Source organism: Acinetobacter sp. PW68 (assembly GCF_020982655.1).
Taxonomy (GTDB): domain Bacteria; phylum Pseudomonadota; class Gammaproteobacteria; order Pseudomonadales; family Moraxellaceae; genus Acinetobacter; species Acinetobacter towneri_A.
In genome coordinates this window covers 1-53,570 of record NZ_JAHZSX010000004.1, presented here as the reverse complement: position 1 = coordinate 53,570, position 53,570 = coordinate 1, and the positions used below count along the sequence as shown (strand labels likewise).

Genomic DNA, 53,570 nt, shown 5'->3' with positions numbered 1-53,570 from the left:
GAACAGCAGATCAATCTAGATACAGCCACTGAAGAGCAGTTTGAGGAAATGTATCGCACGATTGTTGAAGAAAAACTGCTGAATGATCAGAAAAATCATAAAACGACCGCACAAACCAACAACAATAAAAAATACAATACCTCGGGTTATGCCTTTGATCGGCTGAAAGCCTTTCACCAATACTTAGTCAAGAATCATCGTGCACCGATTGTGCAATATTTATATGAACGTCAAAGTGACGGTTTATTTTTAAAAACCAGACTCATTAGTCCGCAGATGTTTCAATTGATGATACGGATTCTTAGAGAATACCCAGAAGCTTTGGGTCTGACTGAGCAGGATGCAACCTGTCTAGAATGGGTCTATACATTGGCATTTAGACTGGGCTTGCGTATTGATGAAGCTGCCGGGATCTGTATCGATGATTTTGTATCTCCGCAGTTACGAAAACATCCTGACAATCGACAGCTCTATTATGTGTTTGAATCCGCTTTAGATCAGCAGAAAGACGATCGATCTCACCATAAAATGAGAAAAACAATGGGTGATATTGATGATCTCACCCTTAGGATTCGTCTAAATTCTGAGCGTGATCTGAAAAGTGATAATGCCACGCGTCAGTTTGATTTAGCTTATTTTTTAGCACCGGACGAGTTCACAGGATTTTGTCGCTTTTATCAAAACCAGTTACCTGGCTCTAAAGCGACTGCAGCAGTCTGCAATAGAAAAATCAAACAGCTCTTTATGCTGGGTGAACAACCTTTATCCAGTACAAATTTATCAAAAATTACCCAGTTGCTGTTTAATACTGTATTAGGGACAAACGATCATCAATATACCTTTCACGCTTTCAGGCATAGTACCGCTTCACATTTGGCTATCCTTTTAAAAGGCAGCATAGCACTGGTACGTTGTTTTACTGACTATGATTCCGAGTTTGGGCGTAAGCTTAAAAAGCACATTTTACCCAATATGAAGGATGCTTCATCGCGTAGTGCCCAAGCCTGGTCTCGACTTGCGCATCTGATGGGGCATGAAGACATTCGGATCACTGCAAGACATTATCTGCATCATCTGAATATCCTGATTGCTGACATGTTTTATCAAGCAAACCGTGAATATTCACCTCAATTGATCAAGGCATTATTAGGCGATAGTCAGTTGATGCATCGCGATTTCAAGGTTAAATTTCAGTCGAATGAAACAGATATTTTAAAATTGATGAAGAAGATTCATTCACACACAGAAAATAATTCTCAAACTGCTGCATTAAAGAGCAAGAAAAAGCAGAAGCAGCCTCAACAACAGGACGTATTTTTATACCGTGAAACGTTTCTAGACGAATACCGGAAGTGGCGGGAAAAAAAAGAAAAAGCAACGATCGATCCTGAAGTATTGAAATTCATTCAATCGATCAGCCAGCCGTTTTCTCTCTATACAAGTCACGTCAAAAATGATGCTAATCATGAGGATCTTATCGGTTTTACTTGGAAGAAAATGGTGACATGGTCTAATCACTATGAGATTGAGAAACCTTTTAACTTAAATAAAAATGTAACCCAGAATGATCTTAAACATTTTTTTTATTGTTTAGAAAATAAAATTTCACTTGAAAAAGATCGTCCTATTTTGAATTTTAAGGCATCATCTGAAAATGACTTGATTGACTATCAAAGATTCTTAGATTTTATTAATAAAATTTATTCAAAAGATTCAGATAATTTTTTAAAATATTCAGATAATTTTGAATGGGATGAATATAATACGGGTGAATTTAATAATGTAAAAAAGGGCGAGGTGAAAATAAAAAAATATAAAATATGGAATAAAAAAGATAATAATTTTATTCAAAAGATGCTGTTGCAAAGCGTCTTTTACAAGATGAAAGAGTGCCTAGAGGTTCTATCAGAGGTTGACGATATCAACGGAAATTCATCAAAAAAAACACATTGAAATCAGATGGATATTTTTGTTGATTTTACAGCTTAGTTTTTTAGCATATTTTTGCAGAAAAGTGAGTTTTTATCGCTCAAAAACTGGGTAATTAAGGGTGAAAATCCAACCCCGGGTTTTAGGCTTTTTGAGTGTTTTTTTAGCCTAAAAACAGCATTGTTGAGACGCAAGACAATAATCACGCTACGTTAAAATTAATTGAAATATTATTGATATAAATAATACCTTTTGTTGTTAATAAAATAATAAATTAAAAGCGATTTAATATGAAATTGAGTGTTGTTTTAAATTAATTGGAGAATCAGTTTTAAATAATGTAACCCTCTATTTTGGGTTGATTTTTTGGTTTTTTAACCAAATAAAAAGTACGTTTTTTCATATTATGTTGATAATTTTTAATCAATTTTATACATTGCTGAAGATAGAAACTGTATTTAAGTTGAATTAATCTGTTTTGATGAGTTAATGCTCATAAATGAAAATTCCTTATTCTAGCCTTTAGTTAAAACTGCTAATCATAAATATTCTAAAAATAGCCTAAGCTTAATAAGTGGTTCAAAAAAATTTTGGCTTTTGCTTTGTCAAAATCTGATTTGCCAAGCAAAAATTGGGAATCCGCGAATTTGATTTTTTGTTTTAATAATGCTCAATATTTTAATTTATTGAGGTCCTTTCATAGAATTAATGATTAAAAAAAGTCTAATTTGGTTTGACCAAAGAAAAAGATACAAATATGATAATTACATTACAGTAAAATCTGTAATCAGGCGTGGAAACCTGAAAATTACTACAGAAGCATTAAAACTGCTTTAAGCGGTTTTTTTGTGCTTATTATGCTTAGCTTGCCATTATGGTAGGCCAGGCAGGGCAGTCGATGACTGGCCGTCTTCTGTAGTGCGGTATTTCCACCCCTGTTTGGTCTACCTCCATCTCGTGGAAAAAGATGGTTGTAGATAGTAAAATCTAAACTACAGGTACTCAGCATGAAGATTTCATTATCTCAAATCCCCATTTCTCTTACGTTTCTTTTGTTAGCGCTGACCGGATATTGACGGTCATTTAATTCATCGCTTTAACCAAATTGAACGATATGCACTTTCAAATTTCGTATTTGAGCGAATATAGAGAAGTGCTGCCTGGAGAAAACAAAAAATGGGCCAAACTCGATTACTGACGAATATCATTCAGCGTAAAGTCATGTTGCCAGAAGAAATGTCACCATCAATGCAACGAGACAATTTTGAAGTTGCACTGACTGATTTTGAAAAGCATGCCATCATCAAATGTTTATTTAAAGCGGATAACCAGCGTTCTACTGAATGTTGGAGTGTGCGGGAAATTGCAAACTTTATTGGGAATTGCACAGAAGATCAAAATATCAATTTGTGTATCTTGTATTGGAAAGATATACACGGCAACATCTATATTATCGATGGGGCGCATCGTCTTTCGAGTATTTATGCGTGGGTCAAGAGATATTTTGCAGATGAACAAGCCACTCAAGCGCCTAATTTTAGCGATCAACAAAAAGAAGATATTCGTGACCTGCGAAATCATTTAGGGGATCTGGCTGACTTCCAAAAAATTTGTATTGATCCTAAATTTGCAGAACAAAAATCTAAATTAGACGATATTAAAATCAGTTTCCGGCAAGTGCTTGGTACTCCAGAAGATGCACGACGCGTATTCCAATCGATTAACTCAGATACTAAACGCCTGGATAAATATGAGGAATATCATCTAAGAAGTCGGGGAAGTGATGCATATTATGCGATCTATGCTTGTTGTTATATCAATGACAATAAATCCAATTTAGAAGAGCTTCAATATACACGTTTAAATGCGCTCATCGAGTTGGGGGAGAGGATCCATCAGCTGCTTTTCTCTACCATCTTATTAGATACTGAAATGAGTCATGGCAAAAAAATTGGCTTGGTCAATGAGCTCATGAATATCATCGCGGGTGATCGGATTCATAATATCATGAGCCTGAATCAGGGTGAACGCGTTGAAAAGATCATGTCACATCTGTTTACATTACTTTTGCAGAATGAAACACTCCTGTAAAAAATACTGGGGTTCCGAGTTTGGGCTTACATCCGTTCTTATATTTTTATAAGGACCAGCGTTTTCAAATTACTTCCTTTCTAGCATGGTTTTCAATTGTGTTTGAAATTCATGAAAGTCGCATGCAGATTCATCATCGAACGATTAGTTTCAAGGACTTCACCCGGGTACGCCGTAGTATTGAGTTCTTGATCGCCAATTTCCCCGTGGCGACCACCGAAACGGTCGGCAAGTTCGGCAGTGGTATCAAGGGCTATGATCGGCTACAAATTGTCTATAAAGCCTTTATTTGCTTAAGTTTGGAAATGGAGGTTGATTTTGATGATGAGGAATGCCTGAATACATTTATTCTGTCCATGTCTAAAAGGTGACTCAAATACATAAACTTTAATGAGTTTTATGTTGAAAGATTTTTGGGGAATTATGATGATACGGTCGTGAAGCATGTGGTGGGATATGTGGAGTCGATTAGTCCAATCTCGCGCTCAAAGCCCAAATCCTTTTCAGCATTAACCAAAAGTTTACTTAAGCACAATTTTCTGGTGGGTAATCATAACTTTTGCCTCATTTGTGATGGATTAATCTATCTTGATTCTACTGAATCGGATCATAAAATTGCCAAAGCCGTTGGTGGGCAAGGGGTGCTAGAGAATGGTCTGCTGGTTCATCCAATCTGTAATAGAATGAAATCAGATCTCAGCTTAGAAGAGATCAGAGCGGATTTGTTTGGTGAGTTATTGTATTAATCAGCAGGGCTATGTTTTTGTGTTCTCAAGTGTGTTAATTAATGATAAATCACATGATTTAACTTTTGATCTATTTTGCCAATGTGGTTTTTTAATTCAGTAGACCTCTTGCGAAAGTATAGTTTTATCTAATTTTTGAATTGGCTAAAGCCTCATAAAATATAGCTTTTGGCTGCTTAAAATTTGACTAACGCAAGAAGTCTAATGCAGAATCATAGTTAGAAGCTAGCTGTAGTTTCTGAATGATCGTCAAGATCCTTAGTTTTGCCCATAGATTCCCTCTATGGGTATTTTTTTGATCAAAAATCATGTGTAGATGCCCTAGAATAAACCTTTTAGCATTTCATAAGCAATCAAGATTAAGCCTGACACCATCAGCACCACAAAAATGAGTTCCACTCTAGTTAACATAGTAATTCCATTTACTTTTCACCCAATTTATGTGGCAAATAAGTCGTAGTAGCAATGACATAACATGACATAGAAAATAATCAAAAAGACAGAATTTGGATTTTTATATTCAAGGTGAATTATTAAGATAATTGTGAAAACTTCATAGGAACTTCTTTTTCTCAATGAAAATGTTATATCCTTAGAGTCTGCATGATCCATTTGAAGCGAGAATTTTATGAAAAAAGTTATTGGTATGAGAAATAGCCGTACTGAAGCCTTTAAAATCGTAAAAGCTTCATTTGCCGTAGATAATTTGGTTGTAGATAATAAAGGCTTACAAGCAATTAATGACTATGTGACGGGTTCTAAGACATTTGAACAAGCCAGAAATACACTCGTTGAAATGTACCGTGTACGATAAAAATGTTTTTTGATGATGCACTACATTATTATCTGACGGAAGAAGATTTTTATGATGATCCATTCTGTGATGAAAATGGTGTTTTGATCAACAATCTTGGTATTTCTAATACCAAAGACCTGAATGAGGCAGAGAAAGCGCTAAGTGCCTTACAAAATACAAGGTTACAGGAAAATATCTCTGTTTTTCTAGGCAATTTTGATTTACAGCACTTACAAAATATACATCATCAATTATTTATGGATGTCTACCCATGGGCTGGCCAATTAAGACGCGTGAATACCTATAAAGGTGAATGTATCTTTCTCCGTTACAATAGCATAGCTCCTTTATCAGATCTGCTGTTTTCATGCCTCAATAATAACTTTAACCATTTGATTAATAATAAAGAAAATATAGATTTGGTCTGTAGTTTTTTAGCCAGATTTTTTGTTGTTTTAAATTATATTCATCCATTTAGAGAAGGTAATGGTCGCTCACAACGTTTCATGCTAGGCCAGATACTATTTAAGTTAGGTTATACGATCGATTGGACCACTGTGAGTTCAGATGCTATGAATCAAGCAGTGATCGCAGGATGGAAAGAAGGTAACTTTAAGCTCACTGAAAAAATGATTAAACTTAATATTCAAAGATTAGAAGTAAGTTGAACACCTAACCAATATCGTACTCAGCATCAATTTTGGTGTTTCTTCAGGCCTACTGCTGACACTTCAAATGATTCCATGATAAAAATCAAACATCATTGTAAAGCCTCTAAAAGACGATTGCTCCAACAATAAAACACAACACCCCAAAAGCGATCCAGAGCCAGACAGTTGATCTGGATGTCTGCATACCTGGGTTATTCAATGGCGGTGGTTGCTCAGAGGCGTTCTGTGGAGTATTCGGCCTGTTTGTATGAGGATGATGCTTGGAATAAGAAAGTCCTGTTCCGGGAATGCCCACGCTGGTTCGGGTGCCTTTTTTACCAATATTTAAAGAAGCACCGGGTTTGCCAATGCTGGCACTGCTGATGCCTTTATGGGTCAGATTAATTTTAAAACCCGGGAATAATTTAATACTTTTACGAAATCTAAAACCCATATTGCTCTCATTCTAAAACTTAGCTCAATTCACGCGCTATACCAGGATCCATGATCTGCTAGAGATCGTACTTTGACGGCTATCATCAGGATACTAGTATATTTTTTATCTGGTGATTGCAATACTACCTTTAAATACCGTCAAAAATCTTTACTGTATATTTGCTGTAGGGTAATCTTAAAACTACTATTTATTGACTGATTGGTATATGACGACAGATAAGCATGAAGTCCTTCTCAGAATGAGAGCCATTGAACTCCTTGCATACTGGGAAGGTCGTTTGGTTACCAATCGTTTGATGAGCTGGTTTGGACTTAGTCGACAGCAGGCTTCTGCGGATATCAAGCGCTATAATACGCTGTATAACCCCGATGCCTTGATTCATGACCCCTCCGTCAAGGGTTATGTGCCTAAAGCCAGCTTCCAGCCTGTACTGACTACAGCGCATATCAATGAATATCTCAATATGCTCTCGGGCTTGGTCAGTGAATCGCATGCCCTGATTGCGATGCCAGAACCGAATCTTGCAGCAGTTCAATTACCTGATCGCAGTGTACGTCCTGAAGTGATTCGGGAAGTTTTGCGTGCCTGCCGAAACCAAAACACTTTAAAAATGATTTATGCCTCGATGCAGAATCCGCAGTGGCATGAACGCATCATTTCCCCACACACCCTGGTGTATACCGGTTTTCGCTGGCATGTCCGTGCCTATTGCCATCAGAGCAAGCAGTTTAAGGACTTTTTACTCTCCAGAATTGATCGCACACCTGTTGTGGTGGCGATTGAGTCAGTAGACCCTGCTCAGGATCAGCAATGGCATGAAGAAATTGTACTGACGCTGATCCCTAATCCAAAATTGAATGAAGCTCAAAAAGCGCTGGTCGAAAAAGACTTCGGCATGCCTGATGGCAGATTACAGATTCCGGTCAAAAAAGCCCTGGCTCACTATACCTTGCAGCGATATCAGGCTGCGATCACGCTGGCTGAAGCAGATGATGCCTTGAAATATCCCTTGGTACTACAACGTTCAGATATCGAAAAACTGTCGTCTTATCTGTTTGATCAGGCCTCATAGGAGATTGGCCATGTTAGAACAATTTCATTATGACAGTGACCTGATTGGTGGTTCACTGATGGTGCGTGAAAGTCGGTTAATCGCGGATCTGTTATTGCGTGAGGCGACTCCAGAACAATGGCATCAGGCGATTCAGGTGGACAATATTCTGCAAAAAAGAACGCCTGCTTCAGCTCAACGCAATGCCACCGCTATTCGTAAGCGTCTGGAGCGCTTGGAGCCTGATTTCTGGAAAGCACTACGTGATGGGGATGATGAGCTGGCGACCCAGGTGGCTTTTTGTGGCGCATTGGAACGCAACCTGTTGCTGCTTGAGTTTATGGAAACAGTGATGAGAGAGGCCTATATCTCCCAGGCTCAATACCTGGACGGCACTGTTGCAAATAGTCGGTGGTGATAAACTTATCATCCCCTTTTGCTGATGGAGCTGCACATGAACCCATTCAAAGGCCGGCATTTTCAGCGTGACATCATTCTGTGGGCCGTACGCTGGTACTGCAAATACGGCATCAGTTACCGTGAGCTGCAGGAGATGCTGGCTGAACGCGGAGTGAATGTCGATCACTCCACGATTTACCGCTGGGTTCAGCGTTATGCGCCTGAAATGGAAAAACGGCTGCGCTGGTACTGGCGTAACCCTTCCGATCTTTGCCCGTGGCACATGGATGAAACCTACGTGAAGGTCAATGGTAGCTGGGCGTATCTGTACCGGTAGCGTCGACAGCCGGTACTGCACTGTCGATTTTTATCTCTCCTCCCGTCGTAACAGCAAAGCTGCATACCGGTTTCTGGGTAAAATCCTCAACAACGTGAAGAAGTGGCAGATCCCGCGATTCATCAACACGGATAAAGCGCCCGCCTATGGTCGCGCGCTTGCTCTGCTCAAACGCGAAGAAGTGGTGCCCGTCTGACGTTGAACACCGACAGATTAAGTACCGGAACAACGTGATTGAATGCGATCATGGCAAACTGAAACGGATAATCGGCGCCACGCTGGGATTTAAATCCATGAAGACGGCTTACGCCACCATCAAAGGTATTGAGGTGATGCGTGCACTACGCAAAGTAAAGCCTCAGCATTTTATTATGGTGATCCCCTGGGCGAAATGCGCCTGGTAAGCAGAGTTTTTGAAATGTAAGGCCTTTGAATAAGACAAAAGGCTGCCTCATCGCTAACTTTGCAACAGTGCCTTCTACGGCACGTTTGAAGGCGCGCTGAAAGGTCTGGTCATACATGTGATGGCGACGCACGACACCGCTCCGTGGATCGGTCGAATGCGTGTGCTGCGCAAAAACCCAGAACCACGGCCAGGAATGCCCGGCGCGCGGATACTTCCGCTCAAGGGCGTCGGGAAGCGCAACGCCGCTGCGGCCCTCGGCCTGGTCCTTCAGCCACCATGCCCGTGCACGCGACAGCTGCTCGCGCAGGCTGGGTGCCAAGCTCTCGGGTAACATCAAGGCCCGATCCTTGGAGCCCTTGCCCTCCCGCACGATGATCGTGCCGTGATCGAAATCCAGATCCTTGACCCGCAGTTGCAAACCCTCACTGATCCGCATGCCCGTTCCATACAGAAGCTGGGCGAACAAACGATGCTCGCCTTCCAGAAAACCGAGGATGCGAACCACTTCATCCGGGGTCAGCACCACCGGCAAGCGCCGCGACGGCCGAGGTCTTCCGATCTCCTGAAGCCAGGGCAGATCCGTGCACAGCACCTTGCCGTAGAAGAACAGCAAGGCCGCCAATGCCTGACGATGCGTGGAGACCGAAACCTTGCGCTCGTTCGCCAGCCAGGACAGAAATGCCTCGACTTCGCTGCTGCCCAAGGTTGCCGGGTGACGCACACCGTGGAAACGGATGAAGGCACGAACCCAGTGGACATAAGCCTGTTCGGTTGGTAAGCTGTAATGCAAGTAGCGTATGCGCTCACGCAACTGGTCCAGAACCTTGACCGAACGCAGCGGTGGTAACGGCGCAGTGGCGGTTTTCATGGCTTGTTATGACTGTTTTTTTGTACAGTCTATGCCTCGGGCATCCAAGCAGCAAGCGCGTTACGCCGTGGGTCGATGTTTGATGTTATGGAGCAGCAACGATGTTACGCAGCAGGGCAGTCGCCCTAAAACAAAGTTATGCAGCCAAATCCCAACAATTAAGGGTCTTAAAATGGTAAAAGATTGGATTCCCATCTCTCATGATAATTACAAGCAGGTGCAAGGACCGTTCTATCATGGAACCAAAGCCAATTTGGCGATTGGTGACTTGCTAACCACAGGGTTCATCTCTCATTTCGAGGACGGTCGTATTCTTAAGCACATCTACTTTTCAGCCTTGATGGAGCCAGCAGTTTGGGGAGCTGAACTTGCTATGTCACTGTCTGGCCTCGAGGGTCGCGGCTACATATACATAGTTGAGCCAACAGGACCGTTCGAAGACGATCCGAATCTTACGAACAAAAGATTTCCCGGTAATCCAACACAGTCCTATAGAACCTGCGAACCCTTGAGAATTGTTGGCGTTGTTGAAGACTGGGAGGGGCATCCTGTTGAATTAATAAGGGGAATGTTGGATTCGTTGGAGGACTTAAAGCGCCGTGGTTTACACGTCATTGAAGACTAGTCCTTTGCATAACAAAGCCATCAAACCGGACGCCAGAGATTCCGCGCCTGTTGCGCATGGCTTCGCCATTTTATGCGCAATAGGCGCGCCACCCTGTCGCCGTTTATGGCGGCGTTAGGCATCACAAAGTACAGCATCGTGACCAACAGCAACGATTCCGTCACACTGCGCCTCATGACTGAGCATGACCTTGCGATGCTCTATGAGTGGCTAAATCGATCTCATATCGTCGAGTGGTGGGGCGGAGAAGAAGCACGCCCGACACTTGCTGACGTACAGGAACAGTACTTGCCAAGCGTTTTAGCGCAAGAGTCCGTCACTCCATACATTGCAATGCTGAATGGAGAGCCGATTGGGTATGCCCAGTCGTACGTTGCTCTTGGAAGCGGGGACGGATGGTGGGAAGAAGAAACCGATCCAGGAGTACGCGGAATAGACCAGTCACTGGCGAATGCATCACAACTGGGCAAAGGCTTGGGAACCAAGCTGGTTCGAGCTCTGGTTGAGTTGCTGTTCAATGATCCCGAGGTCACCAAGATCCAAACGGACCCGTCGCCGAGCAACTTGCGAGCGATCCGATGCTACGAGAAAGCGGGGTTTGAGAGGCAAGGTACCGTAACCACCCCAGATGGTCCAGCCGTGTACATGGTTCAAACACGCCAGGCATTCGAGCGAACACGCAGTGATGCCTAACCCTTCCATCGAGGGGGACGTCCAAGGGCTGGCGCCCTTGGCCGCCCCTCATGTCAAACGTTAGATGCACTAAGCACATAATTGCTCACAGCCAAACTATCAGGTCAAGTCTGCTTTTATTATTTTTAAGCGTGCATAATAAGCCCTACACAAATTGGGAGATATATCATGAAAGGCTGGCTTTTTCTTGTTATCGCAATAGTTGGCGAAGTAATCGCAACATCCGCATTAAAATCTAGCGAGGGCTTTACTAAGCTTGCCCCTTCCGCCGTTGTCATAATCGGTTATGGCATCGCATTTTATTTTCTTTCTCTGGTTCTGAAATCCATCCCTGTCGGTGTTGCTTATGCAGTCTGGTCGGGACTCGGCGTCGTCATAATTACAGCCATTGCCTGGTTGCTTCATGGGCAAAAGCTTGATGCGTGGGGCTTTGTAGGTATGGGGCTCATAATTGCTGCCTTTTTGCTCGCCCGATCCCCATCGTGGAAGTCGCTGCGGAGGCCGACGCCATGGTGACGGTGTTCGGCATTCTGAATCTCACCGAGGACTCCTTCTTCGATGAGAGCCGGCGGCTAGACCCCGCCGGCGCTGTCACCGCGGCGATCGAAATGCTGCGAGTCGGATCAGACGTCGTGGATGTCGGACCGGCCGCCAGCCATCCGGACGCGAGGCCTGTATCGCCGGCCGATGAGATCAGACGTATTGCGCCGCTCTTAGACGCCCTGTCCGATCAGATGCACCGTGTTTCAATCGACAGCTTCCAACCGGAAACCCAGCGCTATGCGCTCAAGCGCGGCGTGGGCTACCTGAACGATATCCAAGGATTTCCTGACCCTGCGCTCTATCCCGATATTGCTGAGGCGGACTGCAGGCTGGTGGTTATGCACTCAGCGCAGCGGGATGGCATCGCCACCCGCACCGGTCACCTTCGACCCGAAGACGCGCTCGACGAGATTGTGCGGTTCTTCGAGGCGCGGGTTTCCGCCTTGCGACGGAGCGGGGTCGCTGCCGACCGGCTCATCCTCGATCCGGGGATGGGATTTTTCTTGAGCCCCGCACCGGAAACATCGCTGCACGTGCTGTCGAACCTTCAAAAGCTGAAGTCGGCGTTGGGGCTTCCGCTATTGGTCTCGGTGTCGCGGAAATCCTTCTTGGGCGCCACCGTTGGCCTTCCTGTAAAGGATCTGGGTCCAGCGAGCCTTGCGGCGGAACTTCACGCGATCGGCAATGGCGCTGACTACGTCCGCACCCACGCGCCTGGAGATCTGCGAAGCGCAATCACCTTCTCGGAAACCCTCGCGAAATTTCGCAGTCGCGACGCCAGAGACCGAGGGTTAGATCATGCCTAGCATTCACCTTCCGGCCGCCCGCTAGCGGACCCTGGTCAGGTTCCGCGAAGGTGGGCGCAGACATGCTGGGCTCGTCAGGATCAAACTGCACTATGAGGCGGCGGTTCATACCGCGCCAGGGGAGCGAATGGACAGCGAGGAGCCTCCGAACGTTCGGGTCGCCTGCTCGGGTGATATCGACGAGGTTGTGCGGCTGATGCACGACGCTGCGGCGTGGATGTCCGCCAAGGGAACGCCCGCCTGGGACGTCGCGCGGATCGACCGGACATTCGCGGAGACCTTCGTCCTGAGATCCGAGCTCCTAGTCGCGAGTTGCAGCGACGGCATCGTCGGCTGTTGCACCTTGTCGGCCGAGGATCCCGAGTTCTGGCCCGACGCCCTCAAGGGGGAGGCCGCATATCTGCACAAGCTCGCGGTGCGACGGACACATGCGGGCCGGGGTGTCAGCTCCGCGCTGATCGAGGCTTGCCGCCATGCCGCGCGAACGCAGGGGTGCGCCAAGCGGCACTGTTGCAAAGTTAGCGATGAGGCAGCCTTTTGTCTTATTCAAAGGCCTTACATTTCAAAAACTCTGCTTACCAGGCGCATTTCGCCCAGGGGATCACCATAATAAAATGCTGAGGCCTGGCCTTTGCGTAGTGCACGCATCACCTCAATACCTTTGATGGTGGCGTAAGCCGTCTTCATGGATTTAAATCCCAGCGTGGCGTTGATTATCCGTTTCAGTTTGCCATGATCGCATTCAATCACGTTGTTCCGGTACTTAATCTGTCGGTGTTCAACGTCAGACGGGCACCAGTACTTCGCGTTTGAGCAGAGCAAGCGCGCGACCATAGGCGGGCGCTTTATCCGTGTTGATGAATCGCGGGATCTGCCACTTCTTCACGTTGTTGAGGATTTTACCCAGAAACCGGTATGCAGCTTTGCTGTTACGACGGGAGGAGAGATAAAAATCGACAGTGCAGTACGGCTGTCGACGGTACCAGGTACAGATACGCCCAGCGGTCATTGACCTTCACGTAGGTTTCATCCATGTGCCACGGGCAAAGATCGGAAGGGTTACGCCAGTACCAGCGCAGCCGTTTTTCCATTTCAGGCGCATAACGCTGAACCCAGCGGTAAATCGTGGAGTGATCGACATTCACTCCGCGTTCAGCCAGCATCTCCTGCAGCTCACGGTAACTGATGCCGTATTTGCAGTACCAGCGTACGGCCCACAGAATGATGTCACGCTGAAAATGCCGGCCTTTGAATGGGTTCATGTGCAGCTCCATCAGCAAAAGGGGATGATAAGTTTATCACCACCGACTATTTGCAACAGTGCCGTTTCATCAACATAACCTAATATAATTTCACCACGTGCCGCTTGCTCTCGTAATTTTTCAATCTGCTGTGTTGCTTGTTCAAATGCAATCGGATCTCTTTTTTTTCAAGCTATGACGGGTACGCTTGAAGACCATACCTGAATCACGTAAAAACTTACGAATGGTTTCAACAGACACGGACACTTCGTATTCTTCATGTAGTTTGACTCGGATTTGTTCTGCATTGAGTGGACTTGTATTGACCCAATCTAGGATTTTCGCCTGATAGTCTGAGATCAATGTATTGGTAGACCTGAGCGATGACCTTCTTTAATCGATTCAAACTCATACAATTCCCAACGTCGGCGTTGTAGCCTTATGGTTTCTGGGATACGTTCTTGTAGAGTGGCAACTTCCGCAACACTTTTACCTTCAGAAAGCCAGAGAATAGTTTGGGCACGTTGTCTTTCACGCCAATGTTTTGCATGCTTGGTAAGAAAAATGAGTCGTTCTCGCTGTTCTAAACTAAGTGGTACAGAAACAATTCGAGGCATGTGTGAACATCTGTTAACTAAAAAAACTTTTTCGCATGATTAGTTATTTTTGTCAACTTATTCAATAAAAAAACTATAATCATTATGTTAATTTAGAGTATACCCTAAAGTTACAATCTGAAAGTTCATGAAATTATGTATCATTTAAATGGTTTTTAATCATAAGTAACATGTAACTTTAGTGTTAAAGAATTATAATTTACGAAATTGTTCATTTTTATCCAATTGGGGCGTGAAAAAGTGAAATAGTAAAAAAGTAGGGTATGTCCGGGTAAGTTCTGTCGAGCAAAACACTGGACGTCAACTTGAAGGAATTGAGGTCGACCGGATTTTTGTTGACCGTGCTTCAGGTAAAAATACTGACCGACCTAAATTTCAGGAAATGTTGAACTATGTCCGGGAAGGGGACAGGGTGATTGTACATTCAATGGATCGTTTTGCGCGAAGCCTAAAAGATTTGGTCACTGAAGTAGATAAACTGGTCAAACGAGGGATCGCCATCCAGTTTGTAAAAGAAAATATTACTTTTACAGCCGAATCCACCCCGATGGATAATTTGATGCTTCAAATGATGGGTGCTTTTGCACAGTTCGAACGTGAGATCATTTTAGAGCGGCAAAAGGAAGGAATAAAACTCGCCTCTGCTCAGGGGAAGTACAAAGGTCGGGTGCATAAACTAAAGCCTGACCAAGCTGAAGCTTTACGACAAGCATGGAAGGAGGGGAAGTATTCATCGAAAATGGCATTAGGGAAAGCTTTTGGGATTAGTCGTCAGGCGGTATACCGATATTTACAAGTTAGTGAATAGCTTATTGGGATTAGCAACTAAATTTAGTTTAACTTATAAAAATCATGAAACACTGTTCGAATTTTAAGCGTGGAACGTGAAAAATCACAAAAAAAGCCCACCTTGGGGAAGGTGGGCTATCAACTAGAAACTACAGCATTGATTTCTAAGTGGAATTATAACACATTACGTATAAGGTGTATTATGTTAATTTTAGAAAATCTAAAATAATTATTGATAATTTTTTTGAAAATTTAACATACCTTCCGATTGGTATGTTAGGTATGATTACTTATGAACAGTGTGTTACTCGCTTATGTATTACTTGGATTTGCAATAGTTTCCGAAGTGATTGGAAGTAGTTTTTTAGTTAAATCGGAAGGGTTTACAAAACTTTTTCCAAGCGTGATGGTCCTTATTTTTTTTAGCACGGCATTTTATTTATTATCACAAGTTATTAAAACAATCCCTTTAGGTATCGCATACGCTATATGGGCTGGTGTTGGGATTGTTCTAACTGCTGTAGTTGGCTACTTTGTTTTTAAACAGACACTAGATAATCCTGCTTTAATTGGAATTGGTTTTATCGTATCTGGCGTAATAATTATTAATTTATTTTCGCAATCAGCAGGTCATTAAGTGAAAGAAATTCGGCAACAAAAGAAGCAACCAGAGGTTATTCGAAAGCGCATCCTTGAACAGGCAACTATTCTTGTTTCTCAAAAGGGTATTTCTGGTGTTTCTATTCAAAATATTGCTACAGCAGTAGGTATAACAAAAGGGGGGGTATTTCACCATTTCCCGAATAAAAAAATTTGATAGAAGAAATGTTCAATCAAATAATTCTTGATTTAGATCAAACAGTTGAATACTTGATTAAACGCGATCCAACAGAATATGGTAAATTCACACGAGCTTATATTCATAGTTCTTTTATCCATCAAATAGATGGGGTGGTTTCTGCTTGGTCAGCGTTATCAATGACTATGATCACAGAGCCTACCTTTAATAAAATTTGGATGGAATGGCTAAAAAATAGATTATCTCAACATGCAGAAACGGATAGTCATCCTGATTTAGAGTTACTTCGTTTAGCAGCAGATGGGTTGTGGCTACAAAGTATTACCGGAGTCATTGATGATGAGCAATGTTCAAAATTAGAAGACGATCTGCTTAATCGAACCTATTTAACATAAAATCTCTTATGCGCAGTTCGAGTGTAAGCCCCAAGTAGAAATGTCCGGTTTCTCCAAAGTAAAAATGTCCGCTTTTAGAATATGCACTTTTGCAATTTCGTTAGCGGACGGTTTGATATGTTGGTGTCTATGTCGGATAAAGAACTTAAACGATTGTCGGTCTTGCAGGAAATCTGCGATCAACGCATAACTCAATCCCAGGCTGCTCAGCTACTTCATATTTCAGAACGTCAGATCAGACGCTTACTGCAGAAATACAAAGCTCAAGGTCCAGCTGCATTAGCCCATGCCGGTCGTGGCCAAATCAGCAATTCCAAACTTCCTGAAGAACTCAGACTCAAGTGCCTCAATATTGTTTCGGATCAACTGCATGGTTTCGGACCCACTTTAGCGCATGAAAAGCTCACCACTGTTCATGGATTCGATATTTCAGTGGAAACACTGCGTTCCTGGATGATTGCAGCCGATCTGTGGATTCCTCGATCCAAGCGCCTGAAACGCCCGTATCAGCCTCGTTACAACCGGGATTGCTTTGGTGAACTGATCCAAATTGATGGCTCATATCATGACTGGTTTGAAGGACGCGCTGCTAAATGCTGTCTGCTGGTGTTTATCGATGATGCTACAGGAAAATTGCAGCATTTACGCTTCTGTGAATCAGAATCAGCCTTTGATTATATGATTTCAACACGCTTGTATGTTGAGCAGCATGGTAAGCCGTTGGCGTTTTACAGTGATAAACATTCAGTCTTCAGGGTGAATCAAAGCAGCAAGAAAGACACCAAGATTACCCAGTTTGGACGCGTACTCAGTACCCTCAATATCGATATCATCTTCGCCAATTCACCACAAGCCAAAAGTAGTGTAGAACGGGCGAATAGAACGCTTCAGGACCGTCTGATTAAAGAAATGCGCCTGGAAGGCATCTATTCGATTGAGCAAGCGAATGCCTGGCTGCCCTGCTTTATCGAGCAATTTAATCGTAAATTTGCCAATATGGTATTTAATCCCAAGGATCTACACCGGACTGTCACTGAAACAGCCGAAGAATTAGATGATGTTTTTACCTGGCGTGAACCCCGCAGAGTCACGAACAGCCTGACGATTACTTATGATAAATGCGTATATTTACTGGAAAATACCGAAGAAAATAAAAGGTTGATCGGCAAGTATCTTGAGTTTCTGGAATACCCGGATGGCACGGTAGCCATTGAACATCAAGGAAGAAAAATCAATTACAGCATCTTCGATAAATTAAGTCAGCTCAACCAGCGAGAGGTTGTTGAGAATAAACGTTTAGGTGCTGTTCTCAATCATATTCAACAACAGCACGAAGAATTAGAACAGCAAAACAAACGCAATCGTTCTCAATCTATGCCAAAAAGACGTGCACAGAAAACAGCAATTCAACAACGAAATCTGAATCCTGTGCTTGACTTGGAAATGTCTGTATAGGACATTTCTATTTGGTTTTAAGATAGGACATTTCTACTTTGGAATAACAGGGAGAGTGTTAGAACCCATTTAAAGTGTCTATATTCTCACCAATAAAAATGTCCGGTTTCTCCGAGGTAAAATATGACTTTTGAACAAAAATAAGCCATTGTTTATTCTTTTTATTTCCAACAAAATTCCAGAACTCATCTACTTCGAGAGATTCATAATGACTTTGCTGAGGCTGAATTTCATAGGTTGATTCAGTTAAAGTACGTAAAACTTTACCGATACTGATGCGCTCAACTTCAGCAATATCTCGTATACCGCTGCCTCTGACCATCAACTGTAATATTTTACGAGTAATACCTGACTTACATCCTAGATAGCTCAGTGCATGATCACCAATAAACTGACGTTTACAGTCTTTGCACTGATAGTTTTGTTTCCCATCTACTTTGATACCATTTTTCTTTATACTATCACTGAGGCAGGTTGGACATTTGATTGCTAGAGTTATTTGCATTTCTCTATTTTATCAAAATCCAATCGGCTTTTTCTTCAGCATACTTTTTGAAACACTACCAAATTTTAAAGTTGTATATCATGAAATTATTAAAAATATTGAGTTTAGTTTGCTTAAGCATAAGTATTGGGGCTTGTGCTGAGCATAGTATGAGTCGAGCAAAAACAAGTACAATTCCACAAGTGAATAACTCAATCATCGATCAGAATGTTCAAGCGCTTTTTAATGAAATCTCAGCTGATGCTGTGTTTGTCACATATGATGGTCAAAATATTAAAAAATATGGCACGCATTTAGACCGAGCAAAAACAGCTTATATTCCTGCATCTACATTTAAAATTGCCAATGCACTAATTGGTTTAGAAAATCATAAAGCAACATCTACAGAAATATTTAAGTGGGATGGAAAGCCACGTTTTTTTAAAGCATGGGACAAAGATTTTACTTTGGGCGAAGCCATGCAAGCATCTACAGTGCCTGTATATCAAGAATTGGCACGTCGTATTGGTCCAAGCTTAATGCAAAGTGAATTGCAACGTATTGGTTATGGCAATATGCAAATAGGCACGGAAGTTGATCAATTTTGGTTGAAAGGGCCTTTGACAATTACACCTATACAAGAAGTAAAGTTTGTGTATGATTTAGCCCAAGGGCAATTGCCTTTTAAACCTGAAGTTCAGCAACAAGTGAAAGAGATGTTGTATGTAGAGCGCAGAGGGGAGAATCGTCTATATGCTAAAAGTGGCTGGGGAATGGCTGTAGACCCGCAAGTGGGTTGGTATGTGGGTTTTGTTGAAAAGGCAGATGGGCAAGTGGTGGCATTTGCTTTAAATATGCAAATGAAAGCTGGTGATGATATTGCTCTACGTAAACAATTGTCTTTAGATGTGCTAGATAAGTTGGGTGTTTTTCATTATTTATAAGAATTAGAAGTTTGAGGTTAATCTATTTTTGGTAGTGTTTCAAAAAGTATGCTGAAGAAAAAGCCGATTGGATTTTGATAAAATAGAGAAATGCAAATAACTCTAGCAATCAAATGTCCAACCTGCCTCAGAGATGGATCCGTAAATTTGAACAACTCCTATAAGTGATATTCTGCTCCTCAAATGATGTTATAAACATCAATATATGGAGTATTTTATGGCACGTAGACCAAGAAGAAATCATTCAAATGATTTTAAAGCTAAGGTAGCACTTGCTGCGATTAAAGCAGAAAAAACACTTGCTGAATTGAGTGCTGAGTTTGATGTTCATCAAAACCAAATTATTGACTGGAAAAATCAATTGATCTCAGCTTCCTCGCAAGCTTTCGATCAATCAAAAGCTCCAACAGAACCACCCATCGATCTAAAAAAACTACATGCAAAAATCGGTGAGCAGGCATTAGAAATTGATTTTTTAGAAGGTGTGTTGAAGAAACTGGGCCGCTTCAACCACAAAAGTTAATCGACGACTCACTTCAGATTTCAGTATCTAAGCAAGCTAAGCTGCTGAAAGTCTCCCGTGGTTGTTATTACTATCGCCCAAAACCTGTGAGTGCATCAGATCTGAAGCTGATGCGATGTATTGATGAATTACATATGCAATATCCTTTTGCAGGCAGTCGTATGATGCGTGATTTGTTGAATCGTCAAGGACATCATATAGGACGACGTCATACACGTACTTTAATGAAGAAAATGGGTATTCAGGCGTTATATTGCAAACCAAATTTAAGCCAGGCTAATCAAGCTCACCGTAAATATCCATATCTGCTCAAAGGGTTGGCTATTCAGCGCAGTAATCAAGTGTGGTCTACGGATATAACGTATATCCCTATGGCAAAAGGCTTTGTTTATTTATGTGCTGTGATTGATTGGCATAGCCGCAAGGTACTTGCGCATAGGGTATCGATTAGTATGGAGGTGGATTTTTGTATTTCGGCTTTAAATGAAGCGATTGAAAAATATGGTCGACCTGAAATATTTAATACAGACCAAGGCAGCCAGTTTACCAGTGATGCATTTATTGATGTATTGAAATCAAATGGCATTCAAATCAGTATGGATGGTAAAGGTCGATGGGTAGATAATGTGATGGTTGAACGATTATGGCGGAGCGTTAAATATGAAGAGGTGTATCTCAAAGCTTATAGCAGTGTCACAGATGCGAAAAAGCAATTAAGTGCATATTTTGAGTTTTATAATTTGAAACGACCTCATTCGAGTCTAGACAAAATGACACCAAATGAGTTTTACTATGATCAGCTACCCCAACAAAACAAGGTGGCTTAACTAGAGCGGAATATCACTTATAAATACGCTTTTAGTTGTTCAAACAAGTGGGACCACCTCTCTCGCATTTGCGGGGTTTTTAATGCTGAATAAAAGGAAAACTTGATGGAATTGCCCAATATTATTCAACAATTTATTGGAAACAGCGTTTTAGAGCCAAATAAAATTGGTCAGTCGCCATCGGATGTTTATTCTTTTAATCGAAATAATGAAACTTTTTTTCTTAAGCGATCTAGCACTTTATATACAGAGACCACATACAGTGTCTCTCGCGAAGCGAAAATGTTGAGTTGGCTCTCTGAGAAATTAAAGGTGCCTGAACTCATCATGACTTTTCAGGATGAGCAGTTTGAATTAATGATCACTAAAGCGATCAATGCAAAACCAATTTCAGCGCTTTTTTTAACAGACCAAGAATTGCTTGCTATCTATAAGGAGGCACTCAATCTGTTAAATTCAGTTGCTATTATTGATTGTCCATTTATTTCAAACATTGATCATCGGTTAAAAGAGTCAAAATTTTTTATTGATAACCAACTCCTTGACGATATAGATCAAGATGATTTTGACGCTGAATTATGGGGAGACCATAGAACTTACCTAAGTCTATGGAATGAGTTAACTGAGACTCGTGTTGAAGAAAGATTGGTTTTTTCTCATGGCGATATCACGGATAGTAATATTTTTATAGATAAATTCAATGAAATTTACTTTTTAGATCTTGGCCGTGCTGGGTTAGCTGATGAATTTGTAGATATATCCTTTGTTGAACGTTGCCTAAGAGAGGATGCCTCGGAGGAAACTGCTAAAATATTTTTAAAGCATTTAAAAAATGATAGACCTGACAAAAGGAATTATTTTTTAAAACTTGATGAATTGAATTGATTCTAAGCATTATCTAAAAATACTTAATTGTCTTTTAACGTCGCTAAATTTTAAATAAATAAGTGAAGAGTGTTAGTGGAGCCACTGATTTAAAGTTGGCAGAGTAAAACTTGAAGTGCGACATAAACCACCTAATTAATTTAAAGGGTTTATGGAGTATATAAAATTGTCATACCATCATCTTAACTTTGAAGATCGTACTGCATTAATGCTTGAGTCAAGAAAAGAAGGCTTTTCAGCCAGAAAATTTGCTGAACTCATTAAAAGACATCCTAGTACGATCTATCGTGAGCTTAAAAGAAATAGCATCAATGACGTTTATCAAGCTCGATATGCTTCTGATAACACCTTCGCTAGACGTAGACGTGGTCACAGAAAACTCAAAATCGATTCAATCCTCTGGAAATTTATTGTTGAAGCGATCCGTTGTTTATGGTCTCCTCAGCAAATAGCAAAGCGTTTAAAGACATTTCCTGATTTGGATCAAACAATGAATGTAAGCCATACAACGATTTATTCAACGATACGAGCATTACCAAAGGGTGAGTTGAAAAAAGACTTATTATCCTGTCTACGTCATGAAAATAAAAAGCGAAAAGCTAACGGTGAACCTAAAAAAGATTCTATATTACAGGATATTAAAACTATTCATGAGCGCCCAGCCGAAGTTCAAGAAAGAAAAATACCGGGTCATTGGGAAGCTGATTTAATTAAAGGTAAAGACAATAAAAGTTCGATAGCAACACTTATTGAACGAAATACACGGCTCTGTATCTTGGCAACATTACCTGATGCAAAGGCAGAATCAGTGCGCAAGGCTTTAACTGAAGCTCTGAAATATTTACCTGCAGAACTGCGTAAAACGTTGACCTATGACCGTGGACGTGAGATGTCAGAACATAAAATACTCGAAGAAGATTTAGGCATAGATGTATATTTCTGTGACCCACATTCACCCTGGCAAAAAGGCACATGCGAAAATATGAATGGTTTAATTAGGCAATATTTACCTAAAGGGATTGATTTAAATCAGGCAGATCAGCATTATTTAAATCAAGTTGCCATGTCACTGAATACTCGTCCTAGAAAGGCGTTAGATTGGCTTACACCATTAGAGAAATTTGCTCAGCTTGTTGATTATCATATGGCTTTTGAAACTGTCGCACCTCATGTTTGAATTCGCCCCATATTTTTGCTACAGTGAACCAAATTAAGATCATCTATTTACTAGGCCTCGCATTTGCGGGGTTTTTAATGCTGAATAAAAGGAAAACTTGATGGAATTGCCCAATATTATGCACCCGGTCGCGAAGCTGAGCACCGCATTAGCCGCTGCATTGATGCTGAGCGGGTGCATGCCCGGTGAAATCCGCCCGACGATTGGCCAGCAAATGGAAACTGGCGACCAACGGTTTGGCGATCTGGTTTTCCGCCAGCTCGCACCGAATGTCTGGCAGCACACTTCCTATCTCGACATGCCGGGTTTCGGGGCAGTCGCTTCCAACGGTTTGATCGTCAGGGATGGCGGCCGCGTGCTGGTGGTCGATACCGCCTGGACCGATGACCAGACCGCCCAGATCCTCAACTGGATCAAGCAGGAGATCAACCTGCCGGTCGCGCTGGCGGTGGTGACTCACGCGCATCAGGACAAGATGGGCGGTATGGACGCGCTGCATGCGGCGGGGATTGCGACTTATGCCAATGCGTTGTCGAACCAGCTTGCCCCGCAAGAGGGGATGGTTGCGGCGCAACACAGCCTGACTTTCGCCGCCAATGGCTGGGTCGAACCAGCAACCGCGCCCAACTTTGGCCCGCTCAAGGTATTTTACCCCGGCCCCGGCCACACCAGTGACAATATCACCGTTGGGATCGACGGCACCGACATCGCTTTTGGTGGCTGCCTGATCAAGGACAGCAAGGCCAAGTCGCTCGGCAATCTCGGTGATGCCGACACTGAGCACTACGCCGCGTCAGCGCGCGCGTTTGGTGCGGCGTTCCCCAAGGCCAGCATGATCGTGATGAGCCATTCCGCCCCCGATAGCCGCGCCGCAATCACTCATACGGCCCGCATGGCCGACAAGCTGCGCTGAGCCATGGCTGACCACGTCACCCCCAATCTGCCATCGCGCGATTTCGATGTGACAGAGGCGTTTTATGCGAAGCTGGGCTTTGCGACGAGTTGGAAGGATCGCGGCTGGATGATCCTGCAGCGCGGCGGTTTGCAGCTCGAATTCTTCCCCTATCCTGACCTCGACCCAGCTACGAGCTCGTTCGGCTGTTGCCTGCGGTTGGATGATCTCGATGCCATGGTGGCATTGGTGAACGCGGCGGGAGCCGAGGAAAAAAGCACCGGCTGGCCGCGCTTCAAAGCTCCGCAACTGGAGGCGAGCGGCCTGAGGATCGGCTACCTGATCGATCCCGACTGCACGCTGGTGCGGCTGATCCAGAACCCCGACTGACCGCATGCCCGCGAAAATCAAGATTTGCGGGATCAGCACACCCGAGGCGCTCGATGCGACCATCGCGGCGCGGGCGGACTATGCCGGGTTGGTGTTCTATCCAGCGTCGCCCCGTGCGGTTACGTCGAATGTCGCGGGCGCTTTGACATCGCGCGCAGCTGGCCAGATCGCCATGGTCGGTTTGTTCGTCGATGCGGATGATGCTGTCATCGCCGACGCACTGGTGGCAGCCAAGCTGAACGCGCTGCAGCTGCACGGTTCGGAATCGCCCGAACGCGTGGCCCAGTTGCGCGCGCGGTTTGGCAAGCCGGTGTGGAAGGCGCTGCCCGTCGCCAGCGCCAGCGATGTCGCACGCGCCGCAGCCTATGCCGGGGCGGCGGACTTGATCTTGTTCGACGCCAAGACCCCCAAAGGCGCGCTGCCCGGCGGCATGGGGTTGGCGTTCGACTGGTCGCTGCTGGCCGGATATCGCGGTGCCTTGCCGTGGGGGCTGGCAGGCGGGCTAAATCCGACGAATGTTGCCGAGGCGATTGCGCGCACCGGAGCGCCGCTGGTCGATACCTCCAGCGGCGTCGAAAGCGCGCCGGGCGTCAAGGATACCGACAAGATTACCAATTTCGCCTTTGCGGTGCGCTTGGCCTAAATCGCGTCGATCAATAGGCGTCGTTCAGCGCAAAGATCGGCTTGCGGGTGCGCCACTGCCCTCGGGTGAAGTCGGGAAAATCGGCACTGTTGCAAATAGTCGGTGGTGATAAACTTATCATCCCCTTTTGCTGATGGAGCTGCACATGAACCCATTCAAAGGCCGGCATTTTCAGCGTGACATCATTCTGTGGGCCGTACGCTGGTACTGCAAATACGGCATCAGTTACCGTGAGCTGCAGGAGATGCTGGCTGAACGCGGAGTGAATGTCGATCACTCCACGATTTACCGCTGGGTTCAGCGTTATGCGCCTGAAATGGAAAAACGGCTGCGCTGGTACTGGCGTAACCCTTCCGATCTTTGCCCGTGGCACATGGATGAAACCTACGTGAAGGTCAATGGCCGCTGGGCGTATCTGTACCGGGCCGTCGACAGCCGGGGCCGCACTGTCGATTTTTATCTCTCCTCCCGTCGTAACAGCAAAGCTGCATACCGGTTTCTGGGTAAAATCCTCAACAACGTGAAGAAGTGGCAGATCCCGCGATTCATCAACACGGATAAAGCGCCCGCCTATGGTCGCGCGCTTGCTCTGCTCAAACGCGAAGGCCGGTGCCCGTCTGACGTTGAACACCGACAGATTAAGTACCGGAACAACGTGATTGAATGCGATCATGGCAAACTGAAACGGATAATCGGCGCCACGCTGGGATTTAAATCCATGAAGACGGCTTACGCCACCATCAAAGGTATTGAGGTGATGCGTGCACTACGCAAAGGCCAGGCCTCAGCATTTTATTATGGTGATCCCCTGGGCGAAATGCGCCTGGTAAGCAGAGTTTTTGAAATGTAAGGCCTTTGAATAAGACAAAAGGCTGCCTCATCGCTAACTTTGCAACAGTGCCGGATTTATTACTGCAAGCAAGGGCAAAGGGTTGTTATTCTTTTAGCAGGCGGAGATAAGTCTACGCAAAGTAAAGATATAAAACTTGCCCTGCAATTGGCACAAGATTTAGAGGAGGAGCTATAAATGGCTATTAAACTTCGCAAATGGGACAGTGCTGAGCATCTTAAAACAGAGGATGATATGCAGGCTTACTTACAAGCATGTATTGAAGAATCTAATGGCGATGCCGCATTCATTGCAAAGGCTTTAGGTAACATTGCAAAAGCTAAAGGAATGGCTCAATTATCACGAGATACAGGCTTAGGCCGAGAAAGTCTTTATAAAGCACTTTCTGGTGATGTTAACCCTAGTTTTGATACTGTGATTAAAGTTGTAAAAGCACTGAATTTACGCTTAGCAATTTAAAAAAAGTTATTAAAAAATGGAGCTTTAGGCTCCATTTTTTAATTTCGTATAAGGTGTATTATGTTAATTTTAGAAATTCTTAATTTCCATCTATCCAAACTTGCTTGATCCAATCTGCTAAATCTTCCCACTGCTCATCGCTATATCCATCTGCTGTCCAATATCTAATTTTATGATTAGGAGATAGGCAATAATAACTACCATTATCTTCACAAATAGGTAGCCAATCTTCTGGCAGACCTTGCTCCCTAGCATCATTTAATATCTGAGATAGCCCTCGATAGCATTCTTTCTCATCTGTAAGAGACGCTAATTCAATTGTTCCATAAAAGATATTGCTAATCTCTTTCAAAACTTTTTTATAATCTTTTGGAAAAATAAAACCTATTTTTCGTTCATAAGCAGATATGAAAATATCATCAGGTAGTTCTATGTTTAGACGACTATTCCCAGATAGTTCTTTTAATTCTTGAATAATGTTATCAAGCTTATTTTGCATATACATTCTGCTCTATCGCATTAAAGTTCTTACTACAATTTAACATAATGGCTGTTATGCGAAACGAGATCTGTAACTCCAAAATAGAAATGTCCGGTTTCTCCAAAGTAAAAATGTCCGCTTTTAGAATATGCATTTTTGCAATTTCCTTAGCGGACGGTTTGATATGTTGGTGTCTATGTCGGATAAAGAACTTAAACGATTGTCGGTCTTGCAGGAAATCTGTGATCAACGCATAACCCAGTCCCAGGCTGCTCAGTTACTTCATATTTCAGAGCGTCAGATCAGACGCTTACTGCAGAAATACAAAGCTCAAGGCCCAGTTGCATTAGCCCATGCCGGTCGTGGTCAAATCAGCAACTCCAGGCTTCCTGAAGAACTCAGACTCAAGTGCCTCAATATTGTTTCGGATCAACTGCATGGTTTCGGACCCACTTTAGCGCATGAAAAGCTCACTACCATTCATGGATTCGACATTTCGGTGGAAACACTACGTTCTTGGATGATTGCAGCCGATTTATGGATTCCTCGATCCAAGCATCTGAAACGCCCGTATCAGCCTCGTTATAACCGGGACTGTTATGGTGAACTGATTCAAATTGATGGCTCACACCATGACTGGTTTGAAGGTCGAGCCCCTAAATGCTGTCTGCTGGTGTTTATCGATGATGCCACAGGAAAATTGCAGCATTTACGCTTCTGTGAATCAGAATCAGCCTTTGACTATATGATTTCAACACGTTTGTATATTGAGCAGCATGGTAAGCCGTTGGCATTTTACAGCGATAAACATTCAGTCTTCAGGGTGAATCAAAGCAGTAAGAAAGACACCAAGATTACCCAGTTTGGGCGCGTACTCAGCACCCTGAATATCGATATTATCTTCGCTAATTCACCACAGGCCAAAGGCCGTGTAGAACGGGCCAATAGAACGCTTCAGGACCGTCTGATCAAGGAGATGCGCCTGGAAGGCATCTGTTCGATTGAGCAAGCGAATGCCTGGCTACCCTGCTTCATTGAGCAGTTCAATCAGAAGTTCGCCAAGATGGCTTTTAATCCTAAGAATCTACATCGGCCTATCATGGAAACAGCCGAAGAGTTAGATGATATTTTTACTTGGCGTGAACCCCGCAGAGTCACGAATAGTCTGACGATTACTTATGATAAATGCGTATATCTCCTGGAAAAGACCGAAGAAAATCAAAGGTTGATCGGTAAGTATCTTGAGTTCCTGGAATACCCCGATGGTACTGTAGCTATCATGCATCAAGGTAGAAAGATCAATTACAGCATCTTTGATAAATTAAGTCAGCTCAACCAGCGAGAGATCGTCGAGAATAAACGTTTGGGTTCAGTCTTGTTTCATATCCAGCAACAGCATGAAGAATTAGAACAGCAAAACAAACGCAATCGTTCTCAATCTATGCCAAGAAGACGTGCACAGAAAACAGCAATTCAACAACGAAATCTAAATCCTGTGCTTGACTTGGAAATGTCCATATAGGACATTTCTATTTGGTTAGTAGGTAGGACATTTCTACTTGGGAATAACAGAGATCTACCAGCTCTCGTTTTTTGTTATGGAAACTGCTAAAATTCAAATACGCCATTGACGTATAAAGAGTCCATGTTATTTATTGAAACCAGCATCTTTACCAAGCAAATTAAAGACCTTGTATCTGATGAGGAATATCGTCAACTTCAGCAAGATCTTTTGGTACAGCCTGATAGAGGTGACCTAATCAAGAATGGCGGTGGTATTCGCAAAGTACGTTGTGCTCAAGGTAACAAAGGGAAAAGTGGTGGGATACGGGTGATTTATTATTGGGTCACCGAGGATGATCAGATCTTTTTCTTAGTGGCTTATCCAAAATCAGTAAAAGATAATTTAACAGATAAGGAAACCGCCATTCTGCACCAACTCGTGAAGGAGCAATTTCATGGATAACAACTTATTTGATGACTTGGTTGCTTCAATCAAAGAAGCTGGAGCTATCAAACGTAAAGAAGTTAAAGCAAGCCGAGTTACAGAACTCGAATTGCCTGATATTAAAGAAGTACGTGAAAAAACTGGCTTGAGCCAAAATGAATTTGCTGCACGTCTACATATTAGCCCCCGTACCCTGCAAAATTGGGAACAGGGACGACGCTATCCAACTGGACCAGCAGCTACATTGATTCGAATTTTAGATGCTCACCCAAGCCTTATTTGAAAAAATTACTTAAAAAATGGGAGCTTAAGGCTCCCATTTTTATTTCGTATAAGGTGTATTATGTTAATTTTAGAAAATCTTCACTACTATTATTTTAAAATAAGCCTTATATCCAAGCATAAAACAAGGTTGTCTAGACTTCTTTTAACAGTAAAGTTATCATAAAACTGAATTTTATTTTTTAGGTAAGTTTATGCATTCTATCCGCATTCGTTAAGACACAACTATTTGCATAGTGACACTATTTTATAATGGTGGGCTTTTGTTGTGTCTTTAAGAATATATGCGGATATATAAAGTAAAAGTATGCTTAATTTATAAGTATGCTTTTAGTGCATAGTTTCCAGTTATAACTTAATTGACTAGCTATTTGTCCACCCTGTGGATGAATAGCTTTTTTTTTGGGAGGACACTGTGATGCTAGCTTTTGTTTTCACCTAAATCCTGTTTGCTGCATAAAAAATTTCAAGAGCTAAACAGGAGTAAATAAAAATGAGTTTAATTATTAAAGCGAGAAACATACGCTTGGATTATGCTGGGCGTGATGTTTTGGATATTGATGAATTGGAAATTCACTCTTATGACCGTATTGGTCTTGTGGGTGATAACGGAGCAGGAAAGAGTAGTTTACTCAAAGTACTTAATGGCGAAATTGTTTTAGCCGAAGCGACATTACAGCGTTTTGGTGATTTTGCACATATCAGCCAACTGGGCGGAATCGAAATAGAAACGGTCGAAGACCGGGCAATGTTATCTCGCCTTGGTGTTTCCAATGTACAAAACGACACAATGAGTGGCGGAGAGGAAACTCGTGCAAAAATTGCTGCCGCATTTTCCCAACAAGTACATGGCATTCTAGCGGATGAACCAACCAGCCACCTTGATCTCAATGGAATAGATCTACTTATTGGTCAACTTAAAGCATTTGATGGAGCATTACTTGTTATCAGTCATGACCGATATTTTCTTGATATGGTTGTAGACAAGATATGGGAGTTAAAAGACGGTAAAATTACGGAATATTGGGGTGGTTACTCGGATTACTTGCGTCAAAAAGAAGAAGAGCGACAACACCAAGCCGTAGAATATGAGCTGATGATGAAGGAACGGGAGCGATTAGAATCTGCTGTGCAAGAAAAACGCCAGCAAGCTAATCGATTAGACAATAAGAAAAAAGGAGAAAAATCCAAAAACTCTACCGAAAGTGCTGGACGACTTGGGCATGCAAAAATGACTGGCACCAAGCAAAGAAAACTGTATCAGGCAGCTAAGAGTATGGAAAAGCGTTTGGCTGCATTAGAAGATATTCAAGCACCAGAGCATTTGCGTTCTATTCGTTTTCGTCAAAGTTCAGCCCTAGAACTGCACAATAAGTTCCCGATTACGGCAGATGGTCTGAGCTTAAAATTTGGTAGCCGTACTATCTTTGATGACGCTAACTTTATAATACCGCTTGGCGCTAAAGTCGCTATAACTGGATCGAATGGAACAGGGAAAACGTCCTTGTTAAAAATGATATCAGAACGTGCTGATGGATTAACCATATCTCCAAAAGCTGAAATTGGCTACTTTACACAAACAGGATATAAATTTAACACGCATAAATCTGTGCTCTCCTTTATGCAGGAAGAGTGCGAGTACACAGTTGCGGAAATTCGTGCAGTATTGGCTTCAATGGGGATCGGAGCGAATGATATTCAAAAAAACTTATCCGACTTATCGGGAGGTGAAATCATCAAACTGCTTTTATCCAAAATGCTTTTAGGAAAATATAATATTTTGCTTATGGATGAACCAGGAAACTATCTTGACCTAAAAAGTATTGCCGCATTAGAAACAATGATGAAGTCCTATGCAGGAACTATTATCTTCGTATCTCATGACAAGCAATTGGTCGATAATATTGCTGACATTATCTACGAGATCAAAGACCACAAAATCATCAAGACTTTTGAGAGAGATTGTTAATGATAGCCAATCTAATCCGAACATTAATTATTGAACTCTTTAAAGGAAATTAAAAATGACAATTCAAGATATTCAATCACTTGCTGAAGCACACGGCTTGTTGCTTACGGACAAAATGAATTTCAATGAAATGGGCATTGATTTTAAGGTCGTTTTTGCTCTTGATACAAAGGGGCAACAATGGTTGCTGCGTATTCCTCGTCGTGATGGCATGAGGGAACAAATCAAGAAAGAAAAACGCATTTTAGAATTGGTAAAAAAACATCTTTCTGTAGAGGTTCCTGATTGGAGAATTTCATCTACAGAATTAGTGGCTTATCCCATACTTAAAGATAATCCTGTTTTAAATTTGGATGCTGAAACCTATGAAATAATTTGGAATATGGACAAAGATAGCCCGAAATACATAACATCTTTGGCAAAAACCTTATTTGAAATCCATAGTATTCCTGAAAAAGAAGTTCGGGAAAATGATTTGAAAATTATGAAACCTTCAGATTTAAGACCTGAAATAGCAAACAATTTGCAGTTAGTAAAATCTGAAATTGGTATAAGTGAGCAATTGGAAACCCGCTACAGAAAATGGTTGGATAATGATGTTCTATGGGCAGATTTCACCCAATTTATACATGGCGATTTATATGCTGGGCATGTACTAGCTTCAAAGGATGGAGCTGTTTCAGGCGTTATTGATTGGTCAACAGCCCATATAGATGACCCAGCGATTGATTTTGCTGGGCATGTAACTTTGTTTGGAGAAGAAAGCCTCAAAACTCTAATCATCGAGTATGAAAAACTAGGGGGTAAAGTTTGGAATAAACTATATGAACAGACTTTAGAAAGAGCAGCGGCCTCTCCTTTGATGTATGGTTTATTTGCCTTAGAAACTCAAAATGAAAGCCTTATCGTTGGAGCAAAAGCTCAGTTGGGAGTTATATAATTTAAAAATATGATTGCTGAGAACTGCCTTGTTTTGAAACTTGGTTGGCTTTAATTAGTTTTTAGTATTCTTTATAGAAAATGCCTCGATCAAGGGGCATTTCTAACAATCATTTAACATAAAATTTCTTATGTGAAGTAACCTGAATGCAGCGGTGCCCCATTGGGGGCGCGTTGAGATAAGCCTCTTTTAGATAACTTTAGCAACTCGATAGACAGTTGCAACTCCACAATTCACTGCTTTGGCAATTTCTTCCTTAGTCATATTGCCAACTACTAGCAATTCTTTTATTCGTTTATGTTTAGCCTCATTTGCCTTCTTGCCTGTTGGTTTGTAACCCGAACGTGCCAGGCCCTGCTTAATACGTTCTATACGTTTCTCATTGTCTAGGCGGGCCATTGTTGCCAGAAGATCAATCAACATATTGTTGATGAGTTCCAAGATTGAATGAGTAATGCTGTCACTGGTTTGAATCATTTGGTAGGTAGTAGGAAGATCTGCTACGACTAAACGAAGTCCCTTCTCCTGGATCCTGCGCTTCAGCTCTTGAAAATCTCGTTGGGTTAGGCGTGATAAGCGGTCAATACTTTCAACTAACAATGTGTCACCTTGATTTGCTTCTGACAGTAGCTTATTCAATTCAGGTCGGTCTAACTTCGTACCACTATAGTTTTCCACGTACACAATGGTTTCACCCAAATTCAAGTTTTGGTTTAGATCCTGAAGAATCTGCAAAGCCCTTTCTGCATCTTGATCTTTAGTTGAAGCTCGTAGATAAATACGTGTATTCATTTCTATCATTTAATCTTAATTCTATTAGATTAATGATAATACTATCATTTAATTATTGCATTAAGTCTAATGATAGATATTGTATGCGATTTGGCTCGCTATCATTCAGGTATAGTCTTTTGATAAAAAAAGCATGACTAAAAGCCATGCCTTGGGAATTCGTATAACGTGTATTATGTTAATTTTAGATAAACTATAGAATCCATTAGTTTTTAAACCAATAAATTAAATATTTTATGGAACTCCAGAATATTTATTCAGGCGATACTTAAGCAATAAGGGTAGGGTGATTACATAAAGTATTGCAGCTAATGCCCATACCATTCCAGGAGCTGATGCCTGAGTCATAAAATAGAGGCTAGTAACTAATACAGGACCAATTATAGCCCCCAGACTATTAAAACTGCTTAATAGCCCTTGTAATTCACCTTGTCTTTCATCACTAATACCTCTGGACATCATTGCTTGCAAAGCAGGAACGGCTACTCCACCAAGGGCAAACAATGGTAACAACGCAAAAGGCACCCATTCTTCAACAGCAATAGATAAAAGAAGTAAACCAATTGCATCGCAAGCTATTCCACATAACAACGTATTTTTCTCTCCAAACCTCTTTACCATAGGGGCGATAGCAAAAGCCTGTGCAATAGAATGGCATATTCCATAACTAGCAAGGGAAACACCTGCAATAAATATACTCCAGCCATAACGATCCTGCCCATAGATAACCCATAAAGTTGCGGGGACTTGTGAAACCAATGTGATAATTAAAAAGATACCAAGCAATGGAGCCATATTAGGTTGAGTGATCAAATAGGATAATTTCTTTAATATTGATTGCTCCTGAACCTTCTCAGTCATTTTATTGCTGTGTTTTGATTCTTTTAATAAGACTGCTGTCATTATTAAAAGAATCCCATTCATAAAAGCAGCAGCAAAGAACGGTGCATGTAAGTTCCATTCACCCAAAACTCCACCTATTACCGGACCCGCTATAAACCCAATACCAAAGACAGCTCCAAGGAGACCAAACCTTTTTGCACGCTCATGGGCTGGAGTAATATCTGAAACATAAGCTGTTGCAACAGCCATGTTGGCACCTGTAATTCCCGCAAAAATACGACCAATATATAGCCACAATAGAGAAGGAGCAGCAGCCATTAGGAGATAATCAGCCGTTGCACCAGCAATTGAAATAATTAATACAGGTCGACGTCCAAATCGGTCACTCAACGCTCCAAGGATAGGTGCAAAAATGAACTGCATCAGAGCATACACAGCTAATAAAGCACCATAGTGAACACCGCCTGCTTCAGCTCCAGCCAATGACCGTAATAATTCAGGCAAGATCGGCATAATTAAACCAATCCCAACAGCATCCAGAAATATAGTGATTAAAATCACGCTCAATGATTTCTTCACAAATGCCTTCTCTAGCAATGATAGAATTAATATTCTCTCACACACTCCCTATCAGTGATAGATTTATGAGTAAAAAAGATATTGCACCTCAACGTCTGACACGTGAAATAGTCCTGCGTACCGCATTGGATATGTTGAATGAAGAAGGCATAGATTCAATAACCACACGCAAGCTAGCTCAACGATTGGGTATTAAATCTCCAACTCTATATTGGCATTTCAAGAATAAATCCTTGTTAATGGAAGCAATGGCGGAAACCATTATAAATGAACACCATTTAGTTTCTTTACCCATCGATGGGATGACATGGCAAGATTGGTTGCTCGCTAATTCTGTAAGCTTTCGTCGAGCACTACTAGCTTACCGTGATGGTGCTCGTCTACATGCAAGAACTAGCCCCAGTCAAGGACATTTCAACACGATTGAGGCCCAAGTTGCGCTGTTATCTCATGCTGGGTTTTCTCCTGTTGAAGCAGTTGCATTACTTATGACATTAGGAAGGTTTATTGTTGGGTGGGTCCTTGAGGAGCAGCAAGAAGAAATAAGATCAGACCCACCATTCGAAGCCGATCCAACTATATATCCACTCATGCTCCAAGGAGTGAATACCTTACAAAATATGAATGCGGATGACATTTTTGAAAATGGGATTCGTATGGTGATTATCGGTGCTGAAAGACAACTTGATATTAAAATGCAAACTTAACTCTATACTGCTTTAAGCAACTGTTCTATTTAGTAATAAAGCTTTTATCCTTAATTATTTAACATAATGGTGGTTATACGCAATACACTTGTATATTAATTTAAATATCAACCACTTAATAAAACAAGAAAAATCCAAAAATGCCCAAAAAGCCGATTTTGAAACAAGTCGGCTTTTTTAAGTGCGATTCTGTAATATTTTGCCAATAAATTTGACTAAAAATTACGCTTCTCAACTTGAGTGATACAATTTTATGATACATTATTGTATATACAAATTTGAATGTTTTTTATGAAACAGTATTTCGAATGGGATGAGGCAAAGAATCGAAAGAATCAGAAAAAACACGATGTCTCTTTCGAAACGGCAAGCCTTGTTTTTGAAGATCCATTAAGGATCTCAATTCAGGACAGACATACCGATGGTGAAGAACGTTGGCAGACCATTGGGAAAGTAAAAGGCGTACTAATGCTGTTAGTAGCTCACACCATCTTTGATGAAGATGACTGTGAAATCATACGAATCATTAGTGCAAGACAAGTCACCAAGGCGGAGCGAGATAGATATGAGCATGGTTAAATACTCACGCAAAGAACTGAATGAAAAATTCAGCGACAAGCAAGATGCTGAAATTCAACGCTTGCTTGCTAAGGGAACGATTCCTGACGATCAGCTAGATCTCTCAGATATGCCTGAAATTACCGACTGGAGTAATGCTGTACGCCACAATCAATTCTATCGTCCAGTAAAGCAACAAACTTCAATTCGGTTAGATGCTGATGTGCTTGCTTGGTTCAAAGCACAGGGAAAAGGTTATCAAACACGAATGAATGAAATTTTACGGGATGCCATGCTAAAAGAATTAAAAAATCATCCAAGATTACTTCCAGTTTGGGCGCGTACTCAGCACCCTGAATATCGATGATTATCTTCGCTAATTCACCACAGTAAAAGGTACCGTGTAGAACGTATCAATAGAACGCTTCAGGACCGTCTGATCAAGGAGATGCGCCTGGAAGGCATCTGTTCGATTGAGCAAGCGAATGCCTGGCTACCCTGCTTCATTGAGCAGTTCAATCAGAAGTTCGCCAAGATGGCTTTTAATCCTAAGAATCTACATCGTACTATCATGGAAACAGCCGAAGAGTTAGATGATATTTTTACTTGGCGTGAACCCCGCAGAGTCACGAATAGTCTGACGATTACTTATGATAAATGCGTATATCTCCTGGAAAAGACCGAAGAAAATCAAAGGTTGATCGGTAAGTATCTTGAGTTCCTGGAATACCCCGATGGTACTGTAGCTATCATGCATCAAGGTAGAAAGATCAATTACAGCATCTTTGATAAATTAAGTCAGCTCAACCAGCGAGAGATCGTCGAGAATAAACGTTTGGGTTCAGTCTTGTTTCATATCCAGCAACAGCATGAAGAATTAGAACAGCAAAACAAACGCAATCGTTCTCAATCTATGCCAAGAAGACGTGCACAGAAAACAGCAATTCAACAACGAAATCTAAATCCTGTGCTTGACTTGGAAATGTCCATATAGGACATTTCTATTTGGTTAGTAGGTAGGACATTTCTACTTGGGAATAACAGCTTTTGTAACTCCAAAATATAAATATCAAAAACTTAACAAACTAAGATGAATGCAAAAATGCAAAAAAGCCGATTTTGAAACAAGTTGGCTTTTTATGAGCAGTTTTTATAGTTTTTGCCAATAATTTCGTTTAAAAAGTAGTCGATTTTGCGATTTTCCCTGATAACTCAATACCTGAACTTCGCAAATTATTCGCAATTTCTGCGGATAAACCTTGGGGTAAGTTTTGAGCAATGTTGTAAGCTCAGGCTGACATGAATTAGGAGCATTGCGTCTATGTCACCGCAGGGATTTTTCATATGATGGGGACATAGAGAACAGGATGTTCCAACACATAAAACAATAATGATAAGTGCAACACCAGGACGTGAGGTACGACAGGAGTTATACCTAAACACCCAATACGAAAAAGCCCGACAGGATGTCGGGCTTTTTTTATATTTAGTATTTAAAGAAAGCCTTTTTCCTTTAAATAGGATACTGCTGCAAGAATATATGATGAATTGAATGTTACATCTGTATAAGTTGATGGGGAATGACTCCCAGTTTCCCTAAAAATTTTATAAAAATTATCAACTTCATCGAAACTTATCGGTCGAATATTATCTTTATTGTTATGAACAAATAATTTTCCATCTTCACTAAATATGCAAAATTTTGACTTTCTTGACTCAGTCTCTAAATTAACAGGTGTAGAAAATTTCTAACTAAAATTTCATATAAATTAATGTTCATATCATTTATCTCATTGTTTTGATGGTTATATTTTTTCTAACGTATCCAGACTCAATAAAATTGCTTCTCTAGCTAAAAATGATTTAGTTCGCTGAGTTTTTTCTGCTACTTCATCTAATCGCTTTTCTAATTCTACTGGTAATCTGAGCATTAGCATTTCAATAACCTTTATCTAATTGTATATCAATTAGAGTACATCATTAGGATTGACTTTGCAATTCCTGTTTTTTAGATAGTTATTCAATAAAAAACTCCTATTTAGAGTCTTTCATATAAGAGATTTTATGTTAAATCATAATCCTCATGTATTATTGTAATAAAATCTTGTAGTTAATAATTATCTAATAAATCAATTAGATGTGCTTTTATGTTAGTCCATTCACTTTTAATAATACTGTACATTACGGTATCTCGAGTTGTACCATCTTTACGTAAAGCATGCCCTCTAATTATCCCATCCTTTTTTGCACCCAATCTTTCAATTGCTCGCTGACTTTTAATATTAAAAATATCAGTGCGAAGTCCAACCGTCTCAGTGTTTAACTGTTCAAAAGCAAATTGTAGTAATAGCAACTTACATGTCGTATTAACATGCGTACGCTGCACTGATTTTGCATACCAGGTATAACCTATTTCTAAGCGTTTCACGTTCAAAAGAACATCATGATAACTAGTTGTACCTAGAATTTTCCCAGAGCTTTTCTTCGATGACAACAAATGGATAACGTGTACCTTCCTGTTTTTTTGTATTAGAGCTGTTTCAATATAGTGATGAACCTCAGAATAATGCGGTGTTGATGTAACTCTTAATTTCCACAGTTGACCATCTTTACATGCTTCCATAAGCCCACTTTCATGTTCAAAAGATAAGGGAATTAAACGGATATTATTTTTATTCAAAAAAACATGATCAAATAATTTTAATTCTTTCAGCATACTTTCCCTTTACTATCTTTGAGCTGGATACAAGTGATTCTATTAATTTAATAATTTCTAAAATTAACATAATACACCTTATATGTAATGCAAATTTTTATTTCATATAAATCATAGTCTTATCGTATAGTAAAAAGCCCAACTGTGCTCAGTTGGGCTTTTTTGTTGATTTTTCATGTTCCACGCCTAATATTTAAACAATGTTTCACAAGTTTGATTAGCTCAGTTGAATAGTTAGGATACATCCCCTTTCTCTTCTTAGCATCCATTATTGTGGCTAGGATCGAAGAGATCAAAACAGATAAAAAAACAGCCCTTAAAGAGCTGTTTTTTTGGTGGTTGAAAGCCATTCTCTAAGAGTATCGGATAAACTTTCTTGAAAAAATTTTCTTGTAAAAGCATATCAGCAAGTGCAGCTCCAAAGGCCTCAAAAGTATCACTAGGAAGCTTTTGAGCGTATTCGGTTTGTATCCTTTGAACCTTACCTGGTTTGTCGGAGAGTCAATATTCTGAGAGACTATTCCGATGAAAAAACTAAACTATACCCCCGAAATCAGAGAAAGAGCGGTTCAACTTGTGATTGAATCTGAAAAAGATTATCCATCGAATTGGGCAGCAGTTTCTGCAATTGCTCCAAAGTTAACATGTTGAGCAGTCCAAAATGACCGCTATATTAACCAAGGGGTCATTTTTACACTGCCGCTAACATCAAACCTTATGATCTTCGTTATTCGATGCTGTAACATCTTATGACTGCGTACCGCCAAATCTAAAGCACGCTTGACAAACATCAGAGCGGGCTTTTTAATTTTTGTTTATTAAAACATATACTTTTTGACTTATACCATGTTCTAGATATATATTAAATATAAATGTTAATAATTATTTAATTTAAAATGAAGAAGTTAATGAAATATGTTACGGTGATTCTGGGGTTAGGTCTAATTGGTCTTAATACAACAGCAAACGCCCAAAATCCAAAATTTAGAGCACCGGGCGAAATCTGTTATGTCTTTAATTCTCAAGGCATGCTTGGGGACTGGAAAGACGAATTATTAGTTTCTAAAAAGAAACTAACTTACAAACAAGCTGCTGCATATATGCAGAAAAATCACAATATGTCTGAAATCTACGATGTAGAGGAACTACCCACAGATGAATGTGAAGCAGCTATCCCAAGCTACAGCTTTGAGCCAGGCTTCCTGTTCTATTATAAAGAGCCTAAACCTCAAAAAGTCAAAATTAAAAAAATAGCAAAAAACCTCTCGTTGCTATAGGGACTGGTATGATCACTAGGGCTGTCATACGACAGTTTTAGGGATAAGCTCTTGCAATTGATTTGATAAAGCCCAACACACAAGCGTTGGGCTTTTATGATTTATCAACAGGATTATTAAAGTGTCCAACTTGGATGAGAGTGGATGTTCAAGTAGTTGTTGATTTTGCACTTCAGTTAAGTAGTTGTGAATTTCAACTATTTTACAATTAATATTCAACTATTTTGAAACCAAAACGAAATCAATTTATAGGCAGGACATTTACTTCACACAAAGCAGTTGATCCCATTTAAAGTAGTTCTGTGTTAGCCGATTTCGTGACATATTCCCATGTTCTGTTCGGCATTAAACTTGCGCCCAAGGCAATCTTGGTTTTGCCATACTTAAGATGAATCGCTTCAAGGAATCCATCAAAGCATCACTGACTTCGATGTGCTTCATGTCGGTAAACATGTCATATACATGGCTTGCCTTTGGTTCGAGACACGTCAGAATCACGCCACATTTCTTGAATGCTATATCCTTTGCATACAGGCCATCAATCATCGATGTGGCGAGTTTAGAAAGCACCAACAGGTTGTCGGTAGGTTCTGGTAAAGCCAAGGATAAAGACTTGTTGTAGAAGGGCTTTGAGCTATCAAATGGGTTTGATTGTACGAAACCAATCAAACAACCACACAACAGATTATCATCTCTCAGTCTGCTAATCGCATCCATGACATATAGCGACATAGCCTCCTTGAGATCATCAATATGGTAGATGCGTTGACCAAAAGAGCGACTCGCAATAATTTGCTTCTTGGCTGGTGGCGTATGTTCCAGTTCAATGCAAGCAATTCCATGGAGTTCCAATAAGGTTCTGTGCATCACTACAGAAAATTGGTCCCTGATCATCACAGGGGAAGTCAAGACAAAATCCATAACTGAATGAATCCCCAGGCTGTTGAGCTTCTTGGAATGCTTTCACCATGCCCCAGATTTCACCAACATCTATGGCTTGATGCAGAGTTTCAGCAGAGCATGGATCCATTGAAACCAAGTTGCAAACACCATTGAAGTAAGCGTTCTTCTTGGCAATATGGTTCGCTAGTTTCGCTTCAGTCTTTGAGCGGCCAATGCCAATACATACAGGTAAACCAAGCCAAGAAAACACACGCTGACGAATTTGATGGGCATATTCAGTCAAGTCGTAATTCTCTGAATGAGCTGTCAGATCCAGAAAGCACTCATCAATTGAGTAAATCTCCTGCTCTTTGGGAGATACAAAATCGGACAGGATTTTCATGAATCTGCGAGACATCTCTGCATACAATGCATAGTTGCTCGATAGCACCTGCACCTGATGCTGCTCTACGATGTCCTTGATCTGAAAGAGAGGAACACCCATCTTGATGCCCAAGTCTTTGGCTTCTTGGGAACGTGCTACAGCACAGCCATCATTGTTGGATAGCACAATGACAGGCTTATTGTTCAAGCTTGGGTTAAAGATGCGTTCACAACTGACATAGCAGTTATTGATGTCTACTAAAGCGTAGATCTTGTTTTTACATTCCATGTTAAGAAACCAAGAAGAATGATGAACGCTACTAACGCTTTCTGAATGGCTTGATGACAAAAGTCACTACACCCCAAATTAGCATTTCCTGCCCATCTTGCAGATGAATGTCGGAATACTCAGGGTTCTCTGCTTTAAGCCAACGATTATCATCACCTTCGATCATGAGGCGTTTTACAGTGAACTCATTGTCGATCAGTGCAATCACGATGTCTTCATGCTTGGCTTCAATGCTACGGTCTACAATCAGTTCGTCATCAATCTCAATACCTGCATCCCTCATGGAAAGTGAAGCGACTCTCACAACGAATGTTGCTGCTTCATTTTTGATGAGGTGTTCATTCATGTCTAATGTTTTGTCGACATAATCCTGGGCAGGAGAAGGGAAGCCAGCAGCAACCTTTTCTGAAGCCAAAGGAATACTCATTACAGAGCTTGGATTCACTAGGGTTATAGATGCTACATCATTGAACTTGGCTTTATTTGATCCTGTTAGGTAATTCTTTATTTCAAGAATTCTAGACTCAGGCACACGAATGACCTTAGTAGGTTCATCATATAGAGGCTTTCTACCTGCACCATCTCGACTACCTCCACGTTGTCCAACCATACAATTCACTCCCCAACAATTGAATATGTAACATAATCAAATGATAGGGGATGAGCTTAATCGAAGACAATGAAATTACGATGAATGGTTGATGTGAATCATCAAATGATGTTCCTTTGAGCAGACCTTTACTTATGTCAACGTAGAGGTCAAACCAAGAGGAAGAATAGTTAGTGCCGCCTTCGGCGGTGTTTTGGGATAACCGATTAATGCAAATCCAAACCAAAGGAAACCACTATGAAAATCATGAACCGTACCGGTTTTGTCGGAGACTTTTTTATTTAAGTTAAGCCACCTGACCTAACGGGTTAATCTTATCATAGTACATTGCTTCAAACTCAAAAGGCGACACATAACCTAGTGCACTGTGTACACGCTTTTTATTGAACCAATCTACCCAGTTTAGTGTCGCAAGTTGTACATCTGCTAAACCTTGCCAATCTGCTTTTAAATATTCAATCACCTCTGTTTTGTATAAGCCATTCACCGTTTCAGCCAAAGCATTATCGTATGAATCACCAGTTGTATCGACTGATGCTCGTAAATTTGCTGCTTCTAAACGATTGGTATAGCGAATCGAAAGATATTGCACACCCCTGTCGGAATGATGAATCACATTCTTTGGCATGCCTCGATCGTGCAATGCTTGCTCAAGTGCATCGAGCACCATATCTGTATTCATCCGTGTAGATACTTTCCATCCAACAATTGCTCGTGAGAACACATCAATAATAAAGGCGGTATAGACCCAGCCTGAATGAGTTTGAATATACGTAAAGTCACTGACCCATAATTGGTCAGGTCGATCAGCACTAAAATTACGTTTCACTAAATCATCTGCTCGTTTTTGATCATCTCGGTTGCGGGTAGTTTGTTTGTTCTTACCACGCCAAACACCTTGTATATCTAGCTTCTGCATCAATCGAGCAACTGTACAACGTGCAATAACATAACCCTCACGTTTCAATTGTTGCCAAACTTTACGTACACCATATCGACCTGAACTTTCCTTCCAAATTCGTTTAATTTGTTCAGCATGATGCTTATAATGTAGATCTCGTTTCGCTCGATGTTCTGGATTGTCAGCGAGATCTAAAGTTCGGTAATAAGTTGAAGCTGCGATCGGTAAAATCCTACAAATCGCATCAACACCATATAAGTCTTTATTGTTATGGATGAAATCCACCATTATTTGTGTGGGCGGTCGAGCTCCGCCTGGGCGAAAAAAGCGGCTGCTTTACGTAGAATTTCATTGGCACGCTTTAATTCTTTAATTTCACGTTCCATTTGCTTCATTTTTTCTTGATCAGATATCTGTTGTACTTTAATAGGATTTTGCTGATCTAAATGCTTTTGATGCCAGGCACGAAGTGTTTCAGGAGTACAACCAATCTTAGGCGCAATTGCTGTGATTGCAGCCCAAGTAGAAGGATAATCTTTTTCAGATTCAATTAGTAATTGAACCGCTCTTTCTCTAATTTCGGGGGTATAGGTTGGTTTTTTCATCGGAATAGTCTCTCAGAATATTGAGTCTCCGACAAACCCGGTACGGTTCACTTCCTTATTCCAGCATTTGATTAGGTAGAAGATTGGTTGACCGCCATTCAGTATAGCTTGATCTAGGAAGGCTTGACGCTTACAGCCCTTGATCTTCATTTGTTGTCTTCTTAGTACGTGGCTTTCTTGTTTTTGGTAATACAGGTACACGTGCATCTGCTGTTGCTTTCTTATTGGCTTGTACCAGATTAATGTTGTTGACTTCTAGGCTTGCTTCTAAAGCATTGTCGATACCGCTTTTAAAAGTTTTAATTTCAAAGTCTTCAGGAGCTTTGAAGTACTGTTCAAATACAGTTACAGGAACAGTAGGTCCATTTAGAATAAGCTGTAGCTTTGTTTGATCTGATAGCTCAGGACTGAAGTCTTGATATGTTGCTAATACGAATTTCTTTTATTGGTGATGATGAATACTGAATACATGGTTGTATCTCTTTTTATTTGAAGTTGTTTTTATTCTTATTGTTTTTCTGTTTGCTTATAATTTTTAGTTATAGAAAACAGATACATATATAACATATTTTTATTATACTGTCAATCCTTATAACTTTTAGGAATAAGAATACCTATTCTGCATAGGCTATTCGTATTTGTAGTCTTTAAAATCAGTTCCCTCTACAAGTGTCATACACGTAAGGAAAGCTACATCACTTGCTAACTGTTCATCTCTTACGTTCCAGAACTCATCTACAACTGCATTAATTAGTTGCTTATAATAGTTTTTATAAAAGGAATGCTTGTTTAACTGTGTTTCTAAAGTATTGAAATAACCTACCTTAAATTCTTCTTTTCCTATGTCTTCATATTTTTGTATTTCGACAGAACTTTTGGCTATATCCTCCGCTACAGCACAAAGACTAAATTTGTAATTATGATCCACTTCAATAGCTTGAGCCATAGTACCAGTACAAGCCAACAGTAAAGTTAAAACTATCTTTTTCATATTAAACAGTTATATGTAAAGTTGTAGCTTCATTCTATTTGATTAGTATTGAAAAATAAACAGCATACAAAACAGATTAGTAGGCAGTCAGTTCAATGTTTGATATGGATACGTGCCTGTTAAGGTACGGATACAGATTAAAGATTGATTATCTGACTGTTAAAGGTTGTTATTCATTGACTGTTAAGGAAATGAATAAGAAGCTGTTATAGGTTGAACAACTATTTTTCTATAAGAAGATATGAGAACGACTGAAAGGAGTTCGATATATCGCTCTATTCTTTTTCTTTATTTGAAAAATTAATTAAATATTTATTAATTAGTTATCTGTATTTTTTTATAATTTCTTCTTTAAGATTCAAGTTAAAAAAAGCCTAAAAGATTGACTTTTTTGATAGTCCCAAGACAAGGTTTTGTCTAGCCTTATTTTATAAGACTTTTTAAGCTTCCTTCAAAATCAGTTGAAAACATTGAGTTATAAAAGAATGGACCTCAGCTCGAAACTTTACGAAGTATAGCGAGTAACAACGAAGCTATGCTGAAGTAAATGTTTGAGCAACCAACCGACTGTATGCAATAGCTACAGTAATGGAAGGAACAGAGGGCGGTCAGTAAATAGGCTTTAGGTGCTATGTCTGTGTGCGCTTATGTGTACCTAGAATCCGTACATTTTTGTTTTAAGGTTTTTGCTTTTTTCATTTTTAAAAACAAGTAGTTATAAAATGTCTAAGACAAGGTTTTGTCTACAGCCTTTAAATTTTCCTTTATAAATTCACTGTAATTTGAGTATCGAATTGCAGCGAAAGCCGTATAAAACCTAAGATCAATTAAGACCGAAATCTGTCTTACTTATCCACAGTTTTAAATTTAAAAACAAAACAAGTGTTTAGCTAGACAAATAAAGCAATTCAAGACAAAAATAGATCCACAAGACAAGTTATTGACATTATCTGTCTTGATGTAATATAATCTGTCTCAAGAGGGGAGAACAGTCTTCCATTACAACAATATGCAATGAGGATAATAAAACGTGCAAATAGGAAAAATAAGCACAGTGTTTAAAGTTTATGATGCAATGATGGGTAGCGGTAAGACTACTCAAATTATAGAAAACATTAGAACAGCAGAAAAAGACCAGAACTTTCTTTACATCACTCCATTACTTGATGAATGCCATCGTATTTCAGGTACAACATACGATCCTGAAGATGTATTAAAACGTCCTTTAATTACCACAGAAGACGATACAAGCGTTCATTACGCATATTTAGATGATGCTCCTTTGAAGGAAAGACGTTTCAAGCATCCAAGCTATAAGGGTGGAAATAAAGCTGAAAGCTTGCAATACCTGTTAAAGAACAAAGAAAACGTAGTCAGTACACATCAGCTTTTTATGAACCTAACACCAAATATGTTGGATGATGCGAAAGACTATGTACTGATTATTGACGAAACAATTCAAGTCTATGATGTATATACAGAGCATTCATCTACAGAGTTAGAAGCTCTTTTCCGTTTAGGTTGGATTCATGTTGATGATGATGCTGTCACTCTTCGTTTCAACCGTGAAAAGTATGGTGATAACGGTGGTGACCCGACGGGTACGAAATATGAAAACCTAGCAACAATGTGTGATCTCGGTCAGCTCTTGTATGTGGACCAGAAGCTGATTGTTTGGGAATTGAGTATCGACACACTGAGATCTTTTAAAGAAGTCTGGATTGCTACTTATATGTTTGAAGGCTCTCAAATGTCAGCGTATTTGAAATCGTATGGCGTTGAGTATGAACTGATCCGTTTTGGTAACAAGCCTTCTCAAATTAAGCATTTAGTCACTATTTCAGATAACAAGTTTATTAATGAGATTGGTACTAAAACTACAGCATTGAGTTCAAGCCAATTCAAATCAAATAAGAAAGCTTTATGTGAGCAGTTGTCAAAAAATCTTGATAACTATTTCCGTAACCATGTTAAAGCGAAAAAGTCAGATAGACTTTGGACTTCATTTGGAAGAAGCACATTCAGCAATTGCTGGATCACGCTATAAAGAAGAATGGTTAGCCTTCAATACAAAGGCAACTAACGAATACAAAGACAAAACCAACTTAGCTTACTTGATGAACCTATATCCAAATCCAATGGTTGTTAAAGCTTCAGCTATGAAGGGATTCCCTGTTAAGGAAGATGTATTCGCTCTATCTGAGATGGTCCAATGGATATGGCGTTCTGCTATTCGTGAAGGTAACCCAATCAATATTTATGTACCAAGCTCAAGAATGCGTAGTTTATTACAGCGTTGGTTAAATGATGAATTTGAAAATTCTGCTGCTGAAGATATTGAAGTTACAGAAGAAGCCGAACAGTTAGAATTAGTTTAAATTGGCTTTGTTGCACAAAGATTTGAAATGCAAAGCGCCCCTAATTGAGCCAAATTTAAGGCGTAACTTGGGTAAGTGGTCGACCTAATTCCGTAAATCTGTTAAGGACTGCTACACGTGCATGGATCTCATTCACTTGGCTATCAAAACTCCTTGCACTGAGTTTATCTCCTAATAATTTGATGCAATGCATCTTAGTTTCAACCAACTTCGCCGATGATAGCCTGACCATTTTTTCCATAGTGTCCTGCCTAAACGTTTAACTGTTCGAAGTAATTCATTTCGCTCTAGCGAGCTACTCTTTGTATCTTTCCATGGTTTCGCATTTTTTCTAGGTGGAATCACCGCATGTGCTTGCCGATCTGCAATGACCTCACGGCATTGCTTGGTGTCATAAGCTCCATCGGTATAAACAGAGTCAATCTGCTCATCTTGTGGAATCTGATTAAGTAAATCACCAAGCACCTGTGAATCACTGACATTATTGGTTGTAAGCTGAACTGCTCGTATTTGTAGGGTTTTGGCATCTATACCAATATGTAGTTTACGCCATTGGCGACGATATTCAGCTCCATGTTTCTTGCGTTTTCATTCGCCCTCACCTAGAAACTTCATGCCTGTAGAGTCTACGAGTAGATGCAGCCCATCGCTACTTTTTTGGTAGCTGATTGCAATATCAATATGCTTTTGTCTTCTACAAAGCGTACTGTAATCTGGTGCGGTCCAATTTAATCCGCAAAGTTTAATCAGACTTTGCACAAAGCCAGTGACCATACGTAAAGATAGACGGAATAAGGATTTAATCATTAAGCAGCATTGGATAGCTGCGTCGGAGTAGGTTTGATTTCGCCCTTGTTTGCCTTTTGATGGAGCATACCATTGCGTAGCAGGATCAAACCAAATGACAATATTTCCGCGACTCATGAGTGCTCGGTTATATGCGGGCCAATTGGTTGTGCGGTAGATTTTGTGTGTAGGCTTCTTCATTTGAAAATTATATCGCTGAAAAACCCTTTACAGATAGGTTTGTGCAACAAAGCCTTACGACGATCACACTCAGCTATGCATTCACCTTGCTGATTTTATTGCTACATACAACTTCGACCGCAGACTCAAAACACTCAGGGGCCTGACTCCCTACGAATTCATCTGCAAACAGTGGATAGATGAACCTGAACTTTTTAAGATTGATCCGATCCATCAAATGCCGGGACTACACAAAAGAAAAAAAGGCTTTTTAGTTTTTTAAATTTCCACTGTGGAAAATTAAAAATATTTTTTTAATTTTTAAAATTATGCTAATATAAATTTAATTTTTATATATTTAATCCATGACAATATACGTAATTGCCAATCAGAAAGGTGGCGTTGGAAAGACCACACTCTCAACCAATTTAGCTGTTGCTCTGAGCAAAAAAGGTCAGACTATTCTTGTAGATGGAGATGATCAACAATCCTCTATAAAATGGAGTAAACGTAGAACACAAGACTCGATTACAACCATTTCGCTCAAAGATAATTTAAAAGAAGAACTACAACAGTTAAAAAATAATAATAAATATATTGTATTGGATGTTGCAGGACGTGATTCAGCTGAGTTTCGTTCAGCATTATTAATAGCAGATGTTCTTATTATTCCAACGCAACCTAGTCAAACAGATATCGAAGTGCTGCCATTTGTGCTTAGATTGGTAAATGCTGCTAAGCAAGTAAATAAGAAATTAGAAACTTTTGTAGTCTTAAATAAAGCACCAACCAATACCAAATCTACAGAAATTGATGCTGCTTTAGAGTTGCTACAACAAGTCAAGTCTGTGAAAACACTAAATACCATTGTGCGTGATCGCAAACAATTTCGCGATGCAATGATCGAAGGAAAATCAGTATTAGAAATGGGTAGTAGTAAAGCAAAAGATGAATTAAATGAATTTTTGGTGGAGATCCTGTAATGGCGAAAAAACCACTCATTGTCGATTTTGATGATGCCTTTGAAATGGAACAAGCATTTATTAATGCAGCAGGAACAGGCAAAGTTGCATTGGTATCATCGACTGAAAATAATATTGTTGATCTACCTATAGAGCTTATTGACTTCTCAGAGCATCAACCTCGCATTATTACAGACAAAGTTTTACAAGATGTTGAAAAGCTTGCCAAAAGTATTGAAACGAATGGGCAAATTTATCCGATTGTTGTGATCAAAAAAGAAGAAACATATGAGCTTGTTGGTGGAGAAAAAAGGTTTCGAGCTGTTCGTGATGTATTAAAACATAAGACTATTCGTGCAATTATTCGAGATGATAAATCTACAGAAAAGACAGCTTTAATTTCATTGATTGACAATTTACATCGGTCAAATCTTAGTGATTTTGAATTAGTCAATGCTATACAAAAACACTGCGATGAGTTTGGTTATACTATACAAAATATAGAATTTATTACTCAAAAAATCAATTAGATCAATCTAATACTTTAGATTAATGAGCTTTTATAAACTGCCAAACTATATAAAAGAAGATCTAAAAATCCACCCCAAAGCGATTTCAGGTGCAACCGCACAACAATTGTTAACTGAATTAAATAAACTGGTTTTAAAGTTTAACCATCAACTAGTTGAAGATACCACGTTAACCATATGGAAAAAGTACCTAAATGAATTTACAGAAACAAATCGTCCATCAAAAAATTCATTTATCAAATAGAAAAAGCACTAACGGTACAAGAGACAGCTAAAAACAAGATCAAAGCATCGAAAATGCCTCTCTAGTAAACAAAATGATCTTAAAAATAAAAATGGTCTTAAATTTTGGTTCGATTAAGATCGAGAAAAGTCTCAATGGGAAAACAGTCCTAAATATTCGCACCAGTTTAAATGCTGAATTTAATCAAGAAAAGATTGAAAAGTTAGAAGAATTTCTTGCCGGTTTAGATGACCACCCATAAAAATTATAAATTTCCACTGTGGAAATTTATAATTGAGTATCCAATATTTTTTAAATATTGGGTACTGCTATTTATCATACATATTGAATTAAAAAGTGTTAAAGGGAAAAAATGCTTACCAGAACGGTAACTGATCTTCTGATGGATCTAAAATTTCATCCATATCAGAATCAACAATATTTTTATCTTCATGATCTGCCTTTTTAGGCTTAACAGATTCTGTTGAGCCTAAGTTGTAAATTTAAAAATTAGCCATTTCAACAGTATTGAGTTTATACAGCCAGTATCAGCTGAGATGGTTACGATAGAAAAAAATTGGAAATGCAAAAAAATCACTTGAAGTCCTGACCAAGTTAAGTGCAGTTTTGATATTAGATTTACCAGATTTTATTCGACATTTTATCTTGAATCTTAAAAACAAGCTGGATGCTTATATCAAAAGAATTCTTAACAAGGGTGAAAAATCCCATAAAGGTGTTGATGAATTTGAAATTCTAAAATGGTTAATCCATAAAATTTTCTTTAGATTTGGAACAGGTTCCAAAGCACAAACATAAAGAGGTACATGCTGTTCTATTTACATGTTTTTTTACTCAATTGTCCGATACCTTAGGTTTGCCATTATCACGGTATATGAAGGTGGGAAAAAATCCGCAGCGTTGTGTTCAATTGAGTGCAAACACTTATAAAAATACTTTTGCATATGAATAAAGACTTGAAGCTCAAGTTCGAACGAAACCTGAATATCAATTTTTACCCTGAAAAATTATGGTAGCTTTATGAGCCAAACTGATGAATTGTCAGCTGACAAGCAAATTAAACTATTGGAAGAATGGGTCAATCAACCCTGAGTGTAAAAAAACAAATTTTGACTCAGCTCTTGGCGCAAGATCAGCAGGCACAGGAACTGTATGCTGCTGCTCACAAAATACATGTGGTGATTAAAAATAATCGGATAGTGACACAACAGAAATTATTAGCAGGGTTAACGCAATGGGCTAAAAGTGCATCTATAGGAGAACTAAGCGACCAACAAAAAGCAGTATTCATCTATTCCTATCTTTGTACTGCAGCCTTGTGTGAAATACTGAAGGAAATCATCTTGTTAGAGCCTCAGATTACAAGGGATGAAAAGGATGAAAAGGATGAAAAGGATGAAAAGGATGAAAAACAGGTTATTCTAAATAATTGTAAAAACAACAATAAAATCAACACAGTATCTTATAATTTAAAACTTCTTTTGCAAAAGCAGTTATCGAATACTGAGAAAAATAAACTGTTGTATAAAAAAGTTACACGCAAACTCCAAGCTATGGATGAATTTGATGCCAACGAGTTAAAAATTCTTTTAGAGCGTAAAACAATAAAAAATGATTTTGAACAGCTTAATCTTGGCCGTTATATTCAACAATTTATTATTGTTTTCAACGAGATTGCCAATAGTAGATTAAATTCAACAGTAATTAATGTTCAGGCTTTAATTAACGATATTAAAAAGGGCATGACCTATAAATCTGATTCAGGCACATCATCGTTGGATGTAGAGAATGAGGATACTGGACAGGATACAGAGGCCAATCTTGTCGATCCTGAACAGGATGAGATCGCCAAGCGGGTGAAGGGGAGTTTCTCTGATGACAAACAGAAACAGCTCGAAAAGCAAGCTAAGAGAATTCAGCGACGTGACTTAGCCTGTAAAACTAATCCGCTTTATCTGAAACCCAGTTTATTAACTGAGGTATATCAGCGATTGCAGAAGTGTTATCAAGAAAATAAGAGAAATGATGCATATCAATCGGCTTTAGCTGTGTGTGGTCTGATGTGTCTCTTGACCGGTCTGAGTCCAACGGTCTTTCAAAAGATCAAGTATTTGATTGATATTGGTAGAATTAAAAAAAAATCAGTCAAAAAAGTCATCCATTATTATTGGGTGATCGATCCTAAGTTGAATGCCAATCATTCCGGTGCCATGCAAGATAAAGCACAGCGTTATAATCGGGCCTTAACCCTGGAATGGCGCATGCCAGCACCCTGGATCACCAGTTTAGAGGCTTTAGAGGAACCTGAATTTTGTGTGATTGAGTACAATAATTTTTTGCGGGAAATTTTTAAAGAGCATGCAATTGGCGAAATCACCTGTGGTATGTTAGAGCGGCAAATCTATTTTTATATGGATATGGAGACGGATGATAACCTGGTCGCACACTTGCTGGCCAACAGAGATAGCCGTCATATCGTGCAATGGAACTATGAAGGGCGTCAGATCGATCAAATCGACCAGCATTTTCAAGGCTATATTAATGTTCTATTAGACCGTAGAAAAGGTGAACCATGGATTGAGGATGAACACCCTGGTCATATTTTTCATCGTGAGGAACGTATCGGCAGTCAGCGATGCTGGACTGTAGAGGCCGCGAGTAAATTTTTTAATCAGCTTTATCATTTTGTCAAAAACACATTAGCCAATACTCAAGCGAATCTGATCGAGAAGCTGAATGCTTACAGCATTTGGATGTGGCATCTTTCCTTAATCTGCCTGACGGTGCGTCCAATAGTCGGCATGCCGGGGTTACTGAAACATTATGATCCTAAGGCACAACTGCTTTACGTGCATGATAAAAAAACTGATTCACGAAAAGTAGGACGTCCTGTTCCTGTTACAGGCTACTGGCAGGATCATTTCAATGCATATCGAAAATATCTGACGAAAACCATCGAATCACTCGGGATAAAAAGTTTGCAAGCGCAATTGGAAAACGATGGTTTTATGCTCTATGTCATCTCACATCCTCGGATCAAGTCCCAAAAAGGTCAGGTGAATCTTGCTGAAGTCGTGGAGCATTTGGAGTTACAGCCCATGTCTGCTGATTTTGTCACGAATTACCTTAAAGAGACTGTACAGATTTATAAAAACTGGCCAAGGCATTTCACTAAAAATCATCTCGCCCTGAGTGGTGACATTCACAATACGCTATATACCCATGATAAGCAGAGCATGGGATTCAGTCACATTTCTGGATTAAGCCCTTATCTCTACAAACACGACATTCAGCAACAAGTTAAAAGCTTGCTCAACAAACTAGAAATCGCAAAGCTTGAAGTGCTTTAAAGGACCATCTTGTGCTTGATACATCACTTGTTACGCAATTAGAAAATGCCATTAAAAGAGAAATCGGTGACATTTTTAAGGAAATTTCTCAGCTGATCACTGCTACATACACAGATGTAAATTCTGACCTTGCTCAAATTGATTTTAAGTGGCTTGATCAGCAAATTCTGGACAAGTTTACTCTCTATAGAGCAGTTTTAGAGCAGCTCTGCCAAATATCCAAATTTAAGGGCAATGCTGCAGATTACCTTCAATTCTGTTTTAAACAAGTGAAACGGATTTGTAACGAGAAAAACCAGCAGTGGCAAAAGGATTACCCTTCCTATGCCGAGAGCTATGAGATTAAGTTGCCCGATTGGATAGTCTACACACCTAAACGTCTAGACAACGTTTTTTCAGGACGAAAGTTACAGCAGGGTACTATGCTCGTCGAGGTAAAAGAAAAACTGTATGTGAATTGGGCGGATTATCTCAAACAACAAACTCAAGGTATCTTCTTATACTCTACGGCTAAAGAGCAACAAAAATTAGTGAATACCTTGTTTGAATGTCTGTGTATTTCATTAATTTTTGATCAGGGATGCATGCAACCTGAACGACTGATAGCCATTCATGATGCGATTTTTCATATGAACCTGGATAGTGGCTTGCTTCCGATCTATTCAGGTGACGAAAAGGTTCAAAAAGCTTATGTCTTTTCATACACGTTGCCCTCGACAAAGTATGGCAACATCTATCGTCAGGATGGCGAAGAAGAGACGGAGTTATGGCAAACTCAGCATATCTATTTCAATGCCTTTGTGATGCTATGTTATCGACGGATTCAGGAGCTAATCAATAGATCGCAAGGGCATCAATTACAAAGCACTTCGCCATTGCTGTGCTGGGAAAAAGAACAGAGTGAAATTGAAACGGGGAATCAGCCTGAAGCCTTACTGCTAGAAAAACTTAAAATCCATTTAAACATTGTACTGAATATGGCGGAGGAGGGGGACTCTAGAAAAGCACGTGAGGATCAGCAGCCATTTACACAGCTTAATCACGTGAAGCTATTTTTAAAAGGCTTGGAAAAGACCGGTTTTGCCATTTTTAAGCATATGGATTATGTCTTGTGGCAAGAGATTCCTAATCTGGATGTTTTAAGTACCAGTGTACTGAACAATCAGATCATCACTTCGCCTTTAATCTATGAGCAGTATACACAGCTCTATGATCAACCCGATTGCTGGAAAACTATTCAAGCTAGAATCAAAAATCTTGAAAAAAAGCCTCAAGTCTTAGACTTGGAGATGCCTACAGTTACAGTCAAAACATTTCATGATCGACGAACCGGTCAACGTCATGAGCTGAAATCCTGGCTTTTATCTTTTCATCAGGATATCAAACCCAAACAGCTTGCGGATCAACTCCAAGAAAGCATCCAAAAATCTGAGGACTATAAATCTGCGTATGAGGCTGGAAATGGCGAGTACCTAGATTATGTAGTGGCTATTGCACATTTACGCGTGTGTCAGTGGTTAGAAAACGAATTTGCTTATCATGGGAAAGCAGCGATTAAAGTCTCAACAATCAAGCGTTACTATAGTAGTTTTGTGCTTGACCTACTTTGTTATGTTCTA

Annotated in this window: 43 protein-coding genes, 17 pseudogenes and 1 other annotated feature; of the genes and pseudogenes, 45 read left to right on the top strand and 15 right to left on the bottom strand. The window is 40.4% G+C overall.

Annotation, left to right across the window (positions count from 1 at the left end):
* The 4 genes and pseudogenes from K1T76_RS14745 to K1T76_RS14730 form a co-directional block, all read left to right on the top strand.
* A pseudogene (locus K1T76_RS14745) lies at window positions 1–1,953 on the top strand (hypothetical protein); the annotation flags it as partial.
* A 1,152-nt stretch (window positions 1,954–3,105) separates the two neighbouring features.
* Window positions 3,106–4,766 (top strand): annotated as a pseudogene (locus tag K1T76_RS14740) (HNH endonuclease signature motif containing protein).
* A gap of 628 nt (window positions 4,767–5,394) precedes the next feature.
* The gene (locus K1T76_RS14735; protein WP_000755725.1) at window positions 5,395–5,580 is read left to right on the top strand and encodes a hypothetical protein; all 186 of its coding nucleotides are present in this window, start codon (window positions 5,395–5,397) and stop codon (window positions 5,578–5,580) included.
* A gap of 2 nt (window positions 5,581–5,582) precedes the next feature.
* Window positions 5,583–6,230, top strand: a complete 648-nt coding sequence (locus tag K1T76_RS14730; RefSeq protein WP_000464611.1) for a Fic/DOC family protein — start codon at window positions 5,583–5,585, stop codon at window positions 6,228–6,230.
* A 106-nt stretch (window positions 6,231–6,336) separates the two neighbouring features.
* Here the strand turns inward: K1T76_RS14730 and K1T76_RS14725 are convergent, their stop codons facing one another.
* Complete coding sequence (locus K1T76_RS14725) at window positions 6,337–6,666, bottom strand: DUF4236 domain-containing protein (protein ID WP_031974808.1); 330 nt, start codon at window positions 6,664–6,666, stop codon at window positions 6,337–6,339.
* A 208-nt stretch (window positions 6,667–6,874) separates the two neighbouring features.
* On the opposite strand from K1T76_RS14725, the gene K1T76_RS14720 reads away from it, so the two are divergent.
* The 3 genes and pseudogenes from K1T76_RS14720 to K1T76_RS14710 all read left to right on the top strand — a co-directional run bounded on the left by K1T76_RS14720 (window position 6,875) and on the right by K1T76_RS14710 (window position 8,880).
* Window positions 6,875–7,741 carry a WYL domain-containing protein gene (locus tag K1T76_RS14720; RefSeq protein WP_230245731.1) on the top strand — a complete coding sequence of 289 codons (867 nt, stop codon included), beginning with the start codon at window positions 6,875–6,877 and terminating at the stop codon, window positions 7,739–7,741.
* A gap of 10 nt (window positions 7,742–7,751) precedes the next feature.
* Window positions 7,752–8,120, top strand: a pseudogene (locus K1T76_RS14715) (BrxA family protein); the annotation flags it as partial.
* Window positions 8,121–8,174: 54 nt separating this feature from the next.
* Window positions 8,175–8,880, top strand: a pseudogene (locus tag K1T76_RS14710) (IS6 family transposase).
* Window positions 8,881–8,932: 52 nt separating this feature from the next.
* On the opposite strand, the pseudogene intI1 reads toward K1T76_RS14710, so the two are convergent.
* Window positions 8,933–9,730, bottom strand: a pseudogene (intI1, locus tag K1T76_RS14705) (class 1 integron integrase IntI1); the annotation flags it as partial.
* Between the two features lie 172 nt (window positions 9,731–9,902).
* On the opposite strand from intI1, the gene K1T76_RS14700 reads away from it, so the two are divergent.
* From K1T76_RS14700 to K1T76_RS14680, 5 genes are all read left to right on the top strand, one after another.
* A complete protein-coding gene (locus tag K1T76_RS14700) occupies window positions 9,903–10,355 on the top strand; it encodes an NAD(+)--rifampin ADP-ribosyltransferase Arr-3 (protein ID WP_001749986.1) in 453 nt (150 codons plus the stop codon).
* Between the two features lie 105 nt (window positions 10,356–10,460).
* Window positions 10,461–11,048, top strand: a complete 588-nt coding sequence (aac(6')-Ib, locus tag K1T76_RS14695) for an AAC(6')-Ib family aminoglycoside 6'-N-acetyltransferase (RefSeq protein WP_033917551.1) — start codon at window positions 10,461–10,463, stop codon at window positions 11,046–11,048.
* A gap of 168 nt (window positions 11,049–11,216) precedes the next feature.
* On the top strand, window positions 11,217–11,564 hold the full coding sequence (locus K1T76_RS14690) for a quaternary ammonium compound efflux SMR transporter QacE delta 1 (RefSeq protein WP_000679427.1): 348 nt from the start codon (window positions 11,217–11,219) through the stop codon (window positions 11,562–11,564).
* Window positions 11,558–12,397: a sulfonamide-resistant dihydropteroate synthase Sul1 gene (gene sul1 / locus K1T76_RS14685; RefSeq protein WP_000259031.1), complete on the top strand. Its 840-nt coding sequence runs from the start codon at window positions 11,558–11,560 to the stop codon at window positions 12,395–12,397. Before K1T76_RS14690 ends, sul1 begins: the two co-directional genes overlap by 7 nt.
* A 127-nt stretch (window positions 12,398–12,524) precedes the next feature.
* Window positions 12,525–13,007, top strand: a complete 483-nt coding sequence (locus K1T76_RS14680) for a GNAT family N-acetyltransferase (protein ID WP_079377981.1) — start codon at window positions 12,525–12,527, stop codon at window positions 13,005–13,007.
* On the opposite strand, the pseudogene K1T76_RS14675 reads toward K1T76_RS14680, so the two are convergent.
* Together K1T76_RS14675 and K1T76_RS14665 are read right to left on the bottom strand one after the other, a co-directional pair.
* Window positions 12,953–13,659, bottom strand: a pseudogene (locus K1T76_RS14675) (IS6 family transposase). The gene K1T76_RS14680 and the pseudogene K1T76_RS14675 sit on opposite strands and share 55 nt — an antisense overlap.
* 141 nt (window positions 13,660–13,800) lie before the next feature.
* Window positions 13,801–14,255: pseudogene (locus K1T76_RS14665) on the bottom strand (helix-turn-helix domain-containing protein).
* 250 nt (window positions 14,256–14,505) lie between these two features.
* Between K1T76_RS14665 and K1T76_RS14660 the strand changes: the two are divergent.
* The 5 genes and pseudogenes from K1T76_RS14660 to K1T76_RS14640 all read left to right on the top strand — a co-directional run.
* Window positions 14,506–15,063: pseudogene (locus K1T76_RS14660) on the top strand (recombinase family protein); the annotation flags it as partial.
* Between the two features lie 273 nt (window positions 15,064–15,336).
* Window positions 15,337–15,681, top strand: a complete 345-nt coding sequence (locus K1T76_RS14655) for an SMR family transporter (RefSeq protein WP_042086420.1) — start codon at window positions 15,337–15,339, stop codon at window positions 15,679–15,681.
* Window positions 15,682–15,861 (top strand): TetR/AcrR family transcriptional regulator, encoded by a 180-nt coding sequence (locus K1T76_RS15075; protein ID WP_230245730.1) that lies wholly within the window; start codon window positions 15,682–15,684, stop codon window positions 15,859–15,861.
* 8 nt (window positions 15,862–15,869) lie between these two features.
* Window positions 15,870–16,238, top strand: coding sequence for a hypothetical protein (locus K1T76_RS14645; RefSeq protein WP_227556674.1), 369 nt, complete (start codon window positions 15,870–15,872; stop codon window positions 16,236–16,238).
* A 129-nt stretch (window positions 16,239–16,367) separates the two neighbouring features.
* On the top strand, window positions 16,368–17,693 hold the full coding sequence (locus tag K1T76_RS14640) for an ISNCY family transposase (RefSeq protein ID WP_230245729.1): 1,326 nt from the start codon (window positions 16,368–16,370) through the stop codon (window positions 17,691–17,693).
* A 136-nt stretch (window positions 17,694–17,829) separates the two neighbouring features.
* Here K1T76_RS14640 and K1T76_RS14635 read toward each other — a convergent pair.
* Window positions 17,830–18,198 (bottom strand): annotated as a pseudogene (locus tag K1T76_RS14635) (IS1-like element ISAba3 family transposase); the annotation flags it as partial.
* A gap of 80 nt (window positions 18,199–18,278) precedes the next feature.
* Here K1T76_RS14635 and K1T76_RS14630 point away from each other — a divergent pair.
* The 10 genes and pseudogenes from K1T76_RS14630 (at window position 18,279) to K1T76_RS14585 (ending at window position 25,767) form a co-directional block, all read left to right on the top strand.
* On the top strand, window positions 18,279–19,121 hold the full coding sequence (locus K1T76_RS14630; protein WP_002002480.1) for a carbapenem-hydrolyzing class D beta-lactamase OXA-58: 843 nt from the start codon (window positions 18,279–18,281) through the stop codon (window positions 19,119–19,121).
* Window positions 19,122–19,338: 217 nt separating this feature from the next.
* Window positions 19,339–20,471 (top strand): IS3-like element ISAba14 family transposase gene (locus K1T76_RS14625; protein ID WP_223155595.1). Its coding sequence is split into 2 segments (ribosomal slippage): window positions 19,339–19,591 and window positions 19,591–20,471, totalling 1,134 coding nucleotides; the frame shifts between segments, so codons are not numbered across the junction.
* Window positions 20,472–20,576: 105 nt separating this feature from the next.
* The gene (locus tag K1T76_RS14620; RefSeq protein WP_014386410.1) at window positions 20,577–21,356 is read left to right on the top strand and encodes an APH(3')-VI family aminoglycoside O-phosphotransferase; all 780 of its coding nucleotides are present in this window, start codon (window positions 20,577–20,579) and stop codon (window positions 21,354–21,356) included.
* Between the two features lie 151 nt (window positions 21,357–21,507).
* A complete protein-coding gene (locus K1T76_RS14615) occupies window positions 21,508–22,533 on the top strand; it encodes an IS30-like element ISAba125 family transposase (protein WP_004994718.1) in 1,026 nt (341 codons plus the stop codon).
* A gap of 100 nt (window positions 22,534–22,633) precedes the next feature.
* Window positions 22,634–23,446: a subclass B1 metallo-beta-lactamase NDM-1 gene (locus K1T76_RS14610; RefSeq protein WP_004201164.1), complete on the top strand. Its 813-nt coding sequence runs from the start codon at window positions 22,634–22,636 to the stop codon at window positions 23,444–23,446.
* A gap of 3 nt (window positions 23,447–23,449) precedes the next feature.
* Window positions 23,450–23,815, top strand: a complete 366-nt coding sequence (ble, locus tag K1T76_RS14605) for a bleomycin binding protein Ble-MBL (RefSeq protein WP_004201167.1) — start codon at window positions 23,450–23,452, stop codon at window positions 23,813–23,815.
* Between the two features lie 4 nt (window positions 23,816–23,819).
* The gene (locus K1T76_RS14600) at window positions 23,820–24,458 is read left to right on the top strand and encodes a phosphoribosylanthranilate isomerase (protein ID WP_004201168.1); all 639 of its coding nucleotides are present in this window, start codon (window positions 23,820–23,822) and stop codon (window positions 24,456–24,458) included.
* A 145-nt stretch (window positions 24,459–24,603) separates the two neighbouring features.
* Window positions 24,604–25,308, top strand: a complete 705-nt coding sequence (locus K1T76_RS14595) for an IS6-like element IS26 family transposase (RefSeq protein WP_001067855.1) — start codon at window positions 24,604–24,606, stop codon at window positions 25,306–25,308.
* A gap of 51 nt (window positions 25,309–25,359) precedes the next feature.
* A pseudogene (locus tag K1T76_RS14590) lies at window positions 25,360–25,485 on the top strand (type II toxin-antitoxin system RelE/ParE family toxin); the annotation flags it as partial.
* On the top strand, window positions 25,486–25,767 hold the full coding sequence (locus K1T76_RS14585) for an addiction module antidote protein (protein ID WP_000985609.1): 282 nt from the start codon (window positions 25,486–25,488) through the stop codon (window positions 25,765–25,767).
* Between the two features lie 79 nt (window positions 25,768–25,846).
* Here the strand turns inward: K1T76_RS14585 and K1T76_RS14580 are convergent, their stop codons facing one another.
* Window positions 25,847–26,266: an SMI1/KNR4 family protein gene (locus tag K1T76_RS14580; RefSeq protein WP_001180106.1), complete on the bottom strand. Its 420-nt coding sequence runs from the start codon at window positions 26,264–26,266 to the stop codon at window positions 25,847–25,849.
* Window positions 26,267–26,444: 178 nt separating this feature from the next.
* On the opposite strand from K1T76_RS14580, the gene K1T76_RS14575 reads away from it, so the two are divergent.
* The 5 genes from K1T76_RS14575 to K1T76_RS14555 all read left to right on the top strand — a co-directional run bounded on the left by K1T76_RS14575 (window position 26,445) and on the right by K1T76_RS14555 (window position 31,387).
* Window positions 26,445–27,770, top strand: coding sequence for an ISNCY family transposase (locus K1T76_RS14575; protein WP_171431704.1), 1,326 nt, complete (start codon window positions 26,445–26,447; stop codon window positions 27,768–27,770).
* Between the two features lie 123 nt (window positions 27,771–27,893).
* Window positions 27,894–28,214 carry a type II toxin-antitoxin system RelE/ParE family toxin gene (locus tag K1T76_RS14570; RefSeq protein ID WP_000897307.1) on the top strand — a complete coding sequence of 107 codons (321 nt, stop codon included), beginning with the start codon at window positions 27,894–27,896 and terminating at the stop codon, window positions 28,212–28,214.
* Window positions 28,207–28,479, top strand: a complete 273-nt coding sequence (nadS, locus tag K1T76_RS14565) for a NadS family protein (RefSeq protein ID WP_000369781.1) — start codon at window positions 28,207–28,209, stop codon at window positions 28,477–28,479. Before K1T76_RS14570 ends, nadS begins: the two co-directional genes overlap by 8 nt.
* 492 nt (window positions 28,480–28,971) lie before the next feature.
* Window positions 28,972–30,447: an ABC-F type ribosomal protection protein Msr(E) gene (gene msr(E), locus K1T76_RS14560; RefSeq protein ID WP_000052512.1), complete on the top strand. Its 1,476-nt coding sequence runs from the start codon at window positions 28,972–28,974 to the stop codon at window positions 30,445–30,447.
* Between the two features lie 55 nt (window positions 30,448–30,502).
* Complete coding sequence (locus K1T76_RS14555; RefSeq protein ID WP_000155092.1) at window positions 30,503–31,387, top strand: Mph(E) family macrolide 2'-phosphotransferase; 885 nt, start codon at window positions 30,503–30,505, stop codon at window positions 31,385–31,387.
* Window positions 31,388–31,576: 189 nt separating this feature from the next.
* Here K1T76_RS14555 and K1T76_RS14550 read toward each other — a convergent pair whose 3' ends face one another.
* Together K1T76_RS14550 and tet(39) are read right to left on the bottom strand one after the other, a co-directional pair.
* Window positions 31,577–32,188 carry a recombinase family protein gene (locus K1T76_RS14550; protein WP_015060246.1) on the bottom strand — a complete coding sequence of 204 codons (612 nt, stop codon included), beginning with the start codon at window positions 32,186–32,188 and terminating at the stop codon, window positions 31,577–31,579.
* Window positions 32,189–32,413: 225 nt separating this feature from the next.
* Complete coding sequence (tet(39), locus tag K1T76_RS14545; protein ID WP_087551687.1) at window positions 32,414–33,601, bottom strand: tetracycline efflux MFS transporter Tet(39); 1,188 nt, start codon at window positions 33,599–33,601, stop codon at window positions 32,414–32,416.
* 65 nt (window positions 33,602–33,666) lie between these two features.
* On the opposite strand from tet(39), the gene K1T76_RS14540 reads away from it, so the two are divergent.
* From K1T76_RS14540 to K1T76_RS14525, 4 genes and pseudogenes are all read left to right on the top strand, one after another.
* Window positions 33,667–34,308, top strand: coding sequence for a TetR/AcrR family transcriptional regulator C-terminal domain-containing protein (locus K1T76_RS14540; protein ID WP_004787586.1), 642 nt, complete (start codon window positions 33,667–33,669; stop codon window positions 34,306–34,308).
* A 291-nt stretch (window positions 34,309–34,599) separates the two neighbouring features.
* On the top strand, window positions 34,600–34,887 hold the full coding sequence (locus K1T76_RS14535) for a BrnT family toxin (RefSeq protein ID WP_017393771.1): 288 nt from the start codon (window positions 34,600–34,602) through the stop codon (window positions 34,885–34,887).
* A pseudogene (locus tag K1T76_RS15070) lies at window positions 34,805–35,149 on the top strand (BrnA antitoxin family protein); the annotation flags it as partial. The gene K1T76_RS14535 and the pseudogene K1T76_RS15070, both read left to right, overlap by 83 nt.
* Before the next feature lie 23 nt (window positions 35,150–35,172).
* A pseudogene (locus K1T76_RS14525) lies at window positions 35,173–35,860 on the top strand (ISNCY family transposase); the annotation flags it as partial.
* An 811-nt stretch (window positions 35,861–36,671) separates the two neighbouring features.
* Here the strand turns inward: K1T76_RS14525 and K1T76_RS14520 are convergent.
* Complete coding sequence (locus K1T76_RS14520) at window positions 36,672–36,803, bottom strand: ribbon-helix-helix domain-containing protein (protein ID WP_230245728.1); 132 nt, start codon at window positions 36,801–36,803, stop codon at window positions 36,672–36,674.
* Between the two features lie 173 nt (window positions 36,804–36,976).
* The gene (locus tag K1T76_RS14515) at window positions 36,977–37,582 is read right to left on the bottom strand and encodes a GNAT family N-acetyltransferase (RefSeq protein WP_230245727.1); all 606 of its coding nucleotides are present in this window, start codon (window positions 37,580–37,582) and stop codon (window positions 36,977–36,979) included.
* A gap of 525 nt (window positions 37,583–38,107) precedes the next feature.
* Between K1T76_RS14515 and K1T76_RS14510 the strand changes: the two are divergent.
* Together K1T76_RS14510 and K1T76_RS14505 are read left to right on the top strand one after the other, a co-directional pair.
* A pseudogene (locus K1T76_RS14510) lies at window positions 38,108–38,230 on the top strand (IS3 family transposase); the annotation flags it as partial.
* Window positions 38,231–38,490: 260 nt separating this feature from the next.
* Window positions 38,491–38,859 (top strand): hypothetical protein, encoded by a 369-nt coding sequence (locus K1T76_RS14505; protein ID WP_230245726.1) that lies wholly within the window; start codon window positions 38,491–38,493, stop codon window positions 38,857–38,859.
* Window positions 38,860–39,120: 261 nt separating this feature from the next.
* On the opposite strand, the pseudogene K1T76_RS14500 reads toward K1T76_RS14505, so the two are convergent.
* The 4 genes and pseudogenes from K1T76_RS14500 to K1T76_RS14485 all read right to left on the bottom strand — a co-directional run bounded on the left by K1T76_RS14500 (window position 39,121) and on the right by K1T76_RS14485 (window position 43,521).
* A pseudogene (locus K1T76_RS14500) lies at window positions 39,121–40,414 on the bottom strand (Y-family DNA polymerase).
* A 31-nt stretch (window positions 40,415–40,445) separates the two neighbouring features.
* A complete protein-coding gene (locus K1T76_RS14495) occupies window positions 40,446–41,024 on the bottom strand; it encodes a LexA family protein (RefSeq protein WP_020753601.1) in 579 nt (192 codons plus the stop codon).
* A gap of 286 nt (window positions 41,025–41,310) precedes the next feature.
* A protein-coding gene (locus tag K1T76_RS14490; RefSeq protein WP_087513996.1) for an IS3 family transposase occupies window positions 41,311–42,530 on the bottom strand; the annotation gives its coding sequence in 2 pieces (ribosomal slippage) (window positions 41,311–42,254 and window positions 42,254–42,530; 1,221 coding nt in all).
* Window positions 42,139–42,255: a sequence feature (AL1L pseudoknot), on the bottom strand. Its footprint overlaps the gene before it by 117 nt.
* Window positions 42,531–43,158: 628 nt before the next feature.
* A complete protein-coding gene (locus K1T76_RS14485) occupies window positions 43,159–43,521 on the bottom strand; it encodes a hypothetical protein (protein WP_020753598.1) in 363 nt (120 codons plus the stop codon).
* Between the two features lie 1,030 nt (window positions 43,522–44,551).
* Here K1T76_RS14485 and K1T76_RS14480 point away from each other — a divergent pair.
* Both K1T76_RS14480 and K1T76_RS14475 read left to right on the top strand, forming a co-directional pair.
* Complete coding sequence (locus K1T76_RS14480; protein ID WP_230245725.1) at window positions 44,552–45,568, top strand: hypothetical protein; 1,017 nt, start codon at window positions 44,552–44,554, stop codon at window positions 45,566–45,568.
* A complete protein-coding gene (locus tag K1T76_RS14475) occupies window positions 45,528–45,899 on the top strand; it encodes a hypothetical protein (RefSeq protein WP_230245724.1) in 372 nt (123 codons plus the stop codon). The genes K1T76_RS14480 and K1T76_RS14475 overlap by 41 nt, the downstream gene beginning before the upstream one ends.
* Window positions 45,900–45,954: 55 nt before the next feature.
* On the opposite strand, the pseudogene K1T76_RS14470 reads toward K1T76_RS14475, so the two are convergent.
* Window positions 45,955–46,886, bottom strand: a pseudogene (locus K1T76_RS14470) (IS5 family transposase).
* 55 nt (window positions 46,887–46,941) lie between these two features.
* Here K1T76_RS14470 and K1T76_RS14465 point away from each other — a divergent pair.
* The 5 genes and pseudogenes from K1T76_RS14465 to K1T76_RS14445 form a co-directional block, all read left to right on the top strand.
* Window positions 46,942–47,148: pseudogene (locus tag K1T76_RS14465) on the top strand (hypothetical protein); the annotation flags it as partial.
* Window positions 47,149–47,230: 82 nt separating this feature from the next.
* Window positions 47,231–47,848, top strand: coding sequence for an AAA family ATPase (locus K1T76_RS14460; RefSeq protein ID WP_000158575.1), 618 nt, complete (start codon window positions 47,231–47,233; stop codon window positions 47,846–47,848).
* Window positions 47,848–48,357 (top strand): ParB/RepB/Spo0J family partition protein, encoded by a 510-nt coding sequence (locus K1T76_RS14455; RefSeq protein WP_230245723.1) that lies wholly within the window; start codon window positions 47,848–47,850, stop codon window positions 48,355–48,357. Before K1T76_RS14460 ends, K1T76_RS14455 begins: the two co-directional genes overlap by 1 nt.
* 1,317 nt (window positions 48,358–49,674) lie before the next feature.
* On the top strand, window positions 49,675–51,951 hold the full coding sequence (locus tag K1T76_RS14450; protein WP_230245722.1) for a hypothetical protein: 2,277 nt from the start codon (window positions 49,675–49,677) through the stop codon (window positions 51,949–51,951).
* 11 nt (window positions 51,952–51,962) lie between these two features.
* Window positions 51,963–53,570: pseudogene (locus K1T76_RS14445) on the top strand (hypothetical protein); the annotation flags it as partial.

Coding starts and splice junctions, on each gene's coding strand:
- K1T76_RS14735 (WP_000755725.1), top strand. CDS start 5,395: ATGAAAAAAGTTATTGGTATGAGAAATAGCCGTACTGAAGCCTTTAAA.
- K1T76_RS14730 (WP_000464611.1), top strand. CDS start 5,583: ATGTTTTTTGATGATGCACTACATTATTATCTGACGGAAGAAGATTTT.
- K1T76_RS14725 (WP_031974808.1), bottom strand. CDS start 6,666: ATGGGTTTTAGATTTCGTAAAAGTATTAAATTATTCCCGGGTTTTAAA.
- K1T76_RS14720 (WP_230245731.1), top strand. CDS start 6,875: ATGACGACAGATAAGCATGAAGTCCTTCTCAGAATGAGAGCCATTGAA.
- K1T76_RS14700 (WP_001749986.1), top strand. CDS start 9,903: ATGGTAAAAGATTGGATTCCCATCTCTCATGATAATTACAAGCAGGTG.
- K1T76_RS14690 (WP_000679427.1), top strand. CDS start 11,217: ATGAAAGGCTGGCTTTTTCTTGTTATCGCAATAGTTGGCGAAGTAATC.
- sul1 (WP_000259031.1), top strand. CDS start 11,558: ATGGTGACGGTGTTCGGCATTCTGAATCTCACCGAGGACTCCTTCTTC.
- K1T76_RS14680 (WP_079377981.1), top strand. CDS start 12,525: ATGGACAGCGAGGAGCCTCCGAACGTTCGGGTCGCCTGCTCGGGTGAT.
- K1T76_RS14655 (WP_042086420.1), top strand. CDS start 15,337: ATGAACAGTGTGTTACTCGCTTATGTATTACTTGGATTTGCAATAGTT.
- K1T76_RS14645 (WP_227556674.1), top strand. CDS start 15,870: ATGTTCAATCAAATAATTCTTGATTTAGATCAAACAGTTGAATACTTG.
- K1T76_RS14640 (WP_230245729.1), top strand. CDS start 16,368: ATGTCGGATAAAGAACTTAAACGATTGTCGGTCTTGCAGGAAATCTGC.
- K1T76_RS14630 (WP_002002480.1), top strand. CDS start 18,279: ATGAAATTATTAAAAATATTGAGTTTAGTTTGCTTAAGCATAAGTATT.
- K1T76_RS14620 (WP_014386410.1), top strand. CDS start 20,577: ATGGAATTGCCCAATATTATTCAACAATTTATTGGAAACAGCGTTTTA.
- K1T76_RS14615 (WP_004994718.1), top strand. CDS start 21,508: ATGGAGTATATAAAATTGTCATACCATCATCTTAACTTTGAAGATCGT.
- K1T76_RS14610 (WP_004201164.1), top strand. CDS start 22,634: ATGGAATTGCCCAATATTATGCACCCGGTCGCGAAGCTGAGCACCGCA.
- ble (WP_004201167.1), top strand. CDS start 23,450: ATGGCTGACCACGTCACCCCCAATCTGCCATCGCGCGATTTCGATGTG.
- K1T76_RS14600 (WP_004201168.1), top strand. CDS start 23,820: ATGCCCGCGAAAATCAAGATTTGCGGGATCAGCACACCCGAGGCGCTC.
- K1T76_RS14595 (WP_001067855.1), top strand. CDS start 24,604: ATGAACCCATTCAAAGGCCGGCATTTTCAGCGTGACATCATTCTGTGG.
- K1T76_RS14585 (WP_000985609.1), top strand. CDS start 25,486: ATGGCTATTAAACTTCGCAAATGGGACAGTGCTGAGCATCTTAAAACA.
- K1T76_RS14580 (WP_001180106.1), bottom strand. CDS start 26,266: ATGCAAAATAAGCTTGATAACATTATTCAAGAATTAAAAGAACTATCT.
- K1T76_RS14575 (WP_171431704.1), top strand. CDS start 26,445: ATGTCGGATAAAGAACTTAAACGATTGTCGGTCTTGCAGGAAATCTGT.
- K1T76_RS14570 (WP_000897307.1), top strand. CDS start 27,894: ATGTTATTTATTGAAACCAGCATCTTTACCAAGCAAATTAAAGACCTT.
- nadS (WP_000369781.1), top strand. CDS start 28,207: ATGGATAACAACTTATTTGATGACTTGGTTGCTTCAATCAAAGAAGCT.
- K1T76_RS14555 (WP_000155092.1), top strand. CDS start 30,503: ATGACAATTCAAGATATTCAATCACTTGCTGAAGCACACGGCTTGTTG.
- K1T76_RS14550 (WP_015060246.1), bottom strand. CDS start 32,188: ATGATAGAAATGAATACACGTATTTATCTACGAGCTTCAACTAAAGAT.
- K1T76_RS14540 (WP_004787586.1), top strand. CDS start 33,667: ATGAGTAAAAAAGATATTGCACCTCAACGTCTGACACGTGAAATAGTC.
- K1T76_RS14535 (WP_017393771.1), top strand. CDS start 34,600: ATGAAACAGTATTTCGAATGGGATGAGGCAAAGAATCGAAAGAATCAG.
- K1T76_RS14520 (WP_230245728.1), bottom strand. CDS start 36,803: ATGCTAATGCTCAGATTACCAGTAGAATTAGAAAAGCGATTAGATGAA.
- K1T76_RS14515 (WP_230245727.1), bottom strand. CDS start 37,582: ATGCTGAAAGAATTAAAATTATTTGATCATGTTTTTTTGAATAAAAAT.
- K1T76_RS14505 (WP_230245726.1), top strand. CDS start 38,491: ATGAAATATGTTACGGTGATTCTGGGGTTAGGTCTAATTGGTCTTAAT.
- K1T76_RS14495 (WP_020753601.1), bottom strand. CDS start 41,024: ATGGTTGGACAACGTGGAGGTAGTCGAGATGGTGCAGGTAGAAAGCCT.
- K1T76_RS14485 (WP_020753598.1), bottom strand. CDS start 43,521: ATGAAAAAGATAGTTTTAACTTTACTGTTGGCTTGTACTGGTACTATG.
- K1T76_RS14460 (WP_000158575.1), top strand. CDS start 47,231: ATGACAATATACGTAATTGCCAATCAGAAAGGTGGCGTTGGAAAGACC.
- K1T76_RS14455 (WP_230245723.1), top strand. CDS start 47,848: ATGGCGAAAAAACCACTCATTGTCGATTTTGATGATGCCTTTGAAATG.
- K1T76_RS14450 (WP_230245722.1), top strand. CDS start 49,675: ATGGGTCAATCAACCCTGAGTGTAAAAAAACAAATTTTGACTCAGCTC.